Consider the following 55,536-nt stretch of genomic DNA (forward strand, 5'->3'; position numbering starts at 1 on the left):
CAGAAGCGCTAGATATGGAAGTGGAACAGCAGACCATGATGGCAAAGACCGATGACTTTACCGAAGGTGTCACCGCTTTTATAGAAAAGCGTAAGCCCGTTTATCAAGGTAAATAGACTTTCTTAAAATTAGACAAAAAAAACCGACCACATTGAGTGATCGGTTTTTTAATATTTGGTGGAGATGGCGGGAGCGCACACGGTTTAACAAGTATATGATTTATAAAGATTTATTTAATGTGTTTTATTTTGGTGTGCCTATGGTGTGTTAGGTGTTGGCGTGGTATGATTATCGATGTTACCTACTGTGTTTATTTGAGGCAGTAATCCCTAGTCGCTAGGGCTGGGTTTCCAGATAGAGCGAACGTAGTCAGACCAGCGGTGCTACGACATGCAAAAACACTGGCAGATGATGTGCGATTCCTTATAAGTTATTCTCATCGCATGAGTCATCCGATTGATACCCGTAAAGACTTACTAAGGTATTTCACCACAAAGAGCCGTTAGAAAGGCTAATATCTAGCGGCTTTTTTACGTCTAGCTTTTGGTGTAATTAGACCAACTACCGAGCAATCCTCGTGAGTTCATATTGAGTGACAAACTAGCTTGTCACTCATTTATAGCTATTTTGAGTGACAAGCTAACTAAATGCGGCTAATATTAGCTATATAGCAACATCTTACGACCTATATAAGGACGTTTATACACCTATGACTTGTCCTCAATAGCCTTGATTCTGGCTGAAAGCGCTTCAGCAAGAGCTTGTAAGTTCGCTGCCAAAGCAAGTCCGGACGCCTCGTCTGCTGTCACTGCAAGGCTCGGTGTCGCGCCAGTATCGCCTTTAGCCCCAGTATCCCCCTTTAGCGCCATCAGCACCAGGTTCACCCTTGGCTCCATCTGCTCCATCTGCGCCATCTGCGCCATCAGCACCAGGTTCACCAGTAGCGCCCTTAAGCCTTTGGTCGCCCTTATCCCCTTTGGGGCCTATCTCGCCAGTTGTGCCGGTCCCTTTTTTCATTGCTTGAAAAGCCTCTGAAAAGGATTGTGCCATCGTTCCTACTGGCTGCCAGCCATCGCCAATAGCCAGGCTAACAAATTTATCTAGCTGACCGATGGGCGCTCGCACTACTTTATAATCTGTAGTGGTTCCATTTGGCGAATCCTCCTTCACCATTACTTGAGCCGCTTGTCCATACTCGGTCCATATTGAACCGACCGGCTGCCACCCATCTTGAACAGCCTGCATGACGAACTTATCCAACTGATTGATGCTGGCTCTAATTGCTGTGTACTCGGTTACTGACATCATAGTCTCCTACTGTTAATCGGTTGTCTTTCTTGATCGTATTTTCTATTATAGATACCAGGACGTTTAGTTACCCATAAGACTAGGTTTACCCTGTTACTTTTTAGGCCACGCCTGCTGCATCATTTTGATATCAGCGACGTGTCCGTCAGCTCGTCTTGCCAGCTCTGCAATCTCTCCGAAACAACTTCTTGATACGTTCGAGATGGCAGCGGTGTACTCAGCTCTGGCATCGGCGTTGGCTGAGACGTAGGCACTGCTGGCCGTGTCGATTGTGTCTGACAAGCTGGCAACAATAGCGCCGTTAGCAGCATAACTATCAGCAATCTGTTCATACGCTTTTGTGTTTTCCGATACTGCATTGTGGTACCTCTCGCTATTCAAGCGCTGAATCTCAATAATATCTTGATTGGTTTTTGCAATGTAATTCGCCTTCCACAAATCATGGTTGGCTTGCATTAGCTGCATAGTATTAGACGCATCGCGCAGCATAAACATCATAAAGACGATTAGCAGTGACAGCGCCACGATTACAATATACTGCCAGTATCTAGCCAGCCAAAGTAGATTCATGATCACGCCTCATTGGTCGATACTTTTAGACTATTATCGTAGGTCGGCAGATTGTAGCGGCTGGGATAAGGCGAAGATGCCACACCGCCTTCATACGTTGGCCACACAAAAGCAGTGAACCGCGACTTAGGAAACTTCATAAGATTAACCGCATTTGACTGATTGCCGCCCAGCCCCACTAGGTACTTGCCGTCTTTGGTTTCGCCCATGATAAACGTCACATGACCGCCGCCTTTGCGAGCCATAACACCGATACAACCATAGGCTGGCTTGGCAAGGCGCGTGCCATAACTCTCATAAGCCAGTGCACGATACCAGTGCTTAGGATAACCACGCCCCGCCTCTTTCAAGCACTGAGCGATAAACGTACCGCACCATGGCGTTTCATCATCAGTAAACCAGCCACCCAGGTTTTTAATCCAGTCTAAAATCGTTTGGTTGTGCTTGGGGCCGACGATCTCTTTTAGACCGATATGCTTTAAGCCTTCAACCACCCATGCTGGCGCGTCTGATTGCGTAGGCTTTGGCTTATCTTCCGCCGCTTTAAACCCCGCCTTAGCAAGCACTTTTTGCACCGCCTCAAGCGACCCTTTGCCAAAATCACCATCGATCAGCCCAGTATAAAAACCTGCCTGCTCGAGCTTTGCTTGCGCGATTTCTATATGATGCACACTCATAATCCACCTTCTTTTTTATCTATATCGTTTTTAAGCAGTGGCATACAACACCACAGCCCTATCAATACCAGCGCCCGCGATATCACGGTGAAGCTGGTCGGGCGCAAGTCCTGCGCGACATCAGCTAGAAACAAAAGCACCCATACCGCGCCCAGCACAATCATTCCTGCTTGGATGCGGATGCTACACCCTGTCTTGTAGTCACCAAACCACCACACCCAGCCCCAGCCAGCAATACCAATGAGCGCGAGAAGTGTGTTTAAAAAATCTAGGTTAAAAGCAATCACTTGTCAGACCTCCCTAATACAGCCTTGAGGACGCCCTTACAGTAGTTAAAAACCATTTTTATTAACTCGGGCGCGCTGTTATGAGCTTCAGTGTCAATAACAGACCACAACTTGTCAGACGTGAAAAATGCGATCACAAAGTAAATAACAACTGAGCCAATGGCAGAACAAAAGGCAGCCGGAACAATCAGGCTCCAAATAGTGATATCAGGGTAAAAATTTGGCACGACAAAAAGCGTGACCAATATGCCAAAACCTAGGCTGTAAAAAGGCTTTAAGTAGGCGCGTTTAAACTTGGCGTCCACCGGCGTTTCTTGGTTCATGCCAGCAATCGTGCCGCAGATAAGCGCGATGACAAAGAACACAACGCCCAGCCAGTTTGGTACGGTAAAACCAACCAGTAGATAAGGGTCTGCTAATTGAAGTAAGTACACGTTACTGGTTGGCACCACCTCGGCGGCGGATGGCGGCGTGATATCCGCTGACGATATAGCAGCGGCCTTTGTAGCAACATAACCCCCTGTCGCTATAAGTCCATTGCCGATAGTGGCTCTAATACTCATTGATAATTCCTTTGCGCGCGCGGGTTTAGGCGATACACCAATCTGCTGCTATTAATATCTGCAACATCACACTGCTTTAGCGTGCTCATATTAAAAAGATTCAGGCTGTGCAACGCCGCGAACAAGCCACATCGTACCGGTCTGTAATTCAGTTTTGCCGATAGCAATAGCCCGCTGGTCGAGTCCGTCAGTCGCTTGCAACTCAGCGACCAACTCACCAAGTTCAGCGCCTTTAGCTTTAATCTTGTTCATTAGGTCGATTTCAGTTTGTGATAATTCGCGGTAGCCTTTGATTTTTTGATGCTGGTTATCCATGATTATTCCTTCTACTGATTAATAAATATTTATGCCGTTTCAACAGTCACTATTTAACCAAGATAGGATGGTAATAACGAACCTTACAGGGGTGCGAGCCGGCTGGCAGGTTACAAAAAAAGCCCCACGCATTAACGTAGGGATTCAAGTGTTCGGGATTTCCTAACAGTTGGTTTACATATTATCGCGCACGCTATTCAGTTCTTGCGCCACACCACTGCGCGCGGTTCTCGGCGCGCGCTTGATGACGCGATCAACCTTATCCATCCTCATTTCACGCACACGTCTTGCAATGTCGCTTGGCTTAATGATAATTTTTTGATCAGGGTTTTTGGCATTCCAGTCTTTAACAGCCGCTCTTGCGTCAGCGACCTTCGTCTGATTGCCTTCGACCACGCCAGCCGCCCATAGTGCGCGAATGTTTGAGGCTCGCAAGTTGTAATAGGACGTTGCCGACTGACCAAGGTAGTTGGCTTCTTGAATTTTAGAGATATCACGAGGCTGGAAGCCAAGCCCTTTAAAAGCGGCATCAACTGGCGATACATCCGCCACCTTATAGCCTTTGGTGTCTTTATAAATACCAGACGTTGCCATGTCCGCGCCTTTGATGGCGTTTCTTACCGCCACTGGTGCAAACTCCAGCGCGCCTTTCTTAAGTTCGTTGTCATCAAGGTTGGCCACGCCTTTAGCAAGGCTTCTGCTTCCGCTTGCGACACGTCCCACAAAGTCACCAGCCGGACCCAGTAATTCAAGCGCGTCACGAGTATTGCTTGTCCGCTCTTTGAATACGCCGGTACCTGGTATTAAGTTGCCCAGACCTAAGCGACCTGATACGTCGGTCGGTGAACCGGACACGCTTGAGATACCACCATCAATGAAGTCACCTGCAAACTCACCCACCCAGTTATCTAAAAACTCTTGGCGCACTTTTTTAGATGAGAAGTTGTAACCCATGATTTGACCGATACCATCTATCAAATCTTCGGCGTCTTCCATGAACGGCAGCCCGCCAGCACCGCCCAGCAAAAACAGCGTGCCAACCATAATTCCCACTGCTTGACGGCCTTGCTTGCGCTCAGGCGAACCTTTTTCGCCTTGCGTCCATAGGCGGTGCATCAGCTCCATATATGAGACGGTGTAAGTCTTAAAGGTCATTAGCGTACCGCCAACCGCGCCTCGGCCCCATCTCATTCGTGACGCTTTGTTATAAACAAACTGCGTTTCTTTGATGGACTTGGTGGCAAACTCAGCGGGGTTGCTCATACCCTGATCTTTTGCCATACGATAAGCGGCCACAAAGGTCACGCGGCGGTTGACCTGCTCGGCGGCGCTAAATAGCGTGCCCCATGCCAGACTGACCCGTGAGATTGCATTACCCGCCATTGCTTTGGCATCACCCACCTTGGTGCCATCACCGGCACGTAGTGGGTTTTTACCGCTGGCTTGCTTGAGTAGGTTGTGCACCTCTTGCGGTGATAGTGTGCCGTCCGCCTCGGCTCGGTCAATCGCTTTTTGTAAATCCTCTTCAAAGTGGTCGTTGTTTTTATTTTTAAGAGACTTGGCCCAGTCGCTTGATGATCGGCTAAGCTCTTTGGCAGCCTTCACCGCTCCGCCAAACTGACTAAGGTACGGGAAGGACACAGCGATAGGCTGCGTTAAGTTGACCACGGCCGATGCAACTGAGCCGCCAAGATACTGCGCAAACATCCAGCCGCGAATGACCTGACCTTCTTCTTGCGGGTTTTTAATGTACTCCGCCAGCTTGACTGCTGCATCTTTTAGCTGACCCTCTCCCTTTGGTATCTCGCTGATACTACGGTCAAGATTACCCATGTTTAGCGCTGCTGACGTGTGGCGAGCGTTTGAGTAGATAAAGCTTGCCAGCACACGGCCAACATCCTCAGAGTAGCCTTTGATGCCTTTACGGTGCATCAGGCGCTTCATGGCACTGCGGTTGTTTTTGGTGCGGCGCAGGTACTCTTGAAAAGCTGCGTCAGCTTCTTTATCACCAGTAGCATCCAGCCCTAGCATTTCGCCAAACAGCTCAGCCGTTTCAGGCGTCACACCAGCGAACAACTTAAACTCCTCATTGGATAGTGCGCCTTGAGTGACTGTAAAGTTATCGTCATTGCCATAGAGCGCATCCATCTCCGCCTTCATCTTGCGTGCATCGTAAGCGGACTCAAACATACCAAAGTATTCACGGTTGCCGTCTTTATCTACCACATCGACGGTGTACTGGCCAAAGCGAGACAACGGGGCATAACCCTGCGATTTTAACTGCTTGGTACGACCCATAGAGTTTTTGATATCCTGCAGCGTTTTGTTAAGCGCCTTTTCTTTTTTGGGCGTGTCTTTGATCAGGCTTGCTACATGATCTTGGATAGCGGCAAATGCGTCATCCAGACTCTCAGCCTCCATGACAGTCGCCTCGATATCCTGACCATCTCTTCCTAGTTGCTTGAGCATATCTGAGCGCGTTAGGCTATCAAGACTAGCATCAGTTGCATCTCTAAATTCACGGTATAGGCCAATCTGCTCATCACTTAAATCAAATTTAGCGCGCATCTCGTTATCTGTCCACACAAGACCGGCGCTCACCTCCTCGTCAATGATGCCATTAATAAAGCGGTTGGCTTGAATGTTGTTTAGGCTGGCAAGTTTGGTCAGTTGCTCAGGTGTTATCTTGCCTGCATCTTTTAGCATTTGCAGACGGTCTTGCTTTGATGTGGCCATAACTTTTTTACGCCAGTCGTCAACCAGAACCGCCTTGCCGTTTAGGTCGCGTCCCCATAGCAGCGTACCCTCAAAGATAGGTTTGCTGATAGCATCATTGTCCTTGGCTCCGATAGCGGACTTGGTGATATCGCGAATAGAGTCGAGCTGCGGCAAAAGTCTTGGCGCAAATTCAGACGCCTTGGCTGCGTAGAACGACACGTCATTGATAAACTTCTCGGTATTTTCAAAGACGGGCTTAAAGTAGGGATTGCGCTTCGCTAGGTTATACATGGTGCCGATGGTCTTATGCCACCATGATAACTTACCCGGCGGTGCGGAACTTGCCCAGTCATAAAGACGCGTCATAGACTCGCGAGCGATATTGCGTGGGTCGAGCTGATCATTCATGCCAGCGGCGCGGCTGTAGCGGATATCAGGATTGTTAGTGTCAAACGTGCCTACATTGTCGGTAGCTGATTTGATTTGTTCTGGATCAAAAACTATCCATGAGTCATCAGCTTTCATTTTGTTGTCTTGCGTCGTGCCATCATGGGTGTTTGCATAGACTATACTGTCATAACCCAATTCATCCTTTAAGAACCTAGCAACTTCGCTATTAATAGCCATAGCCTTTTTGTGTGCCTTTTTCTGACCTTCTGGTGTGCTTAGGTCCTTCGCTGTTCTGTTTTCTTGAGCAAAATCACTTATCTTCTGCTGCAAGGATGCTGGCAAGTAAGCAGAAATACCAGACTCGTATAAATACCATTCTGGGTCTTTCCACGATCTAGCGTCTTTCAGTCGCAATGGGTTCTCTGCTTTCACATAAAGCGGCATTAGTTTGAAGTCGTCGCCTTCTTTTTGCTCGGCTCGGCTGTTAGCCTGATCTTCTGTACCAACATGAATACCTACGTCAGATGCGCTGAACGTATTAAAGTTAGCATTGGTTCCGTGATAGACCACAAGCGGATTACCGTTACCATCTACTACCTTACTATCACCAAACCATTTTTTAAACGCTGGCGTGTGAACATCATCAAGCTGCTTTGCTGGCACATTAGTATCGCTAAACCTCATATCAGGACTATTCGGGTCGCTAAACTGTGGCGCCGCATTGGTCACGTTATCTAATGAGCCTTGCTTTTCAACCTCATTTACCATACGCTCAGCCAGTGACAAAATATCTTGCGAGTTAATGGCAATCGGCACGCCTAAAGTATTTCTAAGCCATGAGCGTATCGCCATAACCATACGATTAATCATGCCAGCCACCTTGCCTTGCTTGACTTGCTGGCGTGAGGCGAGTGTGATTAGGTACGGCAAGTATTCATCGAGCGCGTCTTGCTCATTACGAGCGACTTTATCAGCCATCGCTTTTGCTTGCATGGCTAATGGGTCGCCTGCTTTTACCAGCGCATCAAAGTCTTTCATCAAGGCGTCATAAGCTTTCTTATCCATCAGCGTTTGCATACCGCCATGACCGCCAAGCTCATGAAGGAAGGTCGGGATAATCATGTCGTCAGATAAGTTATCTGCAATCAATGTGGCTTTGCCATTGTGATATAAACCATCGACATCGCTTGGTATAGTCAGCTTGCCGTCTTGCATGAAGTCGGATAGCACTTTAATATCAAGCTTGTCATCAGCCATAAGCTTATCAATGGTTTCTTTGCCAAACTTATCGTTTAGCTTAGCAAGCACTTGCTGGCGGGTAGTCTGCGTGCTGCCCACTGCTCCAGCTTTTACCCTATCTATCGCTTGGTTTAATTGGCCGGCGCGACTGAAAAGTGTTTTGCCGTTACCATTCTCTGAGGCTTTGCTGTCAATGGTGGCAAATAAGTTATCGAATGCCTCTGCTACTGGCGCCATCTCGCTTTGCAGTAGATACGGGTATCTGTCCATATTACGAGGAAAGGCGTCTTCTGGCGTGATGTTGGCCAAGAAGTCACTGCGTGCGCCTTGTTTTTCCAGCTTATTAATCACATAGCCTTCAAACGCACGCGCCGCACGCTCAATGATGCGTGACCAATAACCATCGGCTGCGCCCTTGTCAATAGTGATAGAACGAGCTTTCATTGGTGAGTCGTTGAGCGTTTCTACTAGGTTTGCAAAAGCCGTTTCAACTTGTGGGCGTACACCTTCTTTGTGGCTCGAATCAGGTAGGAAGTTTTCGGGCAAGTAGGCGCGGTTTTTGTTCATCTCATAAATCTGCTTACGTCGCGCCTCTGTTATCGGGCGCATACGGCTAGGCTTGCCTTTTTGGTCTTTCATGATAAGCATTGGTTCTGGCTTATAGGTGATATAAGCATTCTCTTTACTGGTATTTCTGCCAGCATCATCTCTAAACGAGGTAAAATGATGATCGAGTGCATGGAACCATTCATGAGCAAGCGAGCCTGCGCCTTTGGTTTTGGTTAGATTGATAATAACTTGCGACGGCTCATAGTGCGCCATTGCGCGGCCTTTACCACGCGCACCAAAAGACATAGCAAGTTTGCCGCCTAAACCAATCGCTTCAGGCGGAATATTTAGCACGCCAACTAAATCCATGAAGGCATCATAGGTGTCGTTGAGCATACGCTGACGGTCTTTACTGTTAGCGCCCTGCTTCACCCAGTTGCCAAACTGACCGCCACGCAAGCCAAACGTGTTCATAAACTGTTCGGTCGTTATATCTTGGCCGCTGCGATGATCGGGGCCGATGCGCTCACGGTTGGTGCTTGAGCGCATGTCAGACTTTTTAACATTTACGCGCTCTTTGTGTTGATTCCATAGATCGACAAGCTCGTCGCTGTTGTTGCTCTTAAACGCTCTTGCTGCGGCCAGGTCGTTAAACTCAATTAGCGGCGTCTTATCTTTATCGCTGGCTTGTGTGATAAAGTAAGATTTATTATCGCCCCTGCCTTTGCTGTAAACATCAAACTTCAATGTCGGCGCTTTAACATCGCCTGCCAGTAGGTTGTTAACCTTGTCGATAATCTCTGATATGTCTCTTTGTTCAGTATTAAAGGTGTGTGTTCTTTTGTCTATTGTCACCGCAAAACCAATGAAGGGGACGTACTCGCCAGCCTCATTTGGTCTTCGGTATCCTATCTGTGGGTCAACCTTACTGACACGCGACCACTTATCTTTATCTAGCTTTGCTAGTAGTTGTGCGTGATAACCAATATCTGACACCGCATCTACTTGAGTTAATTGACTGACAAACTCATCTGCCGGCATATCACCGCTAAGCATGTTTTGCATGATGCCGCGAGTGCTCTTAACCTTGTCCACCCATCGACCTAGTTTGTAACCCTTGCGCGGCTTGCTTGGTATCGTGCTGCGCAATGCAGTGGCAAGCGCTGCCATCTGTGTATCTTCAATAGCATCAATATCTTTCTTGGGCCATATCTTACTGAGTGGCTGGCTGATAATGTCATCGTCCGTCATTTCTTTTTGATAGAACGATTGCATATCTTTACGCGCACCAGTTACCTTCTCACCAAAGTCCTCAATCTCTGTGACTGTCTCGCTTGGCGTGGCTGGCTTGTTTGATTTTTTAGGCGCAGACTCAGTTGCACCCTTAGTCTGCTTTAGGATTGGCAGTAATGAACCAGTAGGTTTTTTAGTTCCCTTCTTGCGAACCATATCACCTTCATCATTGAGCCAAATAGAACCTTCGCTAAATGGGTCGCTAGTATTTTCTTTTGCGGAGATATAATGAAGTTCGCGAATATCTTGACCGGCAAGCTCTTTCGCTTTTTGGCTGGCCGCTATAGAGCTTGCACCGCGAATATGAACAACTCGGTCGTGCTTGCGTACAGTTATTCCGTCCTCATTAATGCGGAACTCATTGCCATTTATTTGCGTTTGCCAGCCACCAGCGGCACTAGGATTATCGGATGACTCAGTTTTAGCAGTCGGCTTTTTGGCTTCCGGTGCTGTTTCCGATTTTGCTACAGAGGGATGAGGTGGTTTTGTTGGGCTAGCCTCTGCCGTAGTCTTGGGTGCATCCGCTGTACTACCAGTCTTTTGCTTAGCAAGATTACTATCGATAGCCTTATTCATACCATCCACCCACTCACCTATTGGCACATCACGTACTGGCGGCTCGGTAGATTCAACCTTTGGTCGATTGCTTTGTCTTGGCACTGGAATATTAACCGTAGGGTTTTCATCCGTAAGTTGCGTGGCTGGCTCGTTGCTCAGTACATTGGGCGCATCGGCTTCAAAGTCAGCAAGTAAGTCAGGCGCATTAACGCGATTGGTTGCATCAATACGTGCCTGCAAACGTGACCCCATCCTAGTTGCTGAGCGTGCATTGCTATAGAAATCTCGGACAATCTCTTTGGATTGTGGGCTAATACCCTCTCCAAACATATCCTCCATATTTAGGTAGTCGTCAATATTAGCGCCACTCTCCACAAGATCAATATAAGTTTCAGCAGCAGTCTTAATATCCTCTGCTAAGGTATTGGATTCACGATTGCCTTCTTTGATTGATTGATTAATCTTGGTGATTTGTGGCGCTTTATCTACTAAAGTCTTCAGCATGTTCTTAGCGCTGGCGTCTATATCCTCTGTGACTGCCTTGGTTAGCTTTGATGATCCGTAAGCGCTTTGAAGTAGCGCGCCTGATACTCGGTTCTGCCCAGTCTGCGACAAATCCCCATTGGATAGCACAAGCTCATTTACTTCATTTTTATCAAGCGAGCTGATGAAGGCTTGAGTAAATTTATAGCTACCCTTTAGGTTCAAGCCACCATTGCTATCAAGCTCTAGGAGGTCAGCATTTGGCAGTATCTTGGCATCTGCTTTCGCACGCTCGCTGCTACTCATAGCTGCGCCAGTCGGGGCATTAGCACGTAAGGCAAATTGCTCTCTATCCATATCAGAATTATTGCGTCGTACTAATACCGGCTGACGCATCTGATTGACAGCATTGGTATCAATACCAAATTCTTCAGCGCTTTTATTCACAAACTGGCGATAAGCATCACCCTTGCCAGACTCGTACATTCTACGGATAGCGATAGTGCGACCATTGCCAGACTCAACCAAGTTGTCATCACGTCCAACAATAGGACTACCAGCATTGACTGAGTTATCCTTGCCTAATAGCTCGGGGTTAAATTTTTTGACAATATTAAGCACTTGCGCTTGATAGCCAGCATCCGCTCTATCGCGTGGCTGGTATTGCTGCGGATAGTTTGGGTTTTCTACAAAGTTGTTGCTATGGCTAGATAAAAGCTCGCTTGCATCTACGACATCAAACTGTAACGGTATCTTGTCACCTCTAGGGTTGTAAGCCACAGTCTGCGCTTTAGCTTCATCAATAACACGAGCTTTAGGGTCAATCTTTTTGGCGGTAGGCTCAGGTTTTTTTGGTAGCGCATCAATGGCTTTTTTAAGACGAGCACGCTCTGGCACTGATTTAGGGTCAGCTTCAATGGACTGTGATAGCGCCTGATAGGTGCCGTTATCTATATCTGAACTAGCTAAAGCGGTGCGCATATCTTGCAACCATTTACTACCAGTAGGTTGCTCTTTATTTTCAACTTCAAGCAAGCCAGCCATGCGCGTTTCATTACCGTTAATAACTGGCGCGCTTGCCTGCTCAAACTCTGCCGCCACCGGACTTGCACCACTATCAACCGCCAGTGCCGCTGCTGCTGATAGACTGCCTTTGTTTGGGTCAAGACCCATAAGCTCAGATGGTTTTGGTGCTTCTGGTATTGGCGTTCTGTCTATGATTTCACCGCGAGCAATACGCGCACGACGCTCGGCTGCGGCATCACGCTCTTGGCTTAGTCTGGTATTAATATCATCACGGCCATAAACCTGACCGTCTTGACTGGCGGTAAAATCCGTACCGTCTGGTGCTGGCAAGCGTGGGTCATTGCCTGCCTGCTCATAGCCTTGTGGTACTTGGGTGACATCGTTAATATCACTCATGCCAGCGTCACGCGCTGCTCTTGCCTGTGCTTGCTGTGCGGCCAAGAAATCATTGTACTCAGACTCGCTAAATACCGTGCCGTCTTGTGCTGCACTAAACTGACCACCAAGCTCGCTATTGTATGGCAGCTCAGGGTCGGGTGTTAGGTTGCGCATGTTGGCAGCATTAGGGCCTTGGCCGCGATTGAAGTAATCAGGGTTGGCGTCCTCAATCCAATTTGGATTGTTTGGGTTTTGGTTATATCTTTGGCTTTGGCTGACAAGCTCGCCGCCACTTGGCTTGTTAGGATTAGGCAATCCAAGTCTAGGCGCTTCTTGCCCCATGTCTTCTGTTGGGGTTATATCATCACGCACTGACGCGCGATTGCGAGTCATGCCACCAGCAAAACCACCCATTGCAGCGCCAGACAATAAGCCCAAAGCGGCCGCATCGGTCACACCTTCATCAAGTGGGCGGCCAAGTGCTTCGTTTTGTAAAATAGTTTCAGATACCGATTGCGGTAATTCTTCGAGGAAGCCCTCAGATAATGCACCACCAGCGACACGCTTAGCGATACCTGGTTGTTTAGGCGCACCTTCTGCAATCTCAGCAGCAGTACGACCAGCAAGATTACCACTGACTAACGAAGTGTCAAAATCAGCAATACCAAGCTGCTTAGCTAGCTTACCACCAGCAAAGCCAAAGCCTGCGGTTGTGGCACCAGTAGCGGCAGCAAGACCTGTCTGTTTTGGGGTTAGTAGGCCGTCGTCTGTTTGTTGGCGTATAGACTCGGCAGCAAGGCCTGCGCCGACTGCACCCTCACCAAGCGCGCCAGCAGCCACGGGCGATAAGCCTTTGGCGGCTAACCCTATCCCGCGACCGACTACGCCGCCTGCACCCATGGCAGGAAGCGACTCGGCCACAGTGTTGGTTATTAAGCTGGGGTTATCAAGCGCATAACCAACCTTGGACCCAAGCCCTTCGGTATCTTGGAATTTACGTAACTGCTCTTTACCCTCTTCTGTCTTCCAGCTAGCAATCGCTTCCTTTGCTTCCTTCGGGCGAAAACCAAACGCACCACCTTGGTTTTCTAGTGTTTTACCAACTTGCCCACCAGTCGCTATGTCAGAAAGACCTACTGCGGTCTCTGGCACCGATATAGCACCACTAAGTAGAGACAGCCCTGTGTCACGCAGATGTCCACCAACTCCTTTTTTTTGTGCCGGCGCGCCTGCCATAGCTGCATCAATTGCGCTTTTGCGATCATACGGCTTATCTTCTTGGTTTTTTTTCTTATCCATTCTGATTACCTCAATGCTTCAAGTTGTTTGCGGCGCTCATCTTTACTAAGGCTTCTATCGTTAATAATCGCTTGTGCTCTTGGGTCGGTTTCATAATCAATCGGCTCCGCGGGGATGGCGCGCGTCTCACCTGTATTTCTATTGAGAAGAATATCGGGGTTTTTGATTGACGTGAGGCCGTCGGCTGACAGTGTTTCGCCGCCGCCGATATTGGTCCAATACTCTTTATCTGACTTGGTACCCTTAAGGGCTTGAATTTGCGCAGCAATCTCTGATCTATCCTCGTCGCTTTGCGCGGCTTCGTATTTTTCATACAAGGCGTTAAGCTGCTTTGGTGCAAAATTTGCCACATCGGAATTGCTTTGTTCGATATCTAAGCGGCTAGAAGCCAGATTATTTGCTTGCTGCTGCTGCTCTGCTGTCTGTTGAAACTTGCCAGCATCAAAACCTAATTGACTATTGAATCGATTGTTTGCGTTCTCTTCACCAAGTACAGCTCTCTCATTAGCGCCTGCCTGCGTCATCTGTGTTTGTGCAAGCTGACTTGCCGCACTGAGTTGAGCGCCATACTGATCATTCTTATACTTGTCGTTAGCTCCAACAATGCCAGCGCGAAGCTCCATTTGCCGCGCGGTAAGCTGTCCATTTTGCGCCCCTTTGTATGGTGTGCTGACATCACGTAATAGCGCCTCACGCTCTTGCCTCTCGCTCCATGTGCGACCTGGGGGTCTTGGCATGCGAAAACCGATGCCAGGATTGCTGCGCCCACTGCTTGCTGTATTGTTCACGGGATTAAATCCAACTGGCTCAGGCGTTCGCTCAGATGGTTGTGACTCTACATAGGTTTCAGCAATAGGCGTCGCTGAGTCGGGCTGCTTGCCAGCATAAACAGATGGGTAGTCGCGCGGGTTCCACTGGTCTTCACCGCGACTTTGCTTTTTAATGGGGAAGTCAAGCTGAATCTTGGCATTGGCCGCAGGCTTTTTGACACCGCCACCTAGCTCGGTCAAGCGCTCTTCAGGCTGGTTTGTTGTAGCAGCAAGCGCTGGCGTCATTCCGAGTGATGCGCTTGATCTGGCTTGAGGTTGTGCTGGCGAGTCTTGGCGTAGGCGCTGCACGGCTTGCGGTTGCTCTTTTGCTGGAAGCTTTAAGATTTCTTGAATGTCGCGTCTGGTGTTTTGTATAGAGGCGGTTTGATTAGCTTTCTGATTGGCTTGCAATTGGCGTCGCTGCGCAAGCGCTTGCTCTCGCTCTGCCGCAGCGTTGCGAGTGGCCAGCTGTGGTGATTGTCGGCCAGTGGTCGGTTGGGGTTTTGGCTGCGGTGCTTTGGCAGCAAGATTACCAGCACCCATAAAACCTGATGCTTGACTGCCCTCACCAAATGCCAGTTTGGCTTTGTTTTTCTCAAACGCCTCGCGTCGTCTTTTTTCTTCTTCATCACTGCGCGTACCGTAAGCCATAGCTACTACCTATACTTTTCATTAGACATTACCTAAGTATGATGGATATACTGGGTTTCTTAAAACCTTACAGGGGTAGGCGCTATGAGTATGTTGGTGATGTATATTTTGGGTGCGGCAATGATTGTTGCAGGGCTTAGTATGCTTTGGTATTTATTCCAAACCCTCCGAATCATATGGCGCTATAGTGCCTTAGTGGCGATTGCGGCAGTATTATTTAGCCCATTAGTGCACATTGTTTTTTACCTACTACCTAAAGAAGAGTTTGACAGCCAAGAAAAGTTTTTGTTTAACAGGTATTTCTTATCTATTGGTGCAATTGTTATCATTGGTATTGTTGCGGCCATAGCTATACCTGCTACCACACAAACCCAACTCGACCAAAATGATGACTATCAAAGTGCTGAACTTGAGGCACATCTATCAAGGATATATGAGGCACATCCTGATGCAGACGATATTGTTGATAGCGATAAATTTAAAAACTGGTGGCAAAGTAAGCCTGATGTGGAGCGACGAGACTACGAAAGAGTTTTACACGAAGGTAATTCCTCAGAAGTAATTCACATGCTGACACTTTTTGAAATAGAAACTGGCGGAATATGAAAAAGCCCTTGACCGTCAAATTGACAGTTAAGGACTAAAATATTGATATTAAAGCCAACGCAATTTTGCGTTAGCTAAGCCGATGATGTGTGAATATGCACATCAGCCTACAAAGAAAAACCCGCTAAATAATTGGCGGGTTTTATTTATCTCAGGCTGGCTAGTAGCTATAATTATGACTGGTTGACTCGCTTTCGCTATCACTTGATGATATGCCAGCACTACCGCTACCGCTGATACTTGCTGATACATGCGCGGCGCTCATAGCACCCGCGGCCAGCTGCGCGGTATATTGACCGGTCGCTTTAGCTGCCTCTAGTGCAATACGCGCCTGCTCTTGCGCTTGGCTGACCTTGGCGCTGTACTCGCTCATCTGCATCTCAGCATAAGCTAGGTTGGTACGCGTGTTCATATCTGCATAGCGCGACTGCATTTCACTGTCCGCAGTGTTTGCGGCCACTTGTGCCCGCCAGCCATCCACTTGCGCTTGGAACACTTGGGTATTATATTGCACCTCGCTGAGTCCTGCCTGCATCTGCGCCTTAACGCCATCCACATCAGCCAGATACTTGGTCACATAAGCGCGAGCTGCATCAATATTGATTTGAGCCTGCTTAACCTTGACGTCACTCTTAGAAGCATAGCTCTGTACGCGGCTGGCGTAGGCTCTGACCGTGCTATCATAAATCTCAGCCTTGGCAGTTTCCGCCTTGATCTGACTATCGAAAGCATCAAACCTTACTTTCTGCGCGTCGTTCTGTGCTTTGTATGCGTCGATATCACTGGCGTATATTCTTGCCTGCGTCTCACCGATTCCTAGCTTGGCTTGCTCGGCCTTGATTTGCGCCTCAAAGCTGGCAAGTTTTAACCTGCCTGCTTCTGACTGAGCAATGGCTGCTCGAACATCCGTCTCATAGATACCCGCCTCGGTCTGCATGATGCCAGCCTTAATAGACTCGCCGCGCAAAGCCGCCTCGTGCATCTCAAGCTTGATACTCTCGCTACCCATTCGTGCTTTATAAGCATCGATATCAATACCGTATATCTGCGCTTGCGTTTGCGCCACACCCAGCTTGGCTTGTTCGCCATCAATCTGAGCTTTATAGGCGTCCAGCTTTAAGCGCTCCGCCTCTATTTTTCCACCTACTGCTTGAATCTCTTTGGCGTAGATATCGGCGCGGGTTTGCGCGATACCTATCTTAGCTTGCTGACCGCGCATCTCGGCATCGTACTTTTCAATTTTCAAGCGCTCAGCGCCCAACTGCTCAGCATACGCCTGCATGTCGGTACGATAAGCATCAAACTTTGCCTTGATCACATCGGTTCTTAGCTGCACCGCCTGCATCTTGGTTTTAAATATCTCGACATTGGCCGTCACGCCAGCCAATTTGTTTCGGTAGTGCTCTGCGTTTCTAGCATCTAGCTGGTTCTTAGCAGCCAGCGCCTCAAGCTGCAATCGAGCGCCAGTAGCAAACTGCTCAAGTTTGGATTTATAGGTGTCAACCATGTCTGCAAAGCCTTTGCTTTGTAACTCAAACAAGGTGTACTGATGCTCATAAATACGAAAACTTGCCTCAATATTGTATTTTGCGACTTCAAATAAGCGCTCAACCATTTCTTTATGGCGATCATAGGTGCGCTGCTCTAAAGCCATCCCTTGCTGCACGGCAAAGCGCAGGGCATCAACCTGCATCTTACTGGCTTCAGTGAATATGTCACGGTTTAAATCGGCAACTCTGAGCTGACCCTCCTGTCTGGCCACATTAACCTGCTTGGCAAGCATACCACTTGGCATACTAAACCCGCGTGCGGCAAAAGTGTTATACGCCTCTTGTACGCTGCGCTCAACCTCTTGGCTAATACGCTCACGCGGCTTGTCAAAGAGTGCTCGAACCACTGGCTCTGGTAAGCCAAAGTTTTCAGGCTTCTCCAGCATCTCCGCCGACTTCTTCATTAAAGCATCAAATAGCTCCGACTCGTACTCATGTTCAGATTCATCCCACCACTTATCCCATTCAGGGTTTTCTACCTGGTAAAGCTCTATCTCCAGCTCTGCATAAGGGTGGTCCGATACTTCAAAGCTCGACTCTGGTATCTCAAAATCTGGCACCTCAAGTTTCTCAAGCGCTTCGAGTTCAGGGATTTGCAAATCAACCATTTCGGGAATGTCGATTTCCATATCGACGTTTGGTCGCTCTGGGGTGTTTAGCTTGTCAAAAGCATCGAGTGTCGGCAGTGTAATGCTAGTATCAAAATCCGGCTTATCGGGCATGTCATGCTCGTTCAGCGTTGGCGCTGCTGGCATGTTGACACTAAGATCGACGTTTGGTCTATCGGGCGCCGCCACCGTATCAACGGTTGGGGTATCAGGAATATCAATAGTGATGCTGGTCTGATTGCGCTCCGGCATAGCCAGCGGGTCAATGGTCGGCGCATCAGGGATAGTGATATCCATCGCAATATCTGGGCGAGCTGGCAGGTTTACCCGCTCAAGCTCCGGCGCTTGTGGCGCTGTAATAGATATCGGTGTCGGCGCTTCCGGCTCTGGCCCTAAGTCGCTGACATTCAAATCGCCCAAAAATTTATCGATATCCGACATATCCGGCATATCAGGAATAACTAGGCTGGCAGGGTCATAGGTTGGGAACGCATCGATATTGTAATTCGGTACGACAGCTTCGGGCGTCTGCGGTCTGATTGGTGCCTCAATATCAGCAATGGTGATACTACTAATATCACTGAGCGCGCCTGACAACTCATTGTTGTAGCGTCTCGACAAGCCGTCTAGGTCTTTTATTTTCTCGGTCACCGTACTGGTGGCCCGGTATAGCATATTATCTGCTATAGCACCTCTAATGGTTAATGGCATTATACTCTCCGACTGGTTGGGGTGTGCTCGATAGACAAGTCATTTACATGGCCATGTGTACCAATCATGATTAATTCAAAAGCAAAGTGACGACCACGCAAGCCGCGGCCAAAGACGAACCGCCCATTAGTCAGCTCGCCTGCTGTCTCATTTGGCAGGGTATAGGTGTATTGTTGTGATACGCCTTTTTGTGTGGTGTGCACGGTCATTGCAGCACTGCCTTCTAGTTCATACTCAAGATAGGCGGCATTAGGATGGGTTAGCTGTCCATGGCCTAAATCCATCTTGCCAGTCTTGATGCTGGCGATGACTGGCACCACTTCTTGGTCAAGGCGATAAACTCCGTCATCCGCTTCACCGTATAGCACGCCATCAATCACCACTAGGCGATTGTAGTTGTATGGGTTGTAGCGACTCATCGCCCAGCTATCGACGTTCGCGGTCCATGCCTGCCCATAGTAACCGCCGCTATTAACTGGCGCGTCCTCAATCACTGCGCCATCGCTGATTAGCACCTTGGCATCAAGCTTATCAGTCACCTTGTCGGTGATAACTGCGCTGTCTGTAGCGACGACGTTTTGAGTAATGCTATCGATAACGGCATCATCGATAATTGCAGCATCGACCAACACGCCAGCCGCGCCAAATTCGCCTGTGGCTGTATCGCTTGCAGCTGCGCTATCGCTGATAATATCGGTGCGATTAAACAACAACTCATCTGCAATAGATAGATTGTCTGCCAATAGCGCCGCCACATTGCGCTTGCTTATCACACTGTCAGACACGCCAGCACTATCAACAACCATGCCAGACATGGTGCTCATGTCGATATCTGTGGCAGCGGCGTGGTCGGTGACCAACTGCACCGCTTGCAAGTTATCTGTCACATAGTCGCTTACACCTGCAATATCGATGACGGTATCGCGCTCAATAGCGGTTAAGCCGTCCGATGCTTGCACGCTATCAGTGATTAAATGGGTGACAATGCGCTGGCTTGTCACGCTGTCAGATGCTTGGGCGCTGTCCTTGGTGATCGAACGCGTACTTCCAGTTATTAGATAATCTTTTATAACTGCGCTATCAGATTGCGCAGCCAGCAAGCCATGCTGCCATGTCTCGGTAGCTTGAGCGCCGTCAGTATGAAGCCTGCTGGCATTGTTCTTACCTATTGGCTGGTCTGCTATAAGCGCGCTGTCATGCAAGACTTGAGTGCTACTGTCTATCACCTCGTCGCTGGCAAGCGCGCTACTTGATACCGTAATGGCAAGGCCGAATAGTAAGGCGTCTGATGCGCGCAATAACTCCTCGACGACTGCACGCAAGCCGCCAAATGTTCTATCAGAAGCTATCGCCGTGTCTTGGCTATCATCTCTATAATTACTCATTGATGACTCCTATAAAATGATGGGCGCTTTTATGATCGGGTAGTTTTGAATATCCCCATCTTGCGCGGCTGTACTTCGGCGTACTCTCCGATACGTTGTAGTAAGTGCTTTCACCAAAAACTATCTTGCAAGCATCGCGATAAAACACATCGCCAAACTCAGTAGGTGAGCCAATATAGTAACCGTTAGCTGGAATGTTGGTGCTGATTAGACTGGAGTAGTTAATAGCACTTAACATCAGTTTGCCGGACTGCTTGCCACTATTTCTAGTCGAGTTGCTATACTCGCTAACTTTAGGCGGACCGCCACCACCGCCTAATAGATGCTCGTTGCTATTAGGGTGAATGAGCCATGTAAAGTCTTGTGGCAGTCCTGGAAGCCAATCTCCGTTGTCAGCAAAATTATTCCAAGCGGTAGGGCCGTAGTTATGCTCCTCGACCCAAACAGGGTTAGCATTTTTTGGGTAAGGTGTGCCTTTCGGGTTTTTTATTGTCATTACTATCCAATGGAACACAAAATCATATGTCCAAAATCGGTAAGTATGGGGGTCTTGGACGCTATTTAACTTTAGGGATTTACTGTAAGACTCTGACTCTGTAGTGGTTTTAAGTGTTTGAATAATCATATTGCGGCACAAGTAGGGAATACAGATAGCGGGTGTTAGGTTTTTTTTGTTGTAGGTTGTGCTTTCGGTTTCATGAGTGTAGTAACGATTACGCGCAAGCGTTCCACACATATGAAGAGGCCCATCAAAAGCAAAGTAAGGCTTTGAGTCATAACCCTTATTCTCACCTTTGATGGTGGTATAGGTTGTGGTCGGCGCAATAGTTTCCCTATCATCAATATCGGTACTATAAAAATAACCTTGAATGCTGGACTTTCCGGAATAGGACTCTTGCCACCAGCTGCCAACTTGCATAATAGGCTCAAAATTTCCCTCAGTCTTTCGATCAAACGCACCCCAATCAACAAAATACTTAACGACTTTCAAGTCGTTCTCAATATAGTAAGCAAACATGATGGTGTCGCTGTTTGGGTATTTGTCTTTATACCTACCGTTAATCAACGGTAGGAAGTCATGCGATATACACCCTCCCATTAGCGGTTCAGGAAACTTGATTTGTGGTTGAAACTGAAAATTAGCAGGATGATAAAGATAGCCGCGATACACTTCGCGCACACTACCTGTATGCTCAGCGATAGGCGGCATTTCTAAGTTATGCCAATAATCCTTATCATCCTCACCATTGCGACCAAGCGCACGCTGGTATATATCGCTCGACCTTGCACGTCGAAGTTTATAAAGAATCGCTCTATCCTCACCGGTTGCGCCAATCGTGGGTATTAGCTGGCCAAGATAAAGCCTTATCTTTTCAGCGATTGGGCCTTTGTCTATCAACTCCACTGGCTCTGCACCGTAATACTGATCAGTGGACACCAGCTTCAAAGTAAGATTGTAAGTCAACCCATACCCTAAGCCCTCGTCATCGTAGTAGTCATAACAAGTGTTATAACCCTCAGTGCCGCGGCTGTTTAACGACCAACCACACGCGCTGCTGTAGGCGATATGACTATAAAAGTCCGACGTATCACATACTTTTATAATCACGCCAGCTCGACGCCATGCTTCAAACTCTTTGTGTGGTGGGAATGACTCGCCGCTTGGCATACCGCCGAAGCGGTCAAGGATAGCCAGCACCTCGTCATCACCCACCTCTTGCATGTATTGCCTAAAGGCTGTTGTTCGAGTGGCTGGCACGATAGGAAGCGGCATAGCGTACACGCCAGCCGGTGATATCCTTAATAGCCACGGCCTACGCAAGTCATCGAAGCCGATGGCGTTGGTGTTGTTGAATTTATAATCAAACTGAAAACTACCATCGGATGGCGGTAATCCTGTATAGGCTGGCAATCGCAAGCCTATAAGCTCTTCATTGATGCGCTCTAACCACTCGGACGGCAGCTTGACGCGAGCGCGCTCAAATATATTAATCTTTTCATCAGGTAGATTGTTGAAGTCTTGCCTGCCGTAACCACCGACAATCTGCATGACCTCAGCCATCGCACCTGAGTACCAGGTAGGTCGCTGCTGGCTGTATTGTGTTCTTAGTATCTTGGTTTGAAGTTTTGGTTTGAACTCGGCAACTATGTCGTTATAGTCGATACGAAAGCGCTGTAATTCAATATCCTTGCTAGGCTTTGTCTTGAGATGGTCGTAATTCACCAACCGACGGCGCGCTTGTTCAGTTAAGCGCAACCCCACCGGCTCGTTTTCAAAAACCGCCGCCTTAGTGATGGTTCCTGAGAATAACATCGGTATATAATCAGCCTCAACCCCATCAAAGATAGGGTCTTTACCATGGATAGGCTTATGGGTAATTACTCGAAAGTTGCCACCCATATCTTGCACGACAACATACCCACCATCAGGCAGGTCGTACACCATCTTCATGCTATCAACACCTGACGCGCCTTTAAGATTTGTTATGCGCTTGGTGATTGCTGAGATAAACGACTCGTCATTCTCAGTAAGCGGCAAGCCAATGCTGTGTAACCCATACGGGCGCGGCTGGTGCATGGCCCACCTACACTGTTAAGCTGATGCGATAGCCAATCTCGTAAGTATCACCATCTTGAAATACGCGAGGTGACGCATACTTACTCGCACTGATTAACGCGCCAGTCGTCCCACCTTTTGCGCTACTGGTCAGCATGGCTGCACCTTGAACGGTTAAGCTACTGGCAGTTTTCATGGTGACTTTTGCGACGGCTGCCATGTTATCGATTGAGTTGGTCGAGGTATTAGCAGGCGTCCAGGTTGGTCGCGTGGCTGCGCTATAGCCTTCGGTCATACTCACAATCTCAGAGGCGGTACTAGCAAAACTTGCAGCTGTCCAGTTAGCCTGTGGCTGCGCTGCTGCGGAGAATAGCGCTAAGTGGTAGCTGGCAGGTTTTGGCGTGGTACCGAGCGCGACGTTTAGAATGTGCGCAAGGCCTTCGGTTGGGATAAGGTTTTCGGTACGAGTCCACTCGCCGCCGTTGATACGGTCAAAATATTCACCTTTGGCAGTAATACCTTTGCCAGTGGTGATACTGCCGTCATCATTGGTCGTGTAGTCGTTCGCGTTTACTGCTGCTAGTAAGGCGCTGGCTAAGAAGGGGTTTAATGACTTTTGTGATTTCACGGTTTTGTCTCCTTTGACAATTTAATTAACCGTGATCAGTTTACCGCTGTGACGAGCCTGCGGTCGAACCTTACAGTAGTGCCAGACTGTGCACTGATATTGCTAATGCGCCCAGACTGATACTCTATGATTTGCCCAGTGCTACTGCCAGCTACATAACCGTTGCTTGCCAGCCAGACTGTTACCAGGCTGCCGCCCTCTGCTACTTCACCAATATCATTACTTGGTATTTGTATTGCGCTGTTTGGCACCGGTGCTTGAGCGCTCTTAATAGAGATGGTCATATCGTCCGGACTGGTGCCTTGAATGAATATCACATGATCAACCTGCCCCACCCATAAGCCATTATCGACTGGCTGAATAAAGGTGACGCGCTGGCTGGCTTGGATAAAACCATGGCGCTCATCGTGCAAGTGATAAGCCAGCGGCTCACTAAAACGGATGACGTTGGCTGTGGCTGTGATTAAGCGTCCGCGCCAGTAGCAAAGATACTTACCTGTAGGCATGGGTGATAGATGGGCGAACTGTGCGGCCATGCCGAGCTTATGATCCTCAGTGATAGTAAAGCTGGTGTCGTCACGATTGACAGCACCTGCCAGCTGCATGTCGGTGCCGCCAACACTGGTGGCATAAATATTCACACCAGTCACCGTTGGGTCTGTCACCATTGGCAGCGCTACATCACCACCCTCGCCCATTGGTACATAGTTAGACAGCGACGACTCCATATTGCCGCGCAACCATGAGATAGCAACACTTCTCGTTCTGGTGTGGTCAGATATTGCGCTGGCTAGAAATGGCGGCGGTGGCGCGTCAATGGTTAGTGGTTGGCACGTCTTGCCATCATAGATGAATAAACCATACTTATTGGCTGCTACCACGCGATTATTAAGCACTTCATACACGACTGTGCCGCCATTGCCAATGGTTGCTATTGCCTCATGCGTCCAATCAGCGGTATTTACTTTGACAAGATCATCGCCAAGCACGGCAAATACGTCTTTATGCAACGGGCTTTGCCAAATGTGCTTATAAGACTTGTCTGTCACCTTGCCGCCACTGGCAATCATATCCATCTTGCCAGCTGGCGTGACATTCACATTTACTGCATCGCGCATGTAAACAAACGGCTCACGGCCACCTTGGACCATGGCAGCATCCTCGCTTGTGTTATCAATACCGAAACATGGCATAAAGCTCTGATTAGGCACTTGGCGCTCCTTTTCTATATTGGTTTGAATTACCGTCCGGCCTAATATAACGCTGGCCATATTTTACATCCTGATAGCCAATGGCGCTGGCAGGATTAATACTTGCGGTGTTAATCGTCAACAAGGCTGGTAGTTTTTTGTCTGCGTTCTTAACCGTCATACGATCATAAAAAGACTCTAAGCTATACTCGCTTCTAAAAGACTCGAAACCCTCTGATAAAACCTCTTGAATCCAGTGGCTTATTCTGTGCTCGCCATACAATGCCATATCACCACCGCCTATTATAAGCGGCACATGCTCACCTATGCGCAAGCCTTGCCACATAAACGGCGTGTCGTTGCTCTTTTTCTTTCCCATGATCAAGCTATCGCCACCGCGCGCATAAAGCGTGCGTACATAGTTATCAGTGTAGGTTGCACCAAAGACGGTGCTATAAATACCTTTTAGGTTTATATATTGCGGCCCTGTGTATGGCGGCGGCTTAACACCTGTAATACCAAAGACGTTATCATACACGCCAGCCCTAACGACGATTGATTGCGGCGTAAAAGGAATGCTTGGAATACCAAAACGAGATAACCTAAACGAGTCAGGTTTAACTACGGCCAAACTTAGGGTTAGCGTAGGGCGACCTATGGTGTAGTAAGATGACGGACTCGACCATCTTGGCTTGATAGTCCTTATTGTACTTTCCACAAAAGCACGACCAAACACCTCGCCAGGTTTTCTGTTACCTCCGTTTGAATTAACATAATGCAATCTACCTGGCTTGTGATTTTTGATTGCTTGCGCTGGCGCGTCCATGACTGCGTAGATAGTGTGAGGTGACAGCCTAGCTCCCTCACTCACCTCTATTGTATAATCCATGCCCTCGCTAATTGCGACAACCCTATCTTTATTACTGACCATGGGGTTTGGCACTGAGTTATCAGGGAAGCCAATGCCTCCATCAACCATTAGATTATTGGACCACATAAATATAGTGCCAAATTTTGATGATTGCCTACCCTCGGGGTATATCACATTTTGATTAAGTGACGGCTTAGGTACCTGCTTATCAAAGAAACTGGCGTCTGTTGGTATGCCAAACCCATCTTTACTATCGTCTGAATCATTGTTTAGCCATATATTTTGAACAACATAAGGATTGGTGCCTGTTTTTGTAACGGTATGGCGCTGGCTTGATATGCCTGATTGTAAACCTCGAACCTCTATTGACTGCTTGGTGTCTGCTATCTTCAACAAACCAAACACGTTCGAGTTATCGCCTTGCGCTATCACCTCGCGCCACTGTGTCCTTATTTGTGCGCGACCATACTCATCGCTATTGTGACCGTACACACCAAGCTCAGGCGTTAGGTTTTTTAACGCTGGCACGCCTGCCTTATCTCTATGCACCCATTTAGGCGCGATAATCCTTAAATGAATAGATAGTGATGCTAGGCCATGCCTAGCGGTTTCATATCCTTGAAATCCTATATATCTTGTGTATAAATCCACCGTCGGTAGGTTTATTTGTGGCGGCGCAATAGAGTATCTAGGCTCAATATCAATCGTGCGGATTGCATACGCTATCATTGGCGTGCCTGTTTCTAGGCTATCAATACGCCCTATGTTGCGGTAATACCTGCGAGTATTTACCACGCCAGCATTGCCGTAGTCTGAGTGTGTCAATCCCTTTGGATTCATCACTCTTGCGTCGTTATAAACCACTACCCAGCTGCTAACTAGCGGCGGCTTGATACCATCTGCCGGTATCGATCGGATAGCATACGCCACCATTGTGTTGTTGCTTACTGGCGGCTCAATACCTTTTGGAAGCAATGGCGCTGCATTGTTATCAATTTGTGAGTAACCAATTTTTTGCGAGCTTAGGCCGCTTGCGCGGATAACTCTATTCCTATTAGCAATGGCCGTCCAGTCTGACCACTTAGGCGGCACCAATCCATTATCGCCAGCAAATTCCTGGACGATGTATTGTGTTTTGTTATATACCGTATGCCAGCCCCATCTTAGCGCTTCCTGATCTCCACCAGTTGCAAACCCTTTAGTTTTTAAATGCCTAATAGATAGGTCCACGCTTGCCAGCCCAAAAACACCAGTAAACCCTAGTGGGTACAAGGCTTGTATATCAGGGATAATGCGCGTGCCAAATTTTGTGGCAACAAACCCTAGTGGGCTGATCTGTTGGTGCCGACCTACAAAATGATTGCTTGGGTATTCTTTATGGATAGAAAGCGGCTGAACCAATCTGACGCCGCGACTAACCCAGGCATTACCATAACCTTGTTGGATAAAGCCTTTACCTATTACTTCACGCACGCCATGCGTTAAGGTTGCAGCTGAGCTAAACCTTGACGACTGCCAAGATCCGGGCGTTACATACCTAAACCTAAACCATACTACTGGTACGCCAGCGCTACTATGGTCCTTGCTGTTGTTCTGTATGTGCCTGGTATAGTTTGATACCCATTGCAAGCCAAAGCCCGTAGCGGCTAATCCATTGGGGTTTAGCTCAGGCGTTTTGATGACGTTAGGACTGCCTAGCTTTAAATGATCAAAGCCGGTGGGCGCAATCTTCCTAATGCGATAACCAATAGCATGATCAGGGAACGCCGGTGCTGGCAAGCCGTTAAAGAATATAGACGGTGACTTGTTATTAATTACTGTATCACCAAACAGCTGAGCTACAAATGAGCGCGCATATAAAACTTTGTTTCTAGGATATATCGTTGCCCATTCACTCATAGCCAGGCTATCGATACCAGCTGGCTTGATGTATGAATTGTTATTACGAATACGCACATCACCAAAGACAGACGATCTAAGCGTAGGGCTTGGGTAGAAAGTTTGCGAGGGATCAAATACTTTAGGATAGCCGGTTTCATAAGAGCCAAAGCCAGCCACGCCCAATGGTCTTACGCGATACCATATAGTAGTATTGCCAGCAGCAAAGCTATTGATACCTTTAGGCTTTATGGATAGCGCCGGTATTACGGCAACATTACCAAACTGAGTACCTAGTATTCCACGCGCCCATATTGTATGAGGTGTGATAACGGGTGACGCAAACACTGTCTTGCTAGGTATGCCGGTGGGGTAAGCGTAATGGTTCGCCGTTGTGTTAAGTAGTGCTGGGCGTCCTATGGCTTGCGATAATAAACCACTAGGATCTATCCATCTTACACCACCTCTCATAAACGGCTTGCCGTAAAGGGATTGATCTCTACCTTGTACCGGCGCGAACTGTTTTGAGTTGAATATTAGCGGCTTACCGTAAAGGCTGGCAGGAACGCCAGTAGGGTAAAGCTGCTCAGTCTTGTTCTTTAGCTGTGCGGTGCCGGATCTAAAAGAAGCTATGCCTGGTGTAGATAAGTAGGTTGTCTTGTTACTTATCTTTAGCTGACCTATTGCGGACGCATTAAAGCCACCAACGCCAGTTATAGGCTGGTCTTGCTTAACGCCAGCCAAGCCAAAAGGACCAGGATCAATAGCTGGTACTAAGACTATCCCTTTTGCACCACCACTGCCAAAAACAAAACGTATGCTTTCATAGCTTGGCTTAGTGTAGGGTTGAGATGACGTGAAGTTAAATACAGGTACCGGCTTGCCAAGCCTTACAGTAGCAGTGCCAAGTCTGCTTGCGTCAAAGCCGTAAGGGTCTGCAAACTCAGTCCATAGTATTGTAGGCTCGCCAGCATTGTTGGGGTTGAATATGCCGAAAGGCGATATTTCGTTTCCATTGCTGGCTGGTGGCAGAAAGTCAAAGTGAATACTGTTGAATTTAGGCGGTGTGTAGGCTGAGCTTTGACTAAAGTTAAAAGCCAGCTTGTTATTAGCTGGCGGCTTGTAGGTTATATCCTTTTTTTTTGACGGCGGTAAAAAGTCAAAATGCAGCGCATTAAAATCAGGGGTTGTGTATGGGCTACTTTGACCAAAGTTGAACTCCAAGCTATCGCTTAAAGGTTTATCGTAGCTCATAATTGCTAGCCTTAATTGTATGTAATTCTGTCAAATATCAGTGCGTTTAAGGACGGGGGCAGGTCATCGTCTAATGCAACTATATACATTTCACCATCACTCAGCGCTGGGACAGTATAAGCGCCAGCAACATCACTTTGGGTTTTATATAAAAGCTGTCCGCTTACGCGATCATAGCATCTAATCTCCCTTTCAGCAGGAAGCCCGGCTTCATTGATGACGGTGCCGGATAGCGTACCGTATCGATAATCACCATTCACTACCAAGGTTTCAGGATCAGAAGATGATAATGTGGCAATTAAGGCTTGCTGGGTTATGGTAGAGTCGTTAGCGCCTATCTCAAAAGCATAAATAGGTATGCTAGCCTTGTTTATTAGCTTTAGCGCCAGTGTAAACCCCACTCCATACTCCAGCCGAAGCGCAAAATATACAGTCGCATTAGAAGCGCTGCTTCGGTTTATCGTTCCTGATAATAAAAAATAACGGTCATTTTGCGCGCGCTTGGTGCCTGCGCTACCAGCATCATACCCTGGGTGGAAGCTAATACACATTCTACGGACGCCAGCATTGGTAGTGTACATTCTGGATACGCCAGGAATGTCTATGCCTTTTGAGGCACCAGCCCCAGGCTCGGTCTTAAATATTTCAATACTACCCTCAGACGCAAACCCCAGTTTATCAGTTAGCCCCAGCGCTCTTATGCTTGCGCCAGGTGTTACCCTTGTAGTCCAACCGGTGTCATCACTGTCCATTCCAGCGCTAGCCGAAGTCACCCCTAATTCAGTACACCAGTTCTCGTAAATTTGATCCGGGTGATTGCCGTCACTACTGGTTGTAATCTTAGTGAACGCACCGTCAGAGGTTAAAAAATCCATGATTAATCCTTAACTTCACCGGTGGGCGTTTCGTTTGCCCATAGCCCTTTGTTTTTATGCCATACAGCATACTGATCATAAAGCGCACTATCCCCTAGCGTGGCGCGCCTTGCTGCTACCCAGTCATTAGCAGCGCTGCCAACTGTCTGCCCGGACTGCTCAGCAACAAACATTTCAAAAGCTGGCAAGCCTACCAACTTAAACCAATTAATGCGCGGCTCTACTGGTGCTTCACCCATGCCGCCATGCCCGTCAATACCAGTCACGCCAGCTGTTTGCGTTGGCGGCTTCTTAGCGCGCGGCTTACGCTTTGGCTTCTCAATAGCTTCTGTCATATCAGCAATCCTAAGTCATTGTTATTGTTCCGTTCCTCATATCTGAGGAACGGCTTTATAGGGATTATAACTTAAATATCTTATTGGTCCCGTTATCCCAAGTGACGATAATGTCACCGCCATTGGGCGTAATAGGCAAGCCGGTAGCTGTGTCGATATAGGCAATCAGCGGACTGGTAGCTTCTGTGCCCGTATCTGAGTAAATCACAATAGCTTCAATACTTGCGCCACTGACTGAGGTAAACGTAACGTCTGCGGCGTCAGCTGCACCACCGGCGGTAGCTTTACTGGTTAGCCTCACCGGTCCAGCAATACGCGCTGAGCTTGAAATATCCGATAGGTATTCATGCGTACTGGTTTGTGGCGTATAAGCGCCAGTATCGACTAGATAGACCTTGATAGTATCGGTCATCCAGTTGATCTGTCCCTCTAAAAACCGCTTGCGTGCGGCATCGTATAACGTGTTAGCCATCAGGCTGTCTCCTGTATTGAGTTAAACCCAGTACGGCTTAACCGTATGGGGTATATCGTGTCGTGTGATACGCCGCAAGTCTGCATCAGGACGCTCACCAAAGTAATTGGTAAACTCCTGCTCAGCCAGTGCTGCGCGGTTTAAGTCAAAAGTCTCAGCATCAGGTACGCTGAAACCCTTATGAAGCGCCCACTGAATAAGGTATTCATGGTGAATGATGTTTATCTCAGGGCGGTCGGTATCGAGCGTCATTGGCGCAAGTGGCGTGCGATAACCCTCAAGCGCAATCACGCCAGCCTCACGAGGCGCTGGCACGAGCCTGATACCTGTGTCGTATTGAATAACGTATTCAGGCGTACCGTGGTCGCGTGTGCGCCAGTCGTGCCAGATATCAGCCATCTCTTCTTGTGAGATTAAAGACAACGGATTTGCTTCATAAGGGTTGCTGCTACCTAACCAATGGATAGCATCAATCTCATATAGAGACTCATGCAGCGCGTAGTTAGCAACACCAGGCTGCGTGCTGACAGTACAAACCTCAGTGGTGGTAGAGTCATGAATCAAGCGGCCACGGATAGCTGCTTCCTTCACGCCATCGTTCAGCCAGTCGGTAATGTCTTCATCAGCGAATAGATACGGCTGCTCCATATCAAAAGCTGCAACACGAAACTTGCGTATCAATTCAGATAAAATCATTACGGTGCTCCAAACTGGTCAATCATACTGGTCACATCAAGACGGATGTTTTCGACTGACTTAGAGTTATTGGTATTTTGCTGATAGTGATTTTGCGCAAAGTCTTTCAGCGCATCTTTGTCCATGACATTCACCTGGTCATACAGCGCTTGCAGCTCACGCTGCTCATCATCTTTGTCTTTATTTTTAGCCTCTTGCTCATCAAGCAGCGCCTGCGTATCATCAGAATCTTGCTCGCTGTCATTCTGCGCATCATCTTCTGACGACTTACCCGCTTCATCACTTTCGTCTTTCGCATCAGCATCCACCTTTTCAAATAGGTCTTCGTGACGTAAAAACTTGCGGGCCATATCCCAAGGGATAGTGCGTACTTGATTGCAATCAAAGACAAGGCCAGTGCGGTAAAGCCGGTCATGCCACGGTTCGCGCTTGCCAATGTATTTGATTGATACTTCATCTTGTTGTCCCATCGCTGGTTACTCCTAAGAAAAAAGGCCGACTGTCACCAGCCAGCCTTTGTAAAGCATTGATATTGTTCCGTTGCTCATATCTGAGCAACGGTGTTATTAGTTATAACCGGTCAACTCGCCTGATACTGTCACCGTGATATCTGACGCCTTGGCATTGGCTGCACCAGCCAGCGTGAGGATTAGGCGGGCAGGTTTGGGCAGTACGACAAGCTTGCTACCGTCAGCACGCAAGCGGCCAGCAGTTGCTAGGTCGGCACCAGCAGCCACAAAATACTCATCGTCTTGTGGTACATCGGTATCATCTTCGCCGTCTTCATAAGCAAAGCCTAAACTGCCTGTGACTGTGTCGCTCATGCCCACAGTGACAAACACCTGCGCATCAGCCAAGCACCAGCCTTCAGGTAGTAACCCCAAGTCGATAACATCACCCACTTGCGGCGCGGTATCTGCATCACCACCTTCGACCACACCAGTGTCATTGGTCTTTAGGTTGTAACCGAGCGTTGTGGTATTGCCGTAAGGCGCAGTAAAGGTGAAGTGATTGGTCACCAGCGCCTTGTTTGATTTGATTGTAGCCATCTGGCTATCTCCCTTTTTTTTGATGAAGTCAGTGATTGCTAAGCGCCACCAGCGCAGCGCTCAACGATAGCCTTACTTGCCGCGACCGAACGAATCGACAGCAGTATCGACCACAGTAATACCGTAGTCAGTGAACTCATGGCCGTTGCCTGTGTCCACATCAAAGCGAATCTTAGAGACGCCGCGAATAGCACCGATAAGCAGCTCGACCTTATCGCCGTGGTCAAGCTCTTTCTCTGACCAAAAGAACGGCAGGCTTGAACTCTTAGCAGCGCCCATGGCTTCAGCGACAGCCTGCCCGCCCAAGATAAGCGAACGGTCAACGGCAAACTTCTCACCGAATGACTCTGGCACTTTAGCAGTGGCTTCTTCTTCGCTGGTGTACGAGGTGCAATACTGCATGTCATCACCGGCATAGAAGCGGATTGGGCGCGGCATCTTGATCATCAAGAAGCCATTCCAGATACCAGCCTGGCCTTTGAACAATGGGTGGCCAGCAGCTTGAGCGGCACGAGCCAACGCAGCGGCTTGGAACTGGCGGAACTGAGGATCAGCCGCAAACTTGTTGTACTGGGCTGGCGAGAGGTACCAAACGCGGATTGGGTCATCATCCGCCATGGTGTCACCTTCAAACTTAACGATAGGCGGCGGTAGGGCGATTTGGTCCATCAGTGATTTCATACTATCGATGGTGTCCATCTTCAGCATGTCAGCAGTTGTGATATCAACCTCGCCGCCAGTCTCGCTAAATTGCTGCACAGCATCGCCAGTCGCTAAGTAATGGCGGTTTTTGGTCGGGGCTTTAACGCGGTTGACCATGATTTCATTGAATTTAGCATCATCACTGGTAGGGATAACCCACTCAATGTTGTTTTGATGGCCACGCGCGCCAGCCATGTGCACAAGTAACGACTGATCGACATAACGGTCCATCAAGTTTTGAGCGACGGGGCGACCGACGGCACGAAAATCAACGGGGCTGCGAATGGTGGTCATCGTATCGCCCATATCGATTGGGAAGCGCGCTTGATTGACGCGCAGCTTATCGGTACTAAACGACATGCCAGTGCCGCGGCCTTCGGCAAAGTTACTGCCCATGATGGGCTTTGCGCCTACTGGATTGAGTAGGTTAAAGGTGACTTCATCACCAGTGCCTTTACCCAAGTCTTGTACTTGCACGATAGGCATGTGCTGGGTAGTTTGCTTGCGTAGAGTCGCCTCAGCGCCAGCAGTGCCTTTAGGCATCTTACCTGTCAGCTTGTTCATCGTGCCGTTTCGGTTCATGTGAGTTGCAAACAAGCCAGCGGCCTGTACAACCATGTTTTTCTTATCGCCGTATGCGGCGTGGGTTTTGGTAGCCATCTATTGCCACTCCTAAAGGTTGTTTAAGTATTGTTCGCGCTTCTCAGGCGACCAGTCCATCATTGTGTTTGCCAGATCAACAGCAGACATTGAGTCCATCTGCTCGGCAAGATTGGTTGCGCCTTTGTGTCCACCAGGAATATCACTTAGGCTGGCAGGAACAGCGGGCGCGGTATTGTTGATTGCTTCGCGTGCCTTGGCTTTTAACTCGTCTGCCGTTGGTTTGGCAGGCTCGTTATCGGCCTTGGCAGGCTCAGCGGTGCTATTGGTTGACTGCTTATAGTTGTTGAGTAGCTCGACGACTTGCTCAGCCGTACCTTGCGCCAATACAGCATCGACAGCGGATTGAGCGTAGGACGGCTGGCTCGCCTTCCATGCCTCAAACTCGCCGCTCTCGACTACTGAATCAGCGTCTTGGTGCGCTTCGTAAATCGTGCGCATGTGTGCCTCAGCAGCGCTTTCCTGCTCTTTTTGCTGCATTGGCTCTAAAGCCTTTGCAACACGAGCATCGACTTGTGCTGATACGCGCTCATCAATCAGCTTGTTAATACCTTCTGCTAAAGCCTCTTCAGAGAAGTCTCCAAAGTAGTCAGGGTTCACGCCAGCATCGATTGCGGCCTGTGCCGTCTCAATGTCCTGCTCTTGCTGCGTAGGTGCGGCATTGGCAGGCGTTTGTACTTGCTTGCGTAAAGCTTCCAACTCGGCATTGGCAGCGGCTAACTGCTCTTGTGATACGCGGTCACGCTCACGCACTTCGACCAACTTTTCATAAGGAATGGTGTGTACGCCGTCACGAGCTAACACAACCTTTTCGCCGTCTGCTTCTGCGTCGTCGTTCGACGTGGCATCATCTTCGGGCTTATCGGTAGGGGTTTCTGTGGCTGGCGTGTCGTCCTTATCGGCTTCTACTTCGGTCTGCTCGTCTTCTGCATCGGTATCGGCTGGCGTGTCGATACTTTCCGATTGCTCGGTATCGCCATTCATACTTGCTTCCAAGTATTGCGCTGCTTGTTCGGGCGACCAATCGCCGTCATCAAAGTTTTCATCAATAAAACTATTTGCATCAACTGTCATTAATCTGTCCTTTACCCATGTCGGAGGGCTACCGTTAAAAAACAGGTTTCGCCACTAGCAATGGCTTGATAACAATTTAAAGCGTGAGGGCGTTTTATGCGAACCTTACAGGGGTGTCGGGCTTGCCAGCCAAATTTTGGGCACAAAAAAACCACCGCGAAGGGTGGTTTGGGTTTGAACGCACTAGCTACTTAGTTGGAAATGGGTTGCCGTTAAAATCAAGTGGTGTAATAAGTGCTTTTGGCTTTTTATTTAACACATCAATCTCTCGCTCTAACTCAAAAATCCGCTTGTTAGCTTTCTTAATATCTGACTGCGCTTGACGCATAGCGACTTTTAGCCAATGAATGCTATCAGCGTCGTTCATTCTTTCTAAATCCATCACTTCACCTCATCCTCAATCATGATCATCTGACTTGCACGACTCGAACCAATCACCATCGCGGTATCGACTATCCACCTTACGCATTAAGTTATTTCGCTGGCTTGTCTTAGCCCAAAAAGCCTCGCTTCTAGCCATCGTTCTATCAACCTCAGCTTGAATGCTGTCTTTAACTTCCTGACCTAAAGTTTCAAATATCCAATCTATCTGCTCGATTGTAGAGTCGCTGAATGCTGGGTAATGCAATACCAACATAACACTAAAAGAACCCTTGACGATAAGCAGCTCGTCATCTTCTTTTAGCTCGGTCTTATACCCTTTGCATTTAAGCATATCTCGAAGACGCGGCACTGTTACTTGATTGCCGTCCTCGCCAGCCTCAAACGTGCGCTTGAACCAAGGGTGTTTTAACTCTGCTATGTTGCCATACGTGGTTAAGTTGGCTTCGAGCGTGGGCAGCTTTAGCTCGGCAGTATAGGTAACGGTATCGTCATTCATGATTTCACCTCATCCAACAACTCTTGCAACGCATCACCAATCCCCACACCTTGCGTCTTAGGCTTGGCGCGGAACAGTAGTACGTCATTGTCGGTCAGCATGTCGTTGATGGTAATGCGCATCTGCGGCTTATCGGTAGCGTCCACATCATTCTGTGATAGTTCAACTGGCGCGGATTCTAAGCTCTCACGTATCAAGTCACCGTTGGTAGTGTTGACCATCATGGTTGCTGGCGCGTCATCGCTACTGGTAAAGCTGTATAGATACTCAGTGATACTCATGCCCTGCTCGCTCAGGCTGACTGCTTCGGCTTGACCATTCATAAGTAAGTCGATGTTCATAGATAATCCTTATTTTAATATTAATGCGGCCATAATAAAGCCCCAAGTTAGGATGGCCAGCAAAGCCAGCGGATAAAATATATCGAGGTTAATCTCTATTATAATCACAGTCTCGCCTATGAATTAACAACACTCTCAAGATAAGCACGCTCAGCATTCACGCGCCACAACCATTGCATATGATATCTAGTAAAGCCATGCTGACGACCAGCCATCATAAAGCGCTTAGGTGGAATGCTAGCAAGTCCAGCGTTCAGTCTTGCCAGCGCATCGATAGCGGTTTGTTTGCGGATTGCGTTTTGGATATTACAGATCATTAGAAAGACCTTTTGTCACTAAATACCGCTGCAAAGAATTACTTAAATTTATATTCCCAGATTTTTTACCCATAGGCATAAGCTTAAGGTTGATAGCTTTTCTTAACTCTTCATGCGCCTGCTTACGAAAATCCCCTACGCTGACATCGCTACGTTTTACCACTATATTGAAAGATATATCAAGTCTAAAGCACGTCACTTCCGCTTCATAAGTTGGCACATCAGTTTGGCCACCTCGGATTATTATCGTGGCATTAAGGTCGTCAAAAACCTCTAGGTCTTTTTTAATGATCTTTCGGATTGCGTGAGTGATTAGATTAGTCATTAGCTGCAACTCCTCTCTGACTTACACCACTCTTAATATCCTTACCTAATTGGTAACCAATAAGCATGGCGCGAGCAATATTGATTAGATTCTGTTCGGTTGAGCTGTAATTATCATTACGAAACATATAATCATCATATGATCTAAAGGCAGTCTCAAAACACCTGCGACCTAAGACAACATAGTTGTTGGGACTGACATGACGCACCATAACCTTGATGTCGTCACGTAGTAGAAACTCGTCTAGCAGAATGTCGTATTCTTCATGTGTGAGGCTTATCACAAGTCACCCTCCTTGTTCTCGCCAGCATGGTCAACGCCAGGCGTTCCCATTGCGAAACGGTCTGTATTACTAGGTTTTAACAACTCAAGCTCTTTACAGAACGCATCTAGTTTAGGACTACTTACCTGAGTATCAATATATTCAGCAATACCTATAGTCTCTTCAATAAACCTTTCTAACTCATGCTTAGGGGTTCTTTCCAAAAACCACTTCTTCATTTTTATAAAGCCTTCAAAATCACCTTGCTCAGATTGCGCAAAACAATCTATGTGATTTATGAAACGCTCTGTGGGTTCTTCTTGCAGCTTAATGTTTTTAGCAGTCAAGTAACCTTGGATAAAGGCAGATGCTATACGCACACCGTCCCTTTCAAGGCCGTTCGGCATGTCTATATGCGATAGGTTGCGCCTACCTATGTTTTCTAGCGCAATACTAAAGCACTCATTGCAATATTCAGCATTGCCGCTTGACCTCGCTACTGAGTTAGCTATCAGTCTGTGGTTGATGGCTTGCGTGACAAACTCCTGCCGTAAGGCGTCAATCTCTTTTGTGGTTATAGACATAACATTACTCGCTACTGTAATCGCTAGTAGAGGGCGTCAGAAGCGCGTCTAGCGTAACGCGCTTTCAGTTATTAAGAGCTACTTATCAACCTATCTGACCAATTCAGTTTATCACTCCACTGGCAAGTTGTCAGTAATTGTTGGCGTTTCAATGCCTTGCATGGGTGACTGACCGTCTTGCGGTACTGGCGGGAACATCGGGCTGGTGTTTTGCTGCACATCGACCGCTTGCTCTGGTAACTCGCCAGCCATGTCATCAGGCAGTGGTTGCTCTACTGGCTGTGCTGGCATGTCGGCAGTAGGATAGTTAGGGTCAACGCCGTAAGGGTTGGGACGTTGATAGCCTGCGCTCATCATGATCTCATCAGCAATAGGCGCTACCTGCGGCATCTGTGCAATCTGAGCGCCGCCCTGCATCGCACTATATGCACTGCTAACACCAGTCTGCACTGCTTTAGCTTCAAGGTTTTTAATCTCACTGGCCGCTTTAAGCTCTTTAATCTCAAGCTCGCGCATCTTGATGTCGTTAGCAGCCTTAACCAATGCGTCTTTAATCGCCTCTTGCTGCGCCTTCTCGATCTCTTCTGGCGTCTGCTGCTGCTGCATCGCTTTGATATCTTCGATAAAGTTTTCTTTATGCGGGATATCCATGAGGGCAATCATGTATGGCATGGCTGCTACTTGCATCTCGGCTGGCAGGGACTTGACCGCCTCACTAAATGCGTTCAACTGCTGGCCACGATAGCTGTTGGTGCTTGGCACGTCTTCCAATGCGACCATGAGGCGTGTTTTCTGCACGTCATTAGACAAGTAAGTCTGTCCGGTCACAGGGTCACGCTCTGGCGCATTAATCATTACCGTTCTATCTTCTGTGACTGCATCGCCAGTGATAACGACCGTCTGCGGCTCGTTACCCATATCCTCAATGAGCATCGATAGCAGGAGCTCACCAACATTCTTACGCCCATCTCGGAAGTTGTCCATCATGTCGGCAAGTGATTGATTGCTCTGCTCGACCTGCAGTTGCTCTTGATAACCTGATTGCGCGTTACCTTGTCCACCTTGAAAGCTTGGCGTGATACCAGACGTGCGATTGATTGACTCTCTGTTCTCACCAAGCATCTGATAGTGTTGATCGGTCAACTGGTAATCGCGGATAATCTCAAAGCGCGCACCAGCTTTCGCCATGTGAGATTGATCGAGAACAAAATCAGAGTCAGGACGTGCTGCTTGCCTGCGTACCTGTGCATCAGTCATATTAACTGCACCTTTGGTACGCTCAGTACGTGTGACGCTCATACCCCAACGTAGTTTAGACAGTGCACTATTCAAACTATCTTGTGGGTACTTCATGTCACGCACATAACCATAAGGTATGCCAGTCGCGTCTTCTTTAAAGCCCCAAAACGGCACATAAGGAAAGTGTGTGTGCTGATAAGGACTTGGCTCGTCACTGAGTAAATGTGGGCCCAACCAATACGATCGGCGCATACGAGTAACTGTGGCTTTGATTGGCTTGGTCATGCCGGCAGCTACAGCCATCACATGGTTTTCATTATCTTCATCATATTCAACGACACGACCGTCAGGCGTCTTAATAACTGGCACACTCTCCCATCGGCGATACCAAACCTCGAAGATACACAGCTCTTTACGTGTTGTGTTGTACCAGCGCTCTTCTTGCAGCGTGTTACTACGACCTTCGCCCCAAGCATTACCCAGCCCAGTGCTTGAGCCGCCATCAAAGTTTGGCATGTTGTACCAGTCGGCACCATGACGACCGATCGACATAATCAGGTCTTTATGCTCAGGGAATGATAAAGCGATACGCTCGGGACGCAGCCACTTAGCACGCCTTAACCAGCGAGCATCGGACAAGTCTGACTCGACTGCGTTCATATCCCAATGAATCTCATTGCGATGAATCTTGCGGCAGCGGTAAGGATATTTGAATGGGTCTGTCTCGCGTGACACTTCAACCCAACCAAGGCCGCACTTAATCTGTGTCTCGAATGCATCACTACATGCTTTATCCGCTTTACTATTACGCTCAGCTTGATTGATTTTGTAATTGAGTGCATCTGCCACGTCTTGACCACCAACCTCACCGTTGGGCGTCACTCGCCAGTCAGTGCGTACCGACTGCTCATAGCCTTGGATTGCGCGCAAAGCGGGGCCAATTAGATTTTCAACCGCTGGCGGGAGTCCAAGCTCACGCTGCTTCTTTAATAACTCACCGTCTAGCTGATTACCATCGGCATAATCCATCTCTGAATCTGCAATAGCTCGCCAGCGCGGTTGCTCTTCGACCTCGTGTAGTATCTCTTGATACTCAACCAGACTGAGTGTTTGCTCATCGGCTGGCACGTCGTTTACTGCATCAGTCACTACGCCTGCGCTTATGTCTGTCGCTACGTTAATCATCTATCAATCCTCTACATTACGCGCCAGTCATCGGCGTCCTGTTCTTCATACGTGTATGTTTTATCCGACCTGCCGAGCAAGCCAGCCTCTTTTGCTTGTGCGTGTTGTCTGAGCGCATCGGCTGCTTCTGAGCAACCATTGGCTTTGTTCGGTCTATTCGTGTATCGATTGTCTTTACTGCTAAATACCTTCTTATAACCCTCGATGCGCTTGATACCGAGCTGGCAAGCCACTTCATCAAAGTAGTAAGACTTCATCGCAGCGCGTGTCTGTTGTATGCCAGTCATAAGCTCAGAAATAAGCGGCACGACTTCAAAGACTTCACCAGGCATTAAGTCCTCAAGCATTTCGCGTGTTGATTTATTGGTGTCTGATAGGCGCTTATGATCAGCGTCATGCGGCAGGTAGTGCGTGCCAAAGACATAGCCGTAGCTTCTAAGCTCAGCGACATAATGCTTTAGCGTCTCGTTATGCGCTTCGTAGTATCTTATCCAGCGGTCTTGGCCGTTCATGTGCTGCAAAAACCAAATAGCGCAGCCATCTGAGTTGCCAATATCCCAAAACGTATCAACCGGCACGTCAAGCTCGTCTATATGGCACACACCGCCACGCTTGCGCAGCTGTAGCATGTCTTTTGCGTAGTAATGGCCTTCTGTGCTGACTTGGAATGGCTCATCAGGGAACGATGGATACTCTTGCCACATGCGCTCTTCAGCGCCCACAAAGTCACTGTTCTTGATTGCGACGTACCAGGCACGTTGATCAGGATCGAGTTTCATATCGATACCCATATCGCGCTTAGCGATAATCTCTACCTGATCAAAATACTCATGCTCAGCGTCAGTGATATCGACTGAGCGCGAATTGACGCGATAGTTCGACTCTTGCCACCAAGCGTAAAAATGCAGGCGGTAATCTTTGCTCGATAGCTTCTTGCGTGAATAGAAATGCTTTTGCGCGGCTTGAGTGAGGCGGAAGAAGTCACCGTCACGACCTTCGGCGGTCGATTCAATGACCAAGATGCCGCTGGCAGGAACGGCAGGGATTGAGCCGGTCATTACTTCTTTAGCTTTTTCAGGGTATTTTGCGCAAATTTTGCCAAACTCTGAGATATGCAGGCGGTGAATGGTGCCAGAACGCATCGACGTGGCCACACGGATTGATGAGTTGTTATGAGCAAATAGCAACTCAATAGCGCTGTCTCTTGCCAGCGGGAAGCGCTCGCGTATCTCGGTCGGCAAGTTTTCGTAAGCAAACTTCACTTTATCGCGGAAGATAACCTCAGCCGCGTTCTTATCTTGTGCGATAATACCGCAGCGCTGGTCAGCGTTGAACAAAGCATGATCAAGCCAAAGTATGGCAATGAGCGTGGTAAAACCAAGCTGGCGCGCTTTTAGAATGATGTTGCGGTGCCAGAGTCTATCGATAAACTTTTTCTGTGCAGCATTCGGCTTAAATGGCACGACATAGCTCTCAGCTTCTACGTCTTCTTCGTCATCACCCTTAATCATAATCTTATACAGACAACCACTGAACACACGCCAATACGGATCAGCTAAGCATCTTGCCAGCTCAGCTGCATCGGTTGGGAGTGGGTTTAGAGAAGTCGTGTGGATTATCTCAGTCATCAACGTCTGCCTTCACGCCAATGCTATTGCCGGCAGGTTCGCCCTCATACGCGGGATCAGACTTAACTACGCCAAAGGCATTGCCGTTATTAGCAGCAATACTGTGTAGTAATGTGGTGAGTGCGTCGGCTGGCGAGTTATCTTCATCATCAAGACCATAGGCTTGACGCTCAAGCGTGACCAGCTTGGTCATAGTGTCTGCTAGGTCTTTCATCACTCGAACATGATTAGATAGCGATGTGACACGCTCATACGCTTCGAGCGCGCTGGCATCAATCACCTCTGCTTTGAGCGCTGCAATAAACAAGTCTTCTAAGCGCTGGCGGTTGTCTGCGCCGATCTGCGCTTTTAGATCGTCAAGCAAGGTCATTGCGATACTGCGAGCATCACCAATGTCTTGCCTGTGCGCCATTTTAATGTTTGCGTTAATCTGCGCGTTTTCTTCGATAGTCTGGTCGTCACTTGCCAGCGCTTTGACAGCACGCTTTTGCACAAGCGCATTGGTACGCTCTTTGATACGCTGCTTTAGGTCTTTAGTCCAGCCATGCTTTTTGGCTCGACGCGCAACCGTGCTCACATGCACGCCAAACTCTTTTGCAAGTTGCGCGTTTGTGCGCAAATCTGCGCGATAAAGCCGCTCGACTTCTTCCCAGTCAGTCGCGCCTTTGTTGTTTTTCTTGGCCATATCATACCCCGAAAGCCTTTAATAGCATGATGTTAGGCGCTGTACGTGAAAATTGCGAACCTTACAGGGGTAGTTACGCACACTGTGCAAGCTGGCGCGCAATTTTGTGCGCGTTTTGTGCGTTTTTATGCAATCATTGCTTTTTAAGCACAAAAAAAACCCCGCACTTGGCGGGGTTTTTCATTCCTACAACAAAGCTGGTTGGCTCTCGTTCTGCCCTGCTGTCAACTTGCGCAGTGCCTTGCGCATGTTTTTAAGCTCTAAATCCATCTTAGCAGTCGTCAGCGCTGCGTGATGACCTGATTCGATATTGCTGTACTGCAATGCCTCGCACATCATCAAATTGCCTAATACGCGGCTTTCCTTGGGCGTTAGCGTCAGCACAATGTTGTCACCAATATCTATCACTGTCGTACCATCTGGCAGTACGATCTTACTAATAACGCGGGCGGGCTTATGCTCAACTGTTGGCACATAGACGCCACGCTGCACGCGGTGAATCAAATCATCATTAACCAATGACGACAAATTGTCATCGATAATGGTCTGTTTTAAGTCCAGTACGTCAGATAGCGTTTCGCGCGTAACAACTTGCTCTTGATTGTGTAAATCAGTAACCGCGTCCAATACTCGCTGCTTATTTGTCATCTGCATGTGATTCATCCTCAAAATATTATATAATCAACATGCGAATAACATTGCTCTGTTACTTGCCAGCCAAAGCACCCATGCGACCAACATGGGTGTTTTTATTTATCTACCAAGTAATATTCACCTCAATAATGGGGATGTTAAATATCGACACATTAACAAGCGCTCTTTTTTCTTGTTTCTTTTTGCTAGGTGAAGGCAATGGTTGTTTGTCAATAAAAAACGTCTGTCTTTTTAGCCAATCAAGGTAGTCTTTCGATTTCTTTCGATTGCTCAAATGAGTTTTAAGCTTCAACCTCTTTTCTAGCACTTGCACCAAAGCGCTTAGCTCGCAAAAAGCTGTGGCAACATCCTGACTACCTACGCCGTTTGTGTACTCAATTTTAATATGCTGTGTGCTTTCCTTGCTTGAGTTCTGGTTAAAATAATTATAAAACCCTGTTGTTGACATATCTAATGCGGCACTAGAGTGAACCCTAGAAACGTAAAACCGTTCATCAGACGCCCTTACAACCAAGATGCACTCTCCTTTGAATGAAAGAGTCTCCCGCTTAACAACTGTTAACATATCCATCACTCGCTCACCTCGCTTATAAACTCACCCAGCGCCGCATTACCATCAACCTGACTATACAACCAAGCCAAATCACGCGAGTTATCAATCACAATATCGCCAGGCTTAAACTCAATAGCGTTCTCTGATACGTGATTGCCTTCGATACCACCACGGCCAACCAGGTGAATTAAAACGCCATGCTCACGCACAAGGTCTGCCTCATTTTCAAAACGTACATCGGGCACAATTACGTACTTGCCAGCATTTGATTCGCCAAACGTCTGTGCCACCGTGTCGTCGTTAAACGTATCGTCAACTACTGGATAGCTTTCATGTGCTGGCAAGCTATCCACATACTCATCAAGCGAGCCGTGACGCGCCAGCGTTTTAGATTTATTTTTCATTGATAGATTCCTCGTACTCCTTCACAGCATAAGATAGTAAATCGACCGAATCGCACAGCATTTCACAGTAAAATATCTCACCGCTGGCGTGCTCGTCTTCGTCGTACTCTATTAACGACTTTCTGACAGCTTTCGCTGCAGCAACCAGCGCTTTTAATTCCTCAGTCATCTATCGCTCCTATTCCCTGCTCTTTTTTCGCTGCAGCAACCAATGCCTGCTCGCGCTCTGTCTGATTACCACCTAGCTTCACTGGTACATTGCGTAGCGAGCTGGTACGACCGTCAATCGTAACCGTGCCTGCGACTGTTCGCGCTGTGCCCGTAAGCATTTTTACCTCTATCTTCATGTTTCCAACCTCCAATTCATTAGTGCTGTAAATACCCGAGGATCAATCCTATCTTTCCAGTCCATAGCTTTGGCTTTAACATGAGCTTCTTTGGCGGTCTTGTATGCTTGATAAGCCTCGTTGGGACAGTCGAAGTAACCTAAATGCAACCTCTTTGAGCTTACATTTAATTGCGCCTTATACTTGCCGCTAACTTTATGCAAATAAACACCTTGTGGCAGAACCCCTCTGCCAGCTGCACGGCTTACAAATAGCGAGTTCAATTCGCTAGGTACTAAACAACATGCGTCAGGACTATAAACTTTGTTATTAGGAACCAGTATGTCTTTGTCTAGTTGATAACCTATATCATTATATTCGCGGCCATTAAACCAATCAGCGAAATCTTGGAAGTCATGCCATTTTTCATCAACAACACACCCGATGTAAGTAGGGTTTTTCTTTTGGAATCTAGGGCTATAGCAGCGCTGAAACATACCATGCCATTTATCGTAAGCTGCTGTAGGTCTGCCACCAACAAGAGCTTTATGTCTTGTTTTTGAATTACATCCAACTCCGTAAATCAATCTATCCATAAAAATAATCCTTTTTTTTGTTTACAATACAGTTCGTGTAGAGCTTCAATATTTTTCAAGAACTTCAATTCCATGGAATGCAAGCATCATATGCCGACGCATTATGTAGTCTGTCTCTTTCGCTGTGGCCTTAGATTTAATATCCTCAACCACCAGCTCATTTTTCTCTACATCCCAATATCTAAAATCAGCGGTATATTTCATAGCTGGCTTGGCGCGCTTGGCGTTCTTGTACTTCACGCTTTTGACCAAAACATAGACTGGCTGAACCTCTAAATCCTTAATCTTGCCGGCACGCTCAAGTAGCTTTAACTCCTCATAGCGTTTTGCCTCCCTTGTACTGTCAAACTTAATGCCATCTATCGTTTTTTTGACCGCACCAAACTTATTAGCAGGCTTACCGTCTATTTCTCTGACCAATTCTTCAAGCTTCGACGGTCTTTTGCCTTTTTTTCGTGTTTTTCGTGCCAATTTACCGCCCTCCTGCTGTTTAAATTGTTCTTACACCCGAATGTACCGAAGCCAATAATAAATCGCTTACATCGTCATACAGTGCGTTTCCGCTTTTATCCCACTCGCACAACTTGCCGTTATCGCGCACCCCGTCAATCTCAATCGCGCTACATGAGTAACGCTGTAAATCGATGTTGTATGTCAAACCAATCACGAAATCTCCTGCCTTGGTCACTGCGACGTTTTTAAAGTACGTCATGGCGTTCGGCTTGCCAGCTTTGAGCGCTTGCTGGCGAGCTAGGTACTTCTGCTCGCCTGGCGTGTAGTCGGATGGGGATTTTTTCATATTAAAGGACTCTGTTTATTGCGCTGTTTTCCCAGTTATCAGCATTAAACCCATCGCCAATAAGCTCCGACCTAAAATTAAGAAACACTGTTAGACTACATCCAGCTTTTAAATACCAATAGTCATAACAAAGTGGTACACGATGCTTAGGGCTTAACCTTCTTTTCTTATAGCTGTAGAAATGAGCTTTACCATTACTATCAACTGCCGCGCTTTTGATCCACTTTGGTTGCCCTGCAAAGGTTGCCTGCGTTAAATTTTTCATTTGTCAGCCTCAATAGGATAGCGAGCCAAAAGACGGTCACGCAGCTTGATAGCTTCATCGTTTTTTAGGTGCGAGACTATCAAGGATGAAAAATGATTTGGATTACCGCCACTTTCCTTGTTATTTACTTGGTCTTGCCTGCTCTTAATAATCACGCCATTTTGGTAGAATTGAAACGATACAAATTTATGACTTTCATAATCATTCAAAATTACTGAGTGCTTGGTTATAAACTTATTCACGTGCTCACCTCCCAATCCTTACTACCGTTAATAAACTTTAAAAAATCCGTGTGGTTGATCTCATGCAAATTATTCAGCAAGACGCCCACTGCTACTGGACACGCCCGCTTAACTGCACTCACAACATCGTCATAGGCTGGCATGTCCGGCTGCTCAAATAAGACAATATCGTTAGAAACTGGCTGCCATGCTTTCGGGCTGCTGCACCAAGGCATGTCGATATGCACGAAGGCGATAAAATAGCGGTCTGGTTTGCTCATACCGACCCCTTAACCATTTCTTCGTGAGACTCCCAAAGCGTTGGCTCTTTGATTTTGATATCTGTGACTTCACCGCAGTGGTGGCACTTGGTTTTTTTCTTATTTTCAAGTCTGCGAGCGACTATCTGATTGCGAGCAAAATCACGCTTGGTATCATCTGCATATTTATCCAACCGTTTAGCCCAATCATCTAGCGCATCTGAGTAGCCCATGATTGCGTCAAAAGGATCAAGCACTGCGTCACAGTCTCTACACGTTATCCGCTTGTTAGCTCTATCGATGCTTACGTTGTTGTGCTCACACGATGTAACGACTCGATATTCTTTTTTCTCAAATTTAATAATGCTCATAGCGTCTTACTCCGTAGTAACTGTTTATTTATGCTGAAATTTTCCGCAACTCTGCCAATTTCTTACTAATCTCTTTATCCACCTCACTGCCCACTTCAACTGGATGGTGACTGTGTGCAATCTGACGCTCTACTGGTACTAGAGACAACGTGCCAGCCTCATGCTCGCTGCAAACCTGCTCATAAACCTTGCTGAAATAGCCCAGAAACTTGTTGTCTGCGGTTTTGAGCCTACCCATGCCAACTCTGTGCGCTGTTAGCTGTACGACATCGTGGAGCCACTGACGCTTGACGTACTTATCCTCGATCAAGCCGCTTTGACTGCAAGCGTTATCAAAAGCTTCTGTGGCTGAGGGGTACGTATCAATCTCACCTTGCTTGCATAGCTTGATAAACTTGTAAGCTCGCTCTACTGGATAATCCTGCTGCTTCATTGCTTGCCAGCGTCCACGTTGGTACTGTTCGCCGTTGATACCTGACTCTAGTAGCTCAACTGCCCATTCGCGTGCCTTGGCTGGTGTGTAACGATGGTCTTTGTTGTCAAACAATGCGCCGTACTCCTCCTTGAGTTCTGCAAAAAGATTTAAGACTTTAGCTGTAGCAGTCTGTATGGCTGTCGGGCTGTACTTCGATTCCAAACTCTTGGTTAAACTCTCGTTGCATCCGCTGCTGGTATTCTTCTGTAGTTTCTCTGCGAGGTTTGTTGTTAGCTGGTTGGTTGTTTGCATATCCGTTCCCCTGAAAGTTGTTTGTTGGCTGTGGGTGTTCTATCTCATCAAGCCACGCCTTAGCGTTCAACCAAGTGCTAGGATGTTTTCTATAACGTGGTTCTGAAGCAAGAATGATGGGTGTCTGTGCTTTTACAGCAATCATGATCGTTTCAAAAAGCTCAACTGGATTGCTTGGTTTCTTGTGGCTGCCTTTACCTGTGAATACGTTATTCCAAGTCTTCTCTGCTTGTCCCTTGCCCTTCTTATTTGGGTAAAGTTCATAGAACTCTTCAAAACTTTCATCAATCCAATCACCTGAATTATCACTGTCACTGGTATTCTTATTACTGGTAACCTTATTAATATTGGTATCCTTATCTGTCGGATTTACATCCGTGTTTTTACCTGTATTCTCGGATTTATTTCCGACCTTACTCGGATTTATATCCGTGTTTTTGTCCGTTTCACCGTTACTCGGATTTAAATCCGAGTTGATTTTTGCGTTCCATGTCTTACCTTTTTCAGTCAACATAACAAGGTCTTTTACGCCTTCTTTGATGTACACAATTAAGCACTTTTCTTCTAAAACTTTTAAATTACGATAAACAGTGTCGGCTTTTTTATAGACGACTGGCAGTTCATCCAGTACCTTGTTTCGTGAAACCCAGTAGTAAACATCTTCGCCTACGATATGCGTTTTAGCCCATGAGCTAGATTCGTTAAGCAAGTCAAACAAAGCGCCTTGAGCGACGTTTAAACCCCACTCGTGGCATTTAACATAGTTAATACGACCGTGGTATCTCATTTCGAGGCCTCCCATTCCTGCATAGTCTTGGTGCCTTTTTGTCGGTTGCACGACCGACAAAGTGTTTGCAGGTTTTCTATATCGTTACTACCGCCTTTTGCTACCGGCATAATATGATCGATACATAGGTTCTTACTTGCACCACAAGCAATGCAGCGATAGTCGCTAGCTTCAAGCACAGACCTCTTAACAGAATCCTTTAGCTTCTCTCTATGATTGCCACGCCCAAATAAATCATTTCTATCCCATGTGGCTAACGAAAAAGAGCTTCTGCCAAAGTCTGATGCAGAAATATTGCTAATTAAGTCTGCACAGCGCAAACAAACAAAAACATCCTGATCTATGTAGTCGCTATTCGCATCTTGGTCGCATAACTGGCACTTAATAACACCATTGCAGATAGTTGCTGGTGTAATCTCACCAATAGGCTGCCTTGTATCAACGTGAATGGATTTTTCTTGTTGTTCGGCTTGGTAGTCTCTGAATCTCATACCGCCTCCAATTCTTTGTTGCGCTCTTTCTCAAGCATCTCTGCAATCTTAGCCACGCCTGCTGCAGTAAATTTAACCTGCACTGTCACAAGGTTTTTACCGTTCTTGCCTGCATAGCTTGTGATTTTTTGAGTCATAAAGCCTTGCTTGATACGGTGCGAGTAAGCCCTTAACTTGCCTTTGTCATCGCGGTACATAAACCTTGATGACACTGGCTTGTTTTCATCGGTACAACGCGCTATAAACTTGCGCTCTGGTATGCCAACCGTGTTTGCTGTCTCACGTATGCCAAGAGAGCCTTTAGCGTGACTGAGCGTGTCTAATGCCGCTGCTTTAGGTTTTAACTCTGTGACTTGAGCTTGCGCCGCCTCTTTAGCTCTGTATTGCTCCGCCCAGGCAATCGCTGCATCTGCTGGATTTGTAAAGTCCGGTAGTGCTGGCATGACCGGTTGGCTGGCTTGCGCCTCCAGTTCTTGCCAGCGCTTAATCACCGCATATCTAAAACGTGAGTTATAGCCAGCGACTAAAGTGAGTGTTAAATCCTTGTTTAAACTAATCTCTGACGTATAGCCGCGACTATCAAAAACCTCTTTAAAATCAGCATCATCCATAGATGGATCATCTATCCGTGATAGCATTGACCGAATATCGCGTATGACATGCGAGTGATCTTTCTTGGTGAGCGCTGCGATTTCACGACTGCTCATTGTTTTGCTAATGTCAGTTACTTGCATAATGTTGTTCATAGATATATACTCCAATTTCTTAGTTAGTGTTTTGAGGCCTTTGAGTTCGCATCTCTTAGGCTTTTTTATTGCCCAGCTTTTTCCTTTTTATCTTTTAAATGATCCAGCGCTTGCAACATATCGCCAAGATCATGAATCTTTGCTTGCTGCTTTTCTTTATTTGGAATAAATATCCAGCCCTCAGTTGTTGAACCACTGAACACGGTATAAATATCCAAGTCGTGCTTACGCATGATCGACATTACATTTCTTGATGCCACCTTAGCCGAACACGTTAAATCACTTGCCAGCACTAGCTCTCTGCTCAGTAGCGCTTGTAGCAGCAAATTCTTATCGCTGATCGTGCCACTGATCGCCACTTCTGACTCGTACCGTGGGAATGCGTCGATAGCATAAAAAGACACGCCTCTTTGATTGCAGCGCACACGAGCCACTTTTAACCCCAGATTGCTTCTGATATGCGAAATATCGGAATATTGCTGAGAATACTCACGCTGCCTCTCTATGCTTTCGTCCTGCTGCAATACCTCTATAAACTCGCCAGCCTTTAGTTTTGCTACGATTGGCACACGACGCGCCTTGGCTTCTTTATACTCGCCAGCCTTAAAACCAAGCGCTCTACCTCGTGTAGTTGGTTTAGCTACCTTTTTAGCTACCTTTTTAGCTACCTTTTTAGCTACCTTTAGCTGCTTAGCCGCTGGCTTGGTGCGATCACCCTTCTGACGTAACTCAGCGGTGCCGTTATTGAGATTAAACATCGCATCAAGGAATGCATCTTGTGCTTTCGCTTCACGCTCTTTTCTAGCTTTCTGCCTTGCCAGCTCACACTCGTTCACATCATCAATGATGGTTTTTATCTTCACGCTTGGATCATCCAAGTTTGTGATGCCGACGTTTTTAGCAAACCACTCAACTGCATCGATTGGTGTTGCTGTGTCACTGACTTTTGGATAACAACTCATATCCGTAAAAATTTGCTCTCTTATCATGATTTCCCCCAAAATCCATAAATTGTGAATAGCACAAGTGCCGCTGCTACATGGGCGAGGATATAAACAACTTTCCAAAATGCCGCTTGGTCAGCTTCCTTGTCTCTCTTTTCCTGCTCGCATTCATCGATGGTCTGACGTGCCAGCCTTGCCTTGCGCTCATACTCTTGTTCACGCTCTAAGTGCTCGCTGGCACGTTTTGCGCTGAACTGCTCGCAAGAGAGTGGTTTGTTATCGGTGATCTTCATTTTCCGAACCCTAGCGTTAGCTGCGCTTGGTTTATAAGGTTTTGGAATATATTGCTATTTGCTTTTTTGGTCTTTTTACGTTCCGCCAAGCCCTTGCCGTGCAACGATCCAAGTGCTTTATCAAAGTTTTCTTTAGCGCAGATTTTATTGATTTCGTCTTGCAGTGATACGGTTTGGTTTTCTAGCTGCTTCCATATTTTTATGACCGCGTTTCTTAACTTGACGCTGTAACCAGTAACCAAAGTAAGAGTTAGTTCCTCATCTAACACATACTCAGTTTGTTGGCGGTTCATCCCATCTAAATAGATGCGCTCAAATCTGAGCGTATCTATTTCAAGCTCATTCAGCATAAGGGCGCAGTCACGTTTAACGTTCTTGTGCTCCTTGCCTGTTAGTTCTGCAATTTCACGACTGCTCATCTTTAAGTCGCTGCTGAATAAATCGCTAAGTATTAATTCCATATCGTCCTCACTTAAAAATGATGTTGATAAAATCAGGCGAGTTGACACTGGTGCGTAGCATGGTCGCCATTGCCTCGGCGGTGCGACGGTCGCAGTAAACATCGTCTTTATCTTTTAGCTTCACACCTAGCACGGCGGCCAAGATTGCAAACAGCTCAAGGTCGCCCTTGCCTTCGGTCGTGTCTTTGATACGGCTCATTTTGCTCTCAGTGATACCGACTGCATCTGCAACGACGTTTTGCCCCTTGTCTGCAATACGCTGCAATAAAATGCGGTGGTTGTCTCGTGCGATCTCACGGTGTTCGTTTGATAATGCGTGTATCGGGGTGTGGCACATGGTTATGCCTCCTCTGGTTGTAGTCCGCTACTAATGAGCTGGCTAATATCGTTAATATTTGGATTGGTTCTAAATGCAGGTTTGATTTCAAAGGCTGTATAGCCGTCATCGTCCTGCACAATGAATATGTTTCGATTTTTGCCACTTGCTTGCTGGACAGCGCCCTGCGTTACCCCTAAAAGATCAGCAAGTGGGTCTTGCTTATACATTCTTACTGCTTTTTCTAGCGTTAGGATGTCCATAAGTTTGCCCTCTAAGTATCTTAGGTATTAATAATAGCACCACTATTATATTAAATCAATAGCTACGGTATTTGTATTAATAGCAAAGCTATTACAAAATACGCAAAAACCAATAAGGAATCGTTATGAGCAAGGTTGAGTTGACAGAGGCGCAGCTAAAAGATGCCGCTAGACTAAAGGCGATCTATGAGGCTAAAAAGATTGAGGCGCGTAATAAAGGCAAGAAGATAAGCCAAGAAACTATTGCAGCAGATTGCGGATGGACACAGGGCGCAGTAGGTCACTTTTTAAATGGCCGTACAGCTTTGAGCTTGGAGTCAGCAATAAAACTGGCTGAGTCACTACAAGTACCAGTATCAGACTTCTCATCGTCTTTAGCTAAACAAATGAGTGGTGACAACTTTACGGTGCAAGGAAAATCCAAGTTTAAAAAAGCGCCGATACTAAATTACGTGCAAGCTGGTTCGTTTTGTGATTATTTTGATGATGCGATTGTTGAAGAAGGGGCGCCCTATAACACAGAACTACACGGCGATGATTGTTTCTGGGTCGTGATAGAGGGTAATAGTATGATTAAAGACTTTTACCCAAAGGACATGGTGCTAATCAGTCCAAGCAGGCAGCCAAAAGCGGGTGACTTTGTAATAGCGCTTAAAAAAGGCGAGAATGCAACCACATTTAAGAAATGGAGGCCAAGAGGTTTTGATGAGCAGACAGGGAGGGAGTATAGCGAGCTTGTGCCATCAAACGAGGATTATCCTATTATAGATAGCAGGTTTTCACCTTTTGAGATTTGCGGTGTAGCTGTGGAGTACAACAAGCTGCTTGTGTAGTAAAGCTCAATAACCAAGCCGCCTCATGAGGCGGTTTTTTATTGTCTAAAATAAATAATAGTAGTTTAGCTATTTATTTTTGCTAATTAATAGTTGAGCTATTGACTATTATTAATAGTATTGCTATTATAACCACATCGCAAGGCAAAACGCAGACGACGCAGCGATCACTAGCTGTCAATGCTGAATTAACCAACGGTCTATGACCACTACTACGGAGATAAAAGCATGGAATTTGAATTTACGGTATTTCTTGATAGCGGCGAAGAAATTACCACAACTGAATGGGTTCATGATGTTGATGAGCGCATGGAGGATTTGCGCGAACAATACGGCGAAGACTGTCGCTCTGTTATGGCTAAGCCTTTGAATCAGGAGGATGTATGAGCGAAGTAGATATAAGGGTGCTTAACGCGTATAGAGCAACATCAATCTACACAGTCAACGCGGTAAAAGCAGCAATAGAGGATATGGGGCAGAGTTTAGCGACCAGTTAGCCGCATCAGCAATGCAAGGACTTATTCAAGCCCACGCTGGCAAGCAAGTGAGTAGCGTTCAGATAGCGCTGTCAGCAGTGCAACACGCCGACGCTTTAATCGCTGCGCTTAACGTCAAAATTCAGGCATAAAAAAGCCCCAATCAGCATGAACTGATCGGGACATAACACTCTACTACGGAGTAATTAGATTATGACAGGTTTATTAGAACGAATCAACACTGGCAGACACGCCAGCCCAATCGAACTATCAGGTTCAGAATTAGCAAAAGACGCCTTACGTGGCCGCAACCATGATGACAGTTTGATTTTATGCGCTGTGTCAGATGTTAGTGATGCAGATGCAATTGATGAAATGTTTGTCACGTACATTCATTGCTTTCACGGTACGCAGTTTATATCCGACCTTGGTGTGCCGCACCTATACGCAGTGCCAGTCAGCGAGACAGGCAACCCATTAACCAGTAGTGAATTAAGGAGTGCGATGTGAATAAGTTACTAGTCAGCCTATTACTGGCAGCCATTGGAACATGGTCGGTCATTGCTTTTGCAGTCGCGCCAAACGCTGTAGACAGCGAATTTGCAAATCAAGATGCACAAGTCGAGCGTCACAAGTTGATGCTGGCGGGTTACTACGAGGACAGTGATTTTGATGCTGATTTGAATGATGTTGAATACGAGATGTCAGACAAAGCCAAAACAGCGGCACATGCAAACAAGGTTATCGCGGAAGCGTATGGGAGAAAGTCATGAGTCAGTACCAACAATCACAAGCAGGCTGGGAATGGTCGCAGGAAGACGAGCGACGCTGGCACGCTGAGCAGGCGCTTGCAGCGACTCGCCAGCCGACCGACAAGCAGGTAGATGACCGCTTGCTTGCTGACTTTGACAGTATTTTTATGATGGATAAGGAGAGCAACTGATGGCTATCGTGACTTTTGTATTAGGTAATTCAGGTGAAGGCAAGTCATTCAGCTTGAAGCACTTGGACCCAAATCTAGTGGGCGTTATCAACGTCAACAACAAGCCACTACCCTTTCGCGGTGGCCATAAATTCAAAAAAATGGCGACTGACAACGCTGAGCGTATTAAGCAGGTCTTATTGCAGTCGAAAGCACCGGTCATTGTCATTGATGATTTTCAGTACGTCATGGGCAATGAATACATTGGTGGCGCTAATCAAAAATTCACTGGTGACGCTGCTTTTCAGCGCTACAACATCATGGCTTATAACGCCTGGTCAATCATCAACACTGCTATTCGTGAAGTGCCAGACGATAAGCGCGTTTATATCCTCTCGCACATCCAAGAAGATAACGGTAGAAGCAAGATTAAAACCATTGGCAAGATGCTCGATGACAAGATCGTCCTAGAGGGCATGGTAACAATGGTTTTGCAGACCACCATCCAAGACAACAGCCACTTCTTTATGACCAAAAATAACGGCTTCAACACCGTTAAAAGCCCTGAAGATATGTTCAAGTCTGACCTTATTCCGAACGACCTTAATGCTGTAGATGACGCTATTTGCGAATACTACGGTTTACTTAAAAACCCATACCAACAGCCAGAACAGGCTTAATTCTTCAATCAGGAGAAGCACCATGAATCAGCAATCACAACAAGCCTTTTGGCAACTCGATAAATCAAAGGCCGCTAAAGTTGGCCAGTCAAACTACATCACTGGTGATACTAGCGATGTTTATAAAATACTTAGCGCAGCATGGAAGACCAACACTCGCATGAGTCCGGCTGTTCATAACTTAACGGTTCATATTATGAACGCTGACAAGTCAACGGCCATGATTGAAATCCCTTACGCTGACGAATCAGGCAAAAGCTGGTCAGGTGAAAATATTATCAACGCCATGATGCTTTGCGCCAACGTCCCTTCACTATCACAAGTGCAAGGTTCGCACCAAGAGTACGACTTCGATCAACAAAAGGACGTAACCGTCAATGGCATGGTGGCCCCTGAGCTGGCTGGCAAGAAGGTCGGTATGTTCTTAACTGATAGATACTACTTTCATAAAACGAAGTTTGAGGTTAAACGCGGCGCACCTGATCTTTTCAATGTCTTTGACGCTGAAACGCGCCAGTTACCGCATGAAAAGGCTAATAACCAGCCAGCAAACCCCGAGGCGTTTAACACCGTGACTGAGGCAATGATTAAGTACAGCGCGAAGTCTAAAGAGAAGGCTGAGAACGAAGCTGCAATGAACGGTCAGCCGCAAAATGGTTTCAATAATCAGATGACTAATCAAGGTGGACAGCAAAACAATAGCGTTACTTATCAGCGCGGGGCGCCAGCGCAGCAGAGCAATAACGCACCAGCGAACAATCCAGCATCGAACAACGCCCCGATGGTTGACGACATGGATATTCCATTCTGAGGAGCTAATCATGATTCATTGTAGATACTGCAAAACTAACAAAGCGGAGGGTGATTATTACAAGTCATCTATCCGCAGTGATGGTAAGTCTGGCGACTGCAAAGAGTGCATACGCGCCAAGGCTAGAACCAACAGAGCTAATAATATCGAGGCTCGCCGCGAGTTCGATAGACAACGTGCTAACAATCCTGAGCGTGTACAAGCGCGTAAGGATTATCAGCAGACTGAGCGAGGTCAGCAGCGAGCAAGTGCGGCTAAACGTGCTTATGCCGAACGCAATCCACTGATACGCCAAGCGCACAATGCAGTTAATAACGCCTTGCGTGACGGCAAGATAGCTAGAGCTTCTTGTTGCGAGACTTGCCAGCGTGAATCTGAATTACATGGTCATCATTGCGACTATAACAAGCTGCTGGATGTTATGTGGCTGTGCGATCCATGTCATAAGCAGTGGCATAAAGATAATACGCCAATCTACTGTGACGAGCGCAAGCTGGCTTGACGGTCAGTTTTAACTTTTTGGAATAACGATTTGCAGCCGTAAGCTGCTATTCGTTGATGGCTGAAATACCACCGTACAGGTGGCTTAGAAATCACCAACTAGCTGATGCCAGTTGCCCAAACTTTTATCACCGCATAGGTGACTTATGCAGCAACTCTACCCTACTACGGAAAAC

General features: G+C 47.3%; 63 protein-coding genes and 1 pseudogene. 10 read left to right on the plus strand and 54 right to left on the minus strand.

What is annotated here, in order from left to right; all coding sequences use genetic code 11:
- Nucleotides 1-116: pseudogene (locus ACT3QP_RS00530) on the plus strand (enoyl-CoA hydratase/isomerase family protein); the annotation flags it as partial.
- Nucleotides 117-707: 591 nt separating this feature from the next.
- On the opposite strand, the gene ACT3QP_RS00535 reads toward ACT3QP_RS00530, so the two are convergent.
- From ACT3QP_RS00535 to ACT3QP_RS00575, 9 genes are all read right to left on the minus strand, one after another.
- Nucleotides 708-869 (minus strand): hypothetical protein, encoded by a 162-nt coding sequence (locus ACT3QP_RS00535; RefSeq protein WP_444524052.1) that lies wholly within the window; start codon nt 867-869, stop codon nt 708-710.
- Complete coding sequence (locus ACT3QP_RS00540; protein ID WP_444524053.1) at nt 841-1,305, minus strand: hypothetical protein; 465 nt, start codon at nt 1,303-1,305, stop codon at nt 841-843. Before ACT3QP_RS00540 ends, ACT3QP_RS00535 begins: the two co-directional genes overlap by 29 nt.
- 96 nt (nt 1,306-1,401) lie before the next feature.
- Nucleotides 1,402-1,878 carry a hypothetical protein gene (locus ACT3QP_RS00545; RefSeq protein WP_444524054.1) on the minus strand — a complete coding sequence of 159 codons (477 nt, stop codon included), beginning with the start codon at nt 1,876-1,878 and terminating at the stop codon, nt 1,402-1,404.
- 2 nt (nt 1,879-1,880) lie between these two features.
- The gene (locus ACT3QP_RS00550) at nt 1,881-2,555 is read right to left on the minus strand and encodes a TIGR02594 family protein (RefSeq protein WP_444524055.1); all 675 of its coding nucleotides are present in this window, start codon (nt 2,553-2,555) and stop codon (nt 1,881-1,883) included.
- Nucleotides 2,552-2,842 (minus strand): hypothetical protein, encoded by a 291-nt coding sequence (locus ACT3QP_RS00555; RefSeq protein WP_444524056.1) that lies wholly within the window; start codon nt 2,840-2,842, stop codon nt 2,552-2,554. The genes ACT3QP_RS00550 and ACT3QP_RS00555 overlap by 4 nt, the downstream gene beginning before the upstream one ends.
- Entirely contained in the window at nt 2,839-3,405 is a 567-nt protein-coding gene (locus ACT3QP_RS00560; protein ID WP_444524057.1) for a hypothetical protein, read from the minus strand. Before ACT3QP_RS00560 ends, ACT3QP_RS00555 begins: the two co-directional genes overlap by 4 nt.
- A 90-nt stretch (nt 3,406-3,495) precedes the next feature.
- The gene (locus ACT3QP_RS00565; protein WP_444524058.1) at nt 3,496-3,720 is read right to left on the minus strand and encodes an Acb2/Tad1 domain-containing protein; all 225 of its coding nucleotides are present in this window, start codon (nt 3,718-3,720) and stop codon (nt 3,496-3,498) included.
- A 174-nt stretch (nt 3,721-3,894) separates the two neighbouring features.
- Nucleotides 3,895-13,653: a PLxRFG domain-containing protein gene (locus ACT3QP_RS00570; RefSeq protein ID WP_444524059.1), complete on the minus strand. Its 9,759-nt coding sequence runs from the start codon at nt 13,651-13,653 to the stop codon at nt 3,895-3,897.
- Nucleotides 13,654-13,658: 5 nt separating this feature from the next.
- Nucleotides 13,659-15,113 carry a hypothetical protein gene (locus ACT3QP_RS00575; RefSeq protein WP_444524060.1) on the minus strand — a complete coding sequence of 485 codons (1,455 nt, stop codon included), beginning with the start codon at nt 15,111-15,113 and terminating at the stop codon, nt 13,659-13,661.
- A gap of 84 nt (nt 15,114-15,197) precedes the next feature.
- Between ACT3QP_RS00575 and ACT3QP_RS00580 the strand changes: the two genes are divergently transcribed.
- The gene (locus ACT3QP_RS00580; RefSeq protein WP_444524061.1) at nt 15,198-15,719 is read left to right on the plus strand and encodes a hypothetical protein; all 522 of its coding nucleotides are present in this window, start codon (nt 15,198-15,200) and stop codon (nt 15,717-15,719) included.
- A 160-nt stretch (nt 15,720-15,879) separates the two neighbouring features.
- On the opposite strand, the gene ACT3QP_RS00585 is transcribed toward ACT3QP_RS00580, so the two are convergent.
- The 45 genes from ACT3QP_RS00585 to ACT3QP_RS00805 all read right to left on the minus strand — a co-directional run bounded on the left by ACT3QP_RS00585 (nt 15,880) and on the right by ACT3QP_RS00805 (nt 51,137).
- A complete protein-coding gene (locus ACT3QP_RS00585) occupies nt 15,880-18,588 on the minus strand; it encodes a hypothetical protein (RefSeq protein WP_444524062.1) in 2,709 nt (902 codons plus the stop codon).
- The gene (locus tag ACT3QP_RS00590; protein WP_444524063.1) at nt 18,588-19,973 is read right to left on the minus strand and encodes a hypothetical protein; all 1,386 of its coding nucleotides are present in this window, start codon (nt 19,971-19,973) and stop codon (nt 18,588-18,590) included. The genes ACT3QP_RS00585 and ACT3QP_RS00590 overlap by 1 nt, the downstream gene beginning before the upstream one ends.
- Complete coding sequence (locus ACT3QP_RS00595) at nt 19,966-22,551, minus strand: hypothetical protein (protein WP_444524064.1); 2,586 nt, start codon at nt 22,549-22,551, stop codon at nt 19,966-19,968. The genes ACT3QP_RS00590 and ACT3QP_RS00595 overlap by 8 nt, the downstream gene beginning before the upstream one ends.
- A 7-nt stretch (nt 22,552-22,558) precedes the next feature.
- Entirely contained in the window at nt 22,559-23,158 is a 600-nt protein-coding gene (locus ACT3QP_RS00600) for a hypothetical protein (RefSeq protein WP_444524065.1), read from the minus strand.
- A gap of 35 nt (nt 23,159-23,193) precedes the next feature.
- Nucleotides 23,194-24,429 carry a hypothetical protein gene (locus ACT3QP_RS00605; RefSeq protein ID WP_444524066.1) on the minus strand — a complete coding sequence of 412 codons (1,236 nt, stop codon included), beginning with the start codon at nt 24,427-24,429 and terminating at the stop codon, nt 23,194-23,196.
- Nucleotides 24,362-28,351, minus strand: coding sequence for a hypothetical protein (locus ACT3QP_RS00610; RefSeq protein ID WP_444524067.1), 3,990 nt, complete (start codon nt 28,349-28,351; stop codon nt 24,362-24,364). Before ACT3QP_RS00610 ends, ACT3QP_RS00605 begins: the two co-directional genes overlap by 68 nt.
- An 11-nt stretch (nt 28,352-28,362) precedes the next feature.
- The gene (locus tag ACT3QP_RS00615; protein WP_444524068.1) at nt 28,363-29,226 is read right to left on the minus strand and encodes a hypothetical protein; all 864 of its coding nucleotides are present in this window, start codon (nt 29,224-29,226) and stop codon (nt 28,363-28,365) included.
- A gap of 2 nt (nt 29,227-29,228) precedes the next feature.
- On the minus strand, nt 29,229-29,561 hold the full coding sequence (locus tag ACT3QP_RS00620; protein ID WP_444524069.1) for a hypothetical protein: 333 nt from the start codon (nt 29,559-29,561) through the stop codon (nt 29,229-29,231).
- Nucleotides 29,562-29,625: 64 nt separating this feature from the next.
- A complete protein-coding gene (locus ACT3QP_RS00625) occupies nt 29,626-30,033 on the minus strand; it encodes a hypothetical protein (protein ID WP_444524070.1) in 408 nt (135 codons plus the stop codon).
- Between the two features lie 21 nt (nt 30,034-30,054).
- Complete coding sequence (locus ACT3QP_RS00630; RefSeq protein ID WP_444524071.1) at nt 30,055-30,729, minus strand: phage adaptor protein; 675 nt, start codon at nt 30,727-30,729, stop codon at nt 30,055-30,057.
- The gene (locus tag ACT3QP_RS00635) at nt 30,729-31,199 is read right to left on the minus strand and encodes a hypothetical protein (RefSeq protein WP_444524072.1); all 471 of its coding nucleotides are present in this window, start codon (nt 31,197-31,199) and stop codon (nt 30,729-30,731) included. Before ACT3QP_RS00635 ends, ACT3QP_RS00630 begins: the two co-directional genes overlap by 1 nt.
- A 96-nt stretch (nt 31,200-31,295) precedes the next feature.
- Nucleotides 31,296-31,778, minus strand: coding sequence for a hypothetical protein (locus ACT3QP_RS00640; RefSeq protein ID WP_444524073.1), 483 nt, complete (start codon nt 31,776-31,778; stop codon nt 31,296-31,298).
- A 72-nt stretch (nt 31,779-31,850) separates the two neighbouring features.
- Nucleotides 31,851-33,140, minus strand: coding sequence for a N4-gp56 family major capsid protein (locus ACT3QP_RS00645; RefSeq protein ID WP_444524074.1), 1,290 nt, complete (start codon nt 33,138-33,140; stop codon nt 31,851-31,853).
- A gap of 12 nt (nt 33,141-33,152) precedes the next feature.
- On the minus strand, nt 33,153-34,214 hold the full coding sequence (locus ACT3QP_RS00650) for a hypothetical protein (RefSeq protein WP_444524075.1): 1,062 nt from the start codon (nt 34,212-34,214) through the stop codon (nt 33,153-33,155).
- Nucleotides 34,215-34,401: 187 nt separating this feature from the next.
- A complete protein-coding gene (locus ACT3QP_RS00655; RefSeq protein ID WP_444524076.1) occupies nt 34,402-34,596 on the minus strand; it encodes a hypothetical protein in 195 nt (64 codons plus the stop codon).
- 15 nt (nt 34,597-34,611) lie between these two features.
- Nucleotides 34,612-35,094: a hypothetical protein gene (locus ACT3QP_RS00660; protein ID WP_444524077.1), complete on the minus strand. Its 483-nt coding sequence runs from the start codon at nt 35,092-35,094 to the stop codon at nt 34,612-34,614.
- On the minus strand, nt 35,091-35,435 hold the full coding sequence (locus ACT3QP_RS00665; protein WP_444524078.1) for a hypothetical protein: 345 nt from the start codon (nt 35,433-35,435) through the stop codon (nt 35,091-35,093). Before ACT3QP_RS00665 ends, ACT3QP_RS00660 begins: the two co-directional genes overlap by 4 nt.
- A 116-nt stretch (nt 35,436-35,551) precedes the next feature.
- Nucleotides 35,552-35,752 (minus strand): hypothetical protein, encoded by a 201-nt coding sequence (locus ACT3QP_RS00670; protein WP_444524079.1) that lies wholly within the window; start codon nt 35,750-35,752, stop codon nt 35,552-35,554.
- A complete protein-coding gene (locus ACT3QP_RS00675; protein WP_444524080.1) occupies nt 35,742-36,077 on the minus strand; it encodes a hypothetical protein in 336 nt (111 codons plus the stop codon). Before ACT3QP_RS00675 ends, ACT3QP_RS00670 begins: the two co-directional genes overlap by 11 nt.
- Nucleotides 36,070-36,360, minus strand: a complete 291-nt coding sequence (locus tag ACT3QP_RS00680) for a hypothetical protein (RefSeq protein WP_444524081.1) — start codon at nt 36,358-36,360, stop codon at nt 36,070-36,072. Before ACT3QP_RS00680 ends, ACT3QP_RS00675 begins: the two co-directional genes overlap by 8 nt.
- Nucleotides 36,357-36,923, minus strand: coding sequence for a hypothetical protein (locus ACT3QP_RS00685; RefSeq protein WP_444524082.1), 567 nt, complete (start codon nt 36,921-36,923; stop codon nt 36,357-36,359). Before ACT3QP_RS00685 ends, ACT3QP_RS00680 begins: the two co-directional genes overlap by 4 nt.
- A 111-nt stretch (nt 36,924-37,034) precedes the next feature.
- A complete protein-coding gene (locus ACT3QP_RS00690) occupies nt 37,035-39,347 on the minus strand; it encodes a portal protein (RefSeq protein WP_444524083.1) in 2,313 nt (770 codons plus the stop codon).
- A gap of 11 nt (nt 39,348-39,358) precedes the next feature.
- A complete protein-coding gene (locus ACT3QP_RS00695) occupies nt 39,359-40,975 on the minus strand; it encodes a terminase (RefSeq protein WP_444524084.1) in 1,617 nt (538 codons plus the stop codon).
- Nucleotides 40,968-41,660 (minus strand): hypothetical protein, encoded by a 693-nt coding sequence (locus ACT3QP_RS00700; protein ID WP_444524085.1) that lies wholly within the window; start codon nt 41,658-41,660, stop codon nt 40,968-40,970. Before ACT3QP_RS00700 ends, ACT3QP_RS00695 begins: the two co-directional genes overlap by 8 nt.
- 186 nt (nt 41,661-41,846) lie before the next feature.
- A complete protein-coding gene (locus ACT3QP_RS00705) occupies nt 41,847-42,314 on the minus strand; it encodes a hypothetical protein (RefSeq protein ID WP_444524086.1) in 468 nt (155 codons plus the stop codon).
- Between the two features lie 103 nt (nt 42,315-42,417).
- A complete protein-coding gene (locus tag ACT3QP_RS00710; protein WP_444524087.1) occupies nt 42,418-42,885 on the minus strand; it encodes a hypothetical protein in 468 nt (155 codons plus the stop codon).
- Nucleotides 42,885-43,271, minus strand: a complete 387-nt coding sequence (locus ACT3QP_RS00715) for a deoxynucleotide monophosphate kinase family protein (protein ID WP_444524088.1) — start codon at nt 43,269-43,271, stop codon at nt 42,885-42,887. Before ACT3QP_RS00715 ends, ACT3QP_RS00710 begins: the two co-directional genes overlap by 1 nt.
- Entirely contained in the window at nt 43,261-43,440 is a 180-nt protein-coding gene (locus ACT3QP_RS00720; protein WP_444524089.1) for a hypothetical protein, read from the minus strand. The genes ACT3QP_RS00715 and ACT3QP_RS00720 overlap by 11 nt, the downstream gene beginning before the upstream one ends.
- Nucleotides 43,433-43,618 carry a hypothetical protein gene (locus ACT3QP_RS00725; RefSeq protein WP_444524090.1) on the minus strand — a complete coding sequence of 62 codons (186 nt, stop codon included), beginning with the start codon at nt 43,616-43,618 and terminating at the stop codon, nt 43,433-43,435. Before ACT3QP_RS00725 ends, ACT3QP_RS00720 begins: the two co-directional genes overlap by 8 nt.
- A complete protein-coding gene (locus ACT3QP_RS00730; RefSeq protein ID WP_444524091.1) occupies nt 43,615-44,193 on the minus strand; it encodes a hypothetical protein in 579 nt (192 codons plus the stop codon). Before ACT3QP_RS00730 ends, ACT3QP_RS00725 begins: the two co-directional genes overlap by 4 nt.
- A gap of 45 nt (nt 44,194-44,238) precedes the next feature.
- On the minus strand, nt 44,239-44,664 hold the full coding sequence (locus ACT3QP_RS00735; RefSeq protein ID WP_444524092.1) for a DUF1064 domain-containing protein: 426 nt from the start codon (nt 44,662-44,664) through the stop codon (nt 44,239-44,241).
- 19 nt (nt 44,665-44,683) lie between these two features.
- On the minus strand, nt 44,684-44,905 hold the full coding sequence (locus ACT3QP_RS00740; RefSeq protein ID WP_444524093.1) for a hypothetical protein: 222 nt from the start codon (nt 44,903-44,905) through the stop codon (nt 44,684-44,686).
- Nucleotides 44,906-44,993: 88 nt separating this feature from the next.
- The gene (locus ACT3QP_RS00745) at nt 44,994-45,257 is read right to left on the minus strand and encodes a hypothetical protein (RefSeq protein ID WP_444524094.1); all 264 of its coding nucleotides are present in this window, start codon (nt 45,255-45,257) and stop codon (nt 44,994-44,996) included.
- Nucleotides 45,254-45,499, minus strand: coding sequence for a hypothetical protein (locus tag ACT3QP_RS00750; protein WP_444524095.1), 246 nt, complete (start codon nt 45,497-45,499; stop codon nt 45,254-45,256). Before ACT3QP_RS00750 ends, ACT3QP_RS00745 begins: the two co-directional genes overlap by 4 nt.
- Nucleotides 45,496-45,759 carry a hypothetical protein gene (locus ACT3QP_RS00755; RefSeq protein WP_444524096.1) on the minus strand — a complete coding sequence of 88 codons (264 nt, stop codon included), beginning with the start codon at nt 45,757-45,759 and terminating at the stop codon, nt 45,496-45,498. Before ACT3QP_RS00755 ends, ACT3QP_RS00750 begins: the two co-directional genes overlap by 4 nt.
- On the minus strand, nt 45,756-46,109 hold the full coding sequence (locus ACT3QP_RS00760; protein ID WP_444524097.1) for a hypothetical protein: 354 nt from the start codon (nt 46,107-46,109) through the stop codon (nt 45,756-45,758). The genes ACT3QP_RS00755 and ACT3QP_RS00760 overlap by 4 nt, the downstream gene beginning before the upstream one ends.
- A gap of 28 nt (nt 46,110-46,137) precedes the next feature.
- Nucleotides 46,138-46,746, minus strand: a complete 609-nt coding sequence (locus ACT3QP_RS00765; RefSeq protein WP_444524098.1) for a replication protein P — start codon at nt 46,744-46,746, stop codon at nt 46,138-46,140.
- Complete coding sequence (locus ACT3QP_RS00770) at nt 46,700-47,623, minus strand: hypothetical protein (protein ID WP_444524099.1); 924 nt, start codon at nt 47,621-47,623, stop codon at nt 46,700-46,702. Before ACT3QP_RS00770 ends, ACT3QP_RS00765 begins: the two co-directional genes overlap by 47 nt.
- A complete protein-coding gene (locus ACT3QP_RS00775; protein ID WP_192518066.1) occupies nt 47,620-48,114 on the minus strand; it encodes an HNH endonuclease in 495 nt (164 codons plus the stop codon). Before ACT3QP_RS00775 ends, ACT3QP_RS00770 begins: the two co-directional genes overlap by 4 nt.
- Nucleotides 48,111-48,860, minus strand: coding sequence for a Rha family transcriptional regulator (locus ACT3QP_RS00780; protein ID WP_444524100.1), 750 nt, complete (start codon nt 48,858-48,860; stop codon nt 48,111-48,113). Before ACT3QP_RS00780 ends, ACT3QP_RS00775 begins: the two co-directional genes overlap by 4 nt.
- 65 nt (nt 48,861-48,925) lie before the next feature.
- Nucleotides 48,926-49,849, minus strand: coding sequence for a hypothetical protein (locus ACT3QP_RS00785; protein WP_444524101.1), 924 nt, complete (start codon nt 49,847-49,849; stop codon nt 48,926-48,928).
- Nucleotides 49,846-50,097, minus strand: coding sequence for a hypothetical protein (locus ACT3QP_RS00790; protein WP_444524102.1), 252 nt, complete (start codon nt 50,095-50,097; stop codon nt 49,846-49,848). The genes ACT3QP_RS00785 and ACT3QP_RS00790 overlap by 4 nt, the downstream gene beginning before the upstream one ends.
- On the minus strand, nt 50,094-50,558 hold the full coding sequence (locus ACT3QP_RS00795; RefSeq protein WP_444524103.1) for a Rha family transcriptional regulator: 465 nt from the start codon (nt 50,556-50,558) through the stop codon (nt 50,094-50,096). Before ACT3QP_RS00795 ends, ACT3QP_RS00790 begins: the two co-directional genes overlap by 4 nt.
- A gap of 7 nt (nt 50,559-50,565) precedes the next feature.
- Nucleotides 50,566-50,895 (minus strand): CII family transcriptional regulator, encoded by a 330-nt coding sequence (locus ACT3QP_RS00800; RefSeq protein WP_444524104.1) that lies wholly within the window; start codon nt 50,893-50,895, stop codon nt 50,566-50,568.
- Between the two features lie 2 nt (nt 50,896-50,897).
- Nucleotides 50,898-51,137, minus strand: a complete 240-nt coding sequence (locus ACT3QP_RS00805; RefSeq protein WP_444524105.1) for a hypothetical protein — start codon at nt 51,135-51,137, stop codon at nt 50,898-50,900.
- Between the two features lie 125 nt (nt 51,138-51,262).
- Here ACT3QP_RS00805 and ACT3QP_RS00810 point away from each other — a divergent pair, with 125 nt between their 5' ends.
- The 8 genes from ACT3QP_RS00810 (at nt 51,263) to ACT3QP_RS00845 (ending at nt 55,361) form a co-directional block, all read left to right on the plus strand.
- Nucleotides 51,263-51,970 carry a LexA family protein gene (locus tag ACT3QP_RS00810; RefSeq protein WP_444524106.1) on the plus strand — a complete coding sequence of 236 codons (708 nt, stop codon included), beginning with the start codon at nt 51,263-51,265 and terminating at the stop codon, nt 51,968-51,970.
- Between the two features lie 228 nt (nt 51,971-52,198).
- On the plus strand, nt 52,199-52,357 hold the full coding sequence (locus ACT3QP_RS00815) for a hypothetical protein (protein WP_444524107.1): 159 nt from the start codon (nt 52,199-52,201) through the stop codon (nt 52,355-52,357).
- Between the two features lie 302 nt (nt 52,358-52,659).
- Nucleotides 52,660-52,956, plus strand: coding sequence for a hypothetical protein (locus tag ACT3QP_RS00820; protein ID WP_444524108.1), 297 nt, complete (start codon nt 52,660-52,662; stop codon nt 52,954-52,956).
- On the plus strand, nt 52,953-53,219 hold the full coding sequence (locus ACT3QP_RS00825) for a hypothetical protein (protein WP_444524109.1): 267 nt from the start codon (nt 52,953-52,955) through the stop codon (nt 53,217-53,219). Before ACT3QP_RS00820 ends, ACT3QP_RS00825 begins: the two co-directional genes overlap by 4 nt.
- Nucleotides 53,216-53,389 (plus strand): hypothetical protein, encoded by a 174-nt coding sequence (locus ACT3QP_RS00830; RefSeq protein WP_444524110.1) that lies wholly within the window; start codon nt 53,216-53,218, stop codon nt 53,387-53,389. The genes ACT3QP_RS00825 and ACT3QP_RS00830 overlap by 4 nt, the downstream gene beginning before the upstream one ends.
- A complete protein-coding gene (locus ACT3QP_RS00835) occupies nt 53,389-54,048 on the plus strand; it encodes an ATP-binding protein (protein ID WP_444524111.1) in 660 nt (219 codons plus the stop codon). Before ACT3QP_RS00830 ends, ACT3QP_RS00835 begins: the two co-directional genes overlap by 1 nt.
- A 22-nt stretch (nt 54,049-54,070) precedes the next feature.
- Nucleotides 54,071-54,859: a hypothetical protein gene (locus tag ACT3QP_RS00840; protein WP_444524112.1), complete on the plus strand. Its 789-nt coding sequence runs from the start codon at nt 54,071-54,073 to the stop codon at nt 54,857-54,859.
- 10 nt (nt 54,860-54,869) lie between these two features.
- Entirely contained in the window at nt 54,870-55,361 is a 492-nt protein-coding gene (locus tag ACT3QP_RS00845) for a hypothetical protein (protein ID WP_444524113.1), read from the plus strand.
- Nucleotides 55,362-55,536: the final 175 nt, after the last annotated feature.

The organism is Psychrobacter sp. AOP7-B1-24 (assembly GCF_052376215.1).
Taxonomy (GTDB): Bacteria; Pseudomonadota; Gammaproteobacteria; order Pseudomonadales; family Moraxellaceae; genus Psychrobacter.

Bases quoted from the DNA above. Each gene is read 5' to 3' on its own strand.
- ACT3QP_RS00535 (WP_444524052.1), bottom strand. From the start codon at position 869: ATGGCGCTAAAGGGGGATACTGGGGCTAAAGGCGATACTGGCGCGACA.
- ACT3QP_RS00540 (WP_444524053.1), bottom strand. From the start codon at position 1,305: ATGTCAGTAACCGAGTACACAGCAATTAGAGCCAGCATCAATCAGTTG.
- ACT3QP_RS00545 (WP_444524054.1), bottom strand. From the start codon at position 1,878: ATGAATCTACTTTGGCTGGCTAGATACTGGCAGTATATTGTAATCGTG.
- ACT3QP_RS00550 (WP_444524055.1), bottom strand. From the start codon at position 2,555: ATGAGTGTGCATCATATAGAAATCGCGCAAGCAAAGCTCGAGCAGGCA.
- ACT3QP_RS00560 (WP_444524057.1), bottom strand. From the start codon at position 3,405: ATGAGTATTAGAGCCACTATCGGCAATGGACTTATAGCGACAGGGGGT.
- ACT3QP_RS00565 (WP_444524058.1), bottom strand. From the start codon at position 3,720: ATGGATAACCAGCATCAAAAAATCAAAGGCTACCGCGAATTATCACAA.
- ACT3QP_RS00570 (WP_444524059.1), bottom strand. From the start codon at position 13,653: ATGGATAAGAAAAAAAACCAAGAAGATAAGCCGTATGATCGCAAAAGC.
- ACT3QP_RS00575 (WP_444524060.1), bottom strand. From the start codon at position 15,113: ATGGCTTACGGTACGCGCAGTGATGAAGAAGAAAAAAGACGACGCGAG.
- ACT3QP_RS00580 (WP_444524061.1), top strand. From the start codon at position 15,198: ATGAGTATGTTGGTGATGTATATTTTGGGTGCGGCAATGATTGTTGCA.
- ACT3QP_RS00585 (WP_444524062.1), bottom strand. From the start codon at position 18,588: ATGCCATTAACCATTAGAGGTGCTATAGCAGATAATATGCTATACCGG.
- ACT3QP_RS00590 (WP_444524063.1), bottom strand. From the start codon at position 19,973: ATGAGTAATTATAGAGATGATAGCCAAGACACGGCGATAGCTTCTGAT.
- ACT3QP_RS00595 (WP_444524064.1), bottom strand. From the start codon at position 22,551: ATGCACCAGCCGCGCCCGTATGGGTTACACAGCATTGGCTTGCCGCTT.
- ACT3QP_RS00605 (WP_444524066.1), bottom strand. From the start codon at position 24,429: ATGGCCAGCGTTATATTAGGCCGGACGGTAATTCAAACCAATATAGAA.
- ACT3QP_RS00610 (WP_444524067.1), bottom strand. From the start codon at position 28,351: ATGAGCTACGATAAACCTTTAAGCGATAGCTTGGAGTTCAACTTTGGT.
- ACT3QP_RS00615 (WP_444524068.1), bottom strand. From the start codon at position 29,226: ATGGATTTTTTAACCTCTGACGGTGCGTTCACTAAGATTACAACCAGT.
- ACT3QP_RS00620 (WP_444524069.1), bottom strand. From the start codon at position 29,561: ATGACAGAAGCTATTGAGAAGCCAAAGCGTAAGCCGCGCGCTAAGAAG.
- ACT3QP_RS00625 (WP_444524070.1), bottom strand. From the start codon at position 30,033: ATGGCTAACACGTTATACGATGCCGCACGCAAGCGGTTTTTAGAGGGA.
- ACT3QP_RS00630 (WP_444524071.1), bottom strand. From the start codon at position 30,729: ATGATTTTATCTGAATTGATACGCAAGTTTCGTGTTGCAGCTTTTGAT.
- ACT3QP_RS00635 (WP_444524072.1), bottom strand. From the start codon at position 31,199: ATGGGACAACAAGATGAAGTATCAATCAAATACATTGGCAAGCGCGAA.
- ACT3QP_RS00640 (WP_444524073.1), bottom strand. From the start codon at position 31,778: ATGGCTACAATCAAATCAAACAAGGCGCTGGTGACCAATCACTTCACC.
- ACT3QP_RS00645 (WP_444524074.1), bottom strand. From the start codon at position 33,140: ATGGCTACCAAAACCCACGCCGCATACGGCGATAAGAAAAACATGGTT.
- ACT3QP_RS00650 (WP_444524075.1), bottom strand. From the start codon at position 34,214: ATGACAGTTGATGCAAATAGTTTTATTGATGAAAACTTTGATGACGGC.
- ACT3QP_RS00655 (WP_444524076.1), bottom strand. From the start codon at position 34,596: ATGGATTTAGAAAGAATGAACGACGCTGATAGCATTCATTGGCTAAAA.
- ACT3QP_RS00660 (WP_444524077.1), bottom strand. From the start codon at position 35,094: ATGAATGACGATACCGTTACCTATACTGCCGAGCTAAAGCTGCCCACG.
- ACT3QP_RS00665 (WP_444524078.1), bottom strand. From the start codon at position 35,435: ATGAACATCGACTTACTTATGAATGGTCAAGCCGAAGCAGTCAGCCTG.
- ACT3QP_RS00670 (WP_444524079.1), bottom strand. From the start codon at position 35,752: ATGATCTGTAATATCCAAAACGCAATCCGCAAACAAACCGCTATCGAT.
- ACT3QP_RS00675 (WP_444524080.1), bottom strand. From the start codon at position 36,077: ATGACTAATCTAATCACTCACGCAATCCGAAAGATCATTAAAAAAGAC.
- ACT3QP_RS00685 (WP_444524082.1), bottom strand. From the start codon at position 36,923: ATGTCTATAACCACAAAAGAGATTGACGCCTTACGGCAGGAGTTTGTC.
- ACT3QP_RS00690 (WP_444524083.1), bottom strand. From the start codon at position 39,347: ATGATTAACGTAGCGACAGACATAAGCGCAGGCGTAGTGACTGATGCA.
- ACT3QP_RS00695 (WP_444524084.1), bottom strand. From the start codon at position 40,975: ATGACTGAGATAATCCACACGACTTCTCTAAACCCACTCCCAACCGAT.
- ACT3QP_RS00700 (WP_444524085.1), bottom strand. From the start codon at position 41,660: ATGGCCAAGAAAAACAACAAAGGCGCGACTGACTGGGAAGAAGTCGAG.
- ACT3QP_RS00705 (WP_444524086.1), bottom strand. From the start codon at position 42,314: ATGCAGATGACAAATAAGCAGCGAGTATTGGACGCGGTTACTGATTTA.
- ACT3QP_RS00710 (WP_444524087.1), bottom strand. From the start codon at position 42,885: ATGGATATGTTAACAGTTGTTAAGCGGGAGACTCTTTCATTCAAAGGA.
- ACT3QP_RS00715 (WP_444524088.1), bottom strand. From the start codon at position 43,271: ATGAAAAATAAATCTAAAACGCTGGCGCGTCACGGCTCGCTTGATGAG.
- ACT3QP_RS00720 (WP_444524089.1), bottom strand. From the start codon at position 43,440: ATGACTGAGGAATTAAAAGCGCTGGTTGCTGCAGCGAAAGCTGTCAGA.
- ACT3QP_RS00725 (WP_444524090.1), bottom strand. From the start codon at position 43,618: ATGAAGATAGAGGTAAAAATGCTTACGGGCACAGCGCGAACAGTCGCA.
- ACT3QP_RS00730 (WP_444524091.1), bottom strand. From the start codon at position 44,193: ATGGATAGATTGATTTACGGAGTTGGATGTAATTCAAAAACAAGACAT.
- ACT3QP_RS00740 (WP_444524093.1), bottom strand. From the start codon at position 44,905: ATGACGTACTTTAAAAACGTCGCAGTGACCAAGGCAGGAGATTTCGTG.
- ACT3QP_RS00745 (WP_444524094.1), bottom strand. From the start codon at position 45,257: ATGAAAAATTTAACGCAGGCAACCTTTGCAGGGCAACCAAAGTGGATC.
- ACT3QP_RS00755 (WP_444524096.1), bottom strand. From the start codon at position 45,759: ATGAGCAAACCAGACCGCTATTTTATCGCCTTCGTGCATATCGACATG.
- ACT3QP_RS00760 (WP_444524097.1), bottom strand. From the start codon at position 46,109: ATGAGCATTATTAAATTTGAGAAAAAAGAATATCGAGTCGTTACATCG.
- ACT3QP_RS00770 (WP_444524099.1), bottom strand. From the start codon at position 47,623: ATGAGATACCACGGTCGTATTAACTATGTTAAATGCCACGAGTGGGGT.
- ACT3QP_RS00775 (WP_192518066.1), bottom strand. From the start codon at position 48,114: ATGAGATTCAGAGACTACCAAGCCGAACAACAAGAAAAATCCATTCAC.
- ACT3QP_RS00780 (WP_444524100.1), bottom strand. From the start codon at position 48,860: ATGAACAACATTATGCAAGTAACTGACATTAGCAAAACAATGAGCAGT.
- ACT3QP_RS00785 (WP_444524101.1), bottom strand. From the start codon at position 49,849: ATGATAAGAGAGCAAATTTTTACGGATATGAGTTGTTATCCAAAAGTC.
- ACT3QP_RS00790 (WP_444524102.1), bottom strand. From the start codon at position 50,097: ATGAAGATCACCGATAACAAACCACTCTCTTGCGAGCAGTTCAGCGCA.
- ACT3QP_RS00795 (WP_444524103.1), bottom strand. From the start codon at position 50,558: ATGGAATTAATACTTAGCGATTTATTCAGCAGCGACTTAAAGATGAGC.
- ACT3QP_RS00800 (WP_444524104.1), bottom strand. From the start codon at position 50,895: ATGTGCCACACCCCGATACACGCATTATCAAACGAACACCGTGAGATC.
- ACT3QP_RS00805 (WP_444524105.1), bottom strand. From the start codon at position 51,137: ATGGACATCCTAACGCTAGAAAAAGCAGTAAGAATGTATAAGCAAGAC.
- ACT3QP_RS00810 (WP_444524106.1), top strand. From the start codon at position 51,263: ATGAGCAAGGTTGAGTTGACAGAGGCGCAGCTAAAAGATGCCGCTAGA.
- ACT3QP_RS00815 (WP_444524107.1), top strand. From the start codon at position 52,199: ATGGAATTTGAATTTACGGTATTTCTTGATAGCGGCGAAGAAATTACC.
- ACT3QP_RS00820 (WP_444524108.1), top strand. From the start codon at position 52,660: ATGACAGGTTTATTAGAACGAATCAACACTGGCAGACACGCCAGCCCA.
- ACT3QP_RS00830 (WP_444524110.1), top strand. From the start codon at position 53,216: ATGAGTCAGTACCAACAATCACAAGCAGGCTGGGAATGGTCGCAGGAA.
- ACT3QP_RS00835 (WP_444524111.1), top strand. From the start codon at position 53,389: ATGGCTATCGTGACTTTTGTATTAGGTAATTCAGGTGAAGGCAAGTCA.
- ACT3QP_RS00840 (WP_444524112.1), top strand. From the start codon at position 54,071: ATGAATCAGCAATCACAACAAGCCTTTTGGCAACTCGATAAATCAAAG.
- ACT3QP_RS00845 (WP_444524113.1), top strand. From the start codon at position 54,870: ATGATTCATTGTAGATACTGCAAAACTAACAAAGCGGAGGGTGATTAT.